Annotated in this window: 49 protein-coding genes (1 of these 49 running past the window's edge); 29 read left to right on the top strand and 20 right to left on the bottom strand. The window is 70.0% G+C overall.

What is annotated here, in order from left to right:
- The 6 genes in view from ACFVXC_RS39505 to ACFVXC_RS39480 are tightly spaced (at most 49 nt apart) and all read left to right on the top strand, a layout consistent with a single transcriptional unit that may run on beyond the window.
- Window positions 1-443, top strand: partial view of an ABC transporter permease gene (locus ACFVXC_RS39505; RefSeq protein ID WP_389916130.1) — the final stretch only. Its footprint begins 595 nt before the window's first position; 443 of the gene's 1038 nt are visible here — the last part of the coding sequence; its start codon lies off the left edge, out of view; the stop codon is at window positions 441-443.
- A 49-nt stretch (window positions 444-492) separates the two neighbouring features.
- Window positions 493-1863 (top strand): L-fuconate dehydratase, encoded by a 1371-nt coding sequence (locus ACFVXC_RS39500; protein WP_389916129.1) that lies wholly within the window; start codon window positions 493-495, stop codon window positions 1861-1863.
- Window positions 1860-2624 carry an SDR family NAD(P)-dependent oxidoreductase gene (locus tag ACFVXC_RS39495; protein WP_389916127.1) on the top strand — a complete coding sequence of 255 codons (765 nt, stop codon included), beginning with the start codon at window positions 1860-1862 and terminating at the stop codon, window positions 2622-2624. Before ACFVXC_RS39500 ends, ACFVXC_RS39495 begins: the two co-directional genes overlap by 4 nt.
- Complete coding sequence (locus ACFVXC_RS39490; protein WP_389916125.1) at window positions 2621-3649, top strand: aldo/keto reductase; 1029 nt, start codon at window positions 2621-2623, stop codon at window positions 3647-3649. Before ACFVXC_RS39495 ends, ACFVXC_RS39490 begins: the two co-directional genes overlap by 4 nt.
- On the top strand, window positions 3646-3960 hold the full coding sequence (locus ACFVXC_RS39485) for an L-rhamnose mutarotase (protein ID WP_389916122.1): 315 nt from the start codon (window positions 3646-3648) through the stop codon (window positions 3958-3960). The genes ACFVXC_RS39490 and ACFVXC_RS39485 overlap by 4 nt, the downstream gene beginning before the upstream one ends.
- Window positions 3945-4820, top strand: a complete 876-nt coding sequence (locus ACFVXC_RS39480) for an amidohydrolase family protein (protein WP_389916119.1) — start codon at window positions 3945-3947, stop codon at window positions 4818-4820. Before ACFVXC_RS39485 ends, ACFVXC_RS39480 begins: the two co-directional genes overlap by 16 nt.
- A gap of 3 nt (window positions 4821-4823) precedes the next feature.
- Here the strand turns inward: ACFVXC_RS39480 and ACFVXC_RS39475 are convergent, their stop codons facing one another.
- Window positions 4824-6245, bottom strand: coding sequence for a lipase maturation factor family protein (locus ACFVXC_RS39475; protein WP_389916116.1), 1422 nt, complete (start codon window positions 6243-6245; stop codon window positions 4824-4826).
- 140 nt (window positions 6246-6385) lie between these two features.
- On the opposite strand from ACFVXC_RS39475, the gene ACFVXC_RS39470 reads away from it, so the two are divergent.
- Both ACFVXC_RS39470 and ACFVXC_RS39465 read left to right on the top strand, forming a co-directional pair.
- A complete protein-coding gene (locus tag ACFVXC_RS39470; RefSeq protein WP_389916113.1) occupies window positions 6386-8515 on the top strand; it encodes a SpoIIE family protein phosphatase in 2130 nt (709 codons plus the stop codon).
- 4 nt (window positions 8516-8519) lie between these two features.
- Window positions 8520-9380 (top strand): Fpg/Nei family DNA glycosylase, encoded by an 861-nt coding sequence (locus ACFVXC_RS39465; RefSeq protein WP_389916110.1) that lies wholly within the window; start codon window positions 8520-8522, stop codon window positions 9378-9380.
- An 18-nt stretch (window positions 9381-9398) separates the two neighbouring features.
- On the opposite strand, the gene ACFVXC_RS39460 is transcribed toward ACFVXC_RS39465, so the two are convergent.
- Entirely contained in the window at window positions 9399-10064 is a 666-nt protein-coding gene (locus tag ACFVXC_RS39460) for a zf-HC2 domain-containing protein (RefSeq protein WP_389916108.1), read from the bottom strand.
- Window positions 10065-10244: 180 nt separating this feature from the next.
- The gene (locus tag ACFVXC_RS39455; RefSeq protein WP_389916105.1) at window positions 10245-10757 is read right to left on the bottom strand and encodes a hypothetical protein; all 513 of its coding nucleotides are present in this window, start codon (window positions 10755-10757) and stop codon (window positions 10245-10247) included.
- A gap of 290 nt (window positions 10758-11047) precedes the next feature.
- Here ACFVXC_RS39455 and ACFVXC_RS39450 point away from each other — a divergent pair, with 290 nt between their 5' ends.
- Window positions 11048-12292: a CapA family protein gene (locus ACFVXC_RS39450; protein ID WP_389916102.1), complete on the top strand. Its 1245-nt coding sequence runs from the start codon at window positions 11048-11050 to the stop codon at window positions 12290-12292.
- A gap of 244 nt (window positions 12293-12536) precedes the next feature.
- Here the strand turns inward: ACFVXC_RS39450 and ACFVXC_RS39445 are convergent, their stop codons facing one another.
- The gene (locus ACFVXC_RS39445) at window positions 12537-15464 is read right to left on the bottom strand and encodes a glycoside hydrolase domain-containing protein (protein ID WP_389916099.1); all 2928 of its coding nucleotides are present in this window, start codon (window positions 15462-15464) and stop codon (window positions 12537-12539) included.
- A gap of 124 nt (window positions 15465-15588) precedes the next feature.
- Between ACFVXC_RS39445 and ACFVXC_RS39440 the strand changes: the two genes are divergently transcribed.
- From ACFVXC_RS39440 to ACFVXC_RS39425, 4 genes are all read left to right on the top strand, one after another.
- Window positions 15589-16785 (top strand): ROK family protein, encoded by a 1197-nt coding sequence (locus ACFVXC_RS39440; protein WP_389916096.1) that lies wholly within the window; start codon window positions 15589-15591, stop codon window positions 16783-16785.
- A 152-nt stretch (window positions 16786-16937) separates the two neighbouring features.
- On the top strand, window positions 16938-17951 hold the full coding sequence (locus ACFVXC_RS39435) for an ABC transporter permease (RefSeq protein ID WP_389916093.1): 1014 nt from the start codon (window positions 16938-16940) through the stop codon (window positions 17949-17951).
- The gene (locus tag ACFVXC_RS39430) at window positions 17948-18871 is read left to right on the top strand and encodes a carbohydrate ABC transporter permease (protein WP_389916091.1); all 924 of its coding nucleotides are present in this window, start codon (window positions 17948-17950) and stop codon (window positions 18869-18871) included. The genes ACFVXC_RS39435 and ACFVXC_RS39430 overlap by 4 nt, the downstream gene beginning before the upstream one ends.
- A 67-nt stretch (window positions 18872-18938) precedes the next feature.
- Entirely contained in the window at window positions 18939-20546 is a 1608-nt protein-coding gene (locus ACFVXC_RS39425; RefSeq protein WP_389916088.1) for a hypothetical protein, read from the top strand.
- Between the two features lie 19 nt (window positions 20547-20565).
- Here ACFVXC_RS39425 and ACFVXC_RS39420 read toward each other — a convergent pair whose 3' ends face one another.
- Complete coding sequence (locus tag ACFVXC_RS39420; protein WP_389916085.1) at window positions 20566-21990, bottom strand: amino acid permease; 1425 nt, start codon at window positions 21988-21990, stop codon at window positions 20566-20568.
- 124 nt (window positions 21991-22114) lie between these two features.
- Window positions 22115-22576, bottom strand: coding sequence for a universal stress protein (locus ACFVXC_RS39415; RefSeq protein ID WP_389916083.1), 462 nt, complete (start codon window positions 22574-22576; stop codon window positions 22115-22117).
- Between the two features lie 112 nt (window positions 22577-22688).
- Between ACFVXC_RS39415 and lysX the strand changes: the two genes are divergently transcribed.
- Window positions 22689-25991, top strand: coding sequence for a bifunctional lysylphosphatidylglycerol synthetase/lysine--tRNA ligase LysX (gene lysX / locus ACFVXC_RS39410; RefSeq protein WP_389916080.1), 3303 nt, complete (start codon window positions 22689-22691; stop codon window positions 25989-25991).
- 111 nt (window positions 25992-26102) lie between these two features.
- Window positions 26103-26978 carry a polysaccharide deacetylase family protein gene (locus ACFVXC_RS39405; RefSeq protein WP_389916077.1) on the top strand — a complete coding sequence of 292 codons (876 nt, stop codon included), beginning with the start codon at window positions 26103-26105 and terminating at the stop codon, window positions 26976-26978.
- A gap of 114 nt (window positions 26979-27092) precedes the next feature.
- On the opposite strand, the gene ACFVXC_RS39400 is transcribed toward ACFVXC_RS39405, so the two are convergent.
- Window positions 27093-27749, bottom strand: coding sequence for a class F sortase (locus tag ACFVXC_RS39400; protein ID WP_389916075.1), 657 nt, complete (start codon window positions 27747-27749; stop codon window positions 27093-27095).
- Between the two features lie 350 nt (window positions 27750-28099).
- On the opposite strand from ACFVXC_RS39400, the gene ACFVXC_RS39395 reads away from it, so the two are divergent.
- A complete protein-coding gene (locus ACFVXC_RS39395; protein ID WP_389916221.1) occupies window positions 28100-28603 on the top strand; it encodes a hypothetical protein in 504 nt (167 codons plus the stop codon).
- Window positions 28604-28731: 128 nt separating this feature from the next.
- Here the strand turns inward: ACFVXC_RS39395 and ACFVXC_RS39390 are convergent, their stop codons facing one another.
- From ACFVXC_RS39390 to ACFVXC_RS39380, 3 genes are all read right to left on the bottom strand, one after another.
- On the bottom strand, window positions 28732-29280 hold the full coding sequence (locus ACFVXC_RS39390; protein ID WP_389916072.1) for a hypothetical protein: 549 nt from the start codon (window positions 29278-29280) through the stop codon (window positions 28732-28734).
- A 335-nt stretch (window positions 29281-29615) separates the two neighbouring features.
- On the bottom strand, window positions 29616-29834 hold the full coding sequence (locus tag ACFVXC_RS39385; protein ID WP_389916070.1) for a hypothetical protein: 219 nt from the start codon (window positions 29832-29834) through the stop codon (window positions 29616-29618).
- A 41-nt stretch (window positions 29835-29875) separates the two neighbouring features.
- Window positions 29876-30025 carry a hypothetical protein gene (locus tag ACFVXC_RS39380; protein WP_389916067.1) on the bottom strand — a complete coding sequence of 50 codons (150 nt, stop codon included), beginning with the start codon at window positions 30023-30025 and terminating at the stop codon, window positions 29876-29878.
- Between the two features lie 675 nt (window positions 30026-30700).
- On the opposite strand from ACFVXC_RS39380, the gene ACFVXC_RS39375 reads away from it, so the two are divergent.
- Window positions 30701-31342 (top strand): HAD family hydrolase, encoded by a 642-nt coding sequence (locus ACFVXC_RS39375; protein ID WP_389916065.1) that lies wholly within the window; start codon window positions 30701-30703, stop codon window positions 31340-31342.
- Window positions 31343-31405: 63 nt separating this feature from the next.
- On the opposite strand, the gene ACFVXC_RS39370 is transcribed toward ACFVXC_RS39375, so the two are convergent.
- Together ACFVXC_RS39370 and ACFVXC_RS39365 are read right to left on the bottom strand one after the other, a co-directional pair.
- A complete protein-coding gene (locus ACFVXC_RS39370; RefSeq protein ID WP_389916062.1) occupies window positions 31406-32170 on the bottom strand; it encodes a hypothetical protein in 765 nt (254 codons plus the stop codon).
- Window positions 32171-32184: 14 nt separating this feature from the next.
- On the bottom strand, window positions 32185-32760 hold the full coding sequence (locus ACFVXC_RS39365; protein WP_389916059.1) for a hypothetical protein: 576 nt from the start codon (window positions 32758-32760) through the stop codon (window positions 32185-32187).
- Window positions 32761-32961: 201 nt separating this feature from the next.
- Between ACFVXC_RS39365 and ACFVXC_RS39360 the strand changes: the two genes are divergently transcribed.
- The 4 genes from ACFVXC_RS39360 (at window position 32962) to ACFVXC_RS39345 (ending at window position 38010) form a co-directional block, all read left to right on the top strand.
- Window positions 32962-33957 carry an SCO0930 family lipoprotein gene (locus ACFVXC_RS39360; RefSeq protein ID WP_389916219.1) on the top strand — a complete coding sequence of 332 codons (996 nt, stop codon included), beginning with the start codon at window positions 32962-32964 and terminating at the stop codon, window positions 33955-33957.
- A 338-nt stretch (window positions 33958-34295) separates the two neighbouring features.
- On the top strand, window positions 34296-35108 hold the full coding sequence (locus tag ACFVXC_RS39355) for an SAM-dependent methyltransferase (RefSeq protein WP_389916056.1): 813 nt from the start codon (window positions 34296-34298) through the stop codon (window positions 35106-35108).
- Entirely contained in the window at window positions 35105-37240 is a 2136-nt protein-coding gene (locus ACFVXC_RS39350; protein WP_389916054.1) for a putative bifunctional diguanylate cyclase/phosphodiesterase, read from the top strand. Before ACFVXC_RS39355 ends, ACFVXC_RS39350 begins: the two co-directional genes overlap by 4 nt.
- 11 nt (window positions 37241-37251) lie before the next feature.
- Window positions 37252-38010, top strand: coding sequence for a VOC family protein (locus ACFVXC_RS39345; protein WP_389916052.1), 759 nt, complete (start codon window positions 37252-37254; stop codon window positions 38008-38010).
- A 169-nt stretch (window positions 38011-38179) separates the two neighbouring features.
- Here the strand turns inward: ACFVXC_RS39345 and ACFVXC_RS39340 are convergent, their stop codons facing one another.
- Window positions 38180-39058, bottom strand: a complete 879-nt coding sequence (locus ACFVXC_RS39340; protein ID WP_389916049.1) for a LysR family transcriptional regulator — start codon at window positions 39056-39058, stop codon at window positions 38180-38182.
- 135 nt (window positions 39059-39193) lie between these two features.
- Here ACFVXC_RS39340 and ACFVXC_RS39335 point away from each other — a divergent pair, with 135 nt between their 5' ends.
- From ACFVXC_RS39335 to ACFVXC_RS39320, 4 genes are all read left to right on the top strand, one after another.
- Entirely contained in the window at window positions 39194-39865 is a 672-nt protein-coding gene (locus ACFVXC_RS39335) for a succinate dehydrogenase (protein WP_389916218.1), read from the top strand.
- A 3-nt stretch (window positions 39866-39868) separates the two neighbouring features.
- Window positions 39869-41872: a fumarate reductase/succinate dehydrogenase flavoprotein subunit gene (locus ACFVXC_RS39330; protein ID WP_389916047.1), complete on the top strand. Its 2004-nt coding sequence runs from the start codon at window positions 39869-39871 to the stop codon at window positions 41870-41872.
- Window positions 41869-42615, top strand: a complete 747-nt coding sequence (locus ACFVXC_RS39325; protein WP_363207235.1) for a succinate dehydrogenase/fumarate reductase iron-sulfur subunit — start codon at window positions 41869-41871, stop codon at window positions 42613-42615. Before ACFVXC_RS39330 ends, ACFVXC_RS39325 begins: the two co-directional genes overlap by 4 nt.
- A 63-nt stretch (window positions 42616-42678) precedes the next feature.
- Window positions 42679-44190: an acyl-CoA synthetase gene (locus ACFVXC_RS39320; protein WP_389916046.1), complete on the top strand. Its 1512-nt coding sequence runs from the start codon at window positions 42679-42681 to the stop codon at window positions 44188-44190.
- Window positions 44191-44199: 9 nt separating this feature from the next.
- Here the strand turns inward: ACFVXC_RS39320 and ACFVXC_RS39315 are convergent, their stop codons facing one another.
- A complete protein-coding gene (locus ACFVXC_RS39315; RefSeq protein ID WP_389916044.1) occupies window positions 44200-45099 on the bottom strand; it encodes a LysR substrate-binding domain-containing protein in 900 nt (299 codons plus the stop codon).
- 142 nt (window positions 45100-45241) lie between these two features.
- Between ACFVXC_RS39315 and ACFVXC_RS39310 the strand changes: the two genes are divergently transcribed.
- From ACFVXC_RS39310 to ACFVXC_RS39295, 4 genes are all read left to right on the top strand, one after another.
- Window positions 45242-46252: an aldo/keto reductase gene (locus ACFVXC_RS39310; protein ID WP_389916041.1), complete on the top strand. Its 1011-nt coding sequence runs from the start codon at window positions 45242-45244 to the stop codon at window positions 46250-46252.
- A gap of 62 nt (window positions 46253-46314) precedes the next feature.
- The gene (locus ACFVXC_RS39305) at window positions 46315-46740 is read left to right on the top strand and encodes an SRPBCC family protein (protein ID WP_389916038.1); all 426 of its coding nucleotides are present in this window, start codon (window positions 46315-46317) and stop codon (window positions 46738-46740) included.
- Between the two features lie 239 nt (window positions 46741-46979).
- A complete protein-coding gene (locus ACFVXC_RS39300; protein ID WP_389916035.1) occupies window positions 46980-47774 on the top strand; it encodes an SDR family NAD(P)-dependent oxidoreductase in 795 nt (264 codons plus the stop codon).
- A 12-nt stretch (window positions 47775-47786) separates the two neighbouring features.
- Window positions 47787-49289 carry an FGGY-family carbohydrate kinase gene (locus tag ACFVXC_RS39295; protein WP_389916032.1) on the top strand — a complete coding sequence of 501 codons (1503 nt, stop codon included), beginning with the start codon at window positions 47787-47789 and terminating at the stop codon, window positions 49287-49289.
- Between the two features lie 10 nt (window positions 49290-49299).
- Here ACFVXC_RS39295 and ACFVXC_RS39290 read toward each other — a convergent pair whose 3' ends face one another.
- The 6 genes from ACFVXC_RS39290 to ACFVXC_RS39265 all read right to left on the bottom strand — a co-directional run.
- A complete protein-coding gene (locus tag ACFVXC_RS39290; protein ID WP_389916029.1) occupies window positions 49300-50175 on the bottom strand; it encodes a family 16 glycosylhydrolase in 876 nt (291 codons plus the stop codon).
- A 226-nt stretch (window positions 50176-50401) separates the two neighbouring features.
- Entirely contained in the window at window positions 50402-52747 is a 2346-nt protein-coding gene (locus ACFVXC_RS39285; RefSeq protein WP_389916026.1) for an ATP-binding cassette domain-containing protein, read from the bottom strand.
- A 39-nt stretch (window positions 52748-52786) separates the two neighbouring features.
- Window positions 52787-53788, bottom strand: coding sequence for an LLM class flavin-dependent oxidoreductase (locus tag ACFVXC_RS39280; RefSeq protein ID WP_389916023.1), 1002 nt, complete (start codon window positions 53786-53788; stop codon window positions 52787-52789).
- A gap of 121 nt (window positions 53789-53909) precedes the next feature.
- Window positions 53910-56129 (bottom strand): 1,4-alpha-glucan branching enzyme, encoded by a 2220-nt coding sequence (gene glgB, locus ACFVXC_RS39275; RefSeq protein WP_389916020.1) that lies wholly within the window; start codon window positions 56127-56129, stop codon window positions 53910-53912.
- Complete coding sequence (locus ACFVXC_RS39270; RefSeq protein ID WP_389916017.1) at window positions 56129-57472, bottom strand: maltokinase; 1344 nt, start codon at window positions 57470-57472, stop codon at window positions 56129-56131. The genes glgB and ACFVXC_RS39270 overlap by 1 nt, the downstream gene beginning before the upstream one ends.
- 13 nt (window positions 57473-57485) lie before the next feature.
- The coding region (locus ACFVXC_RS39265) for an alpha-glucosidase C-terminal domain-containing protein (protein ID WP_389916014.1) at window positions 57486-57671 on the bottom strand (186 nt) is incomplete at its 5' end.

Genomic DNA, 57671 nt, shown 5'->3' with positions numbered 1-57671 from the left:
CGGTCTCCTTCGGCATCGCGGGCTTCGTCCTCAAGTACCACCGGGTGGGGCGCGCCCTGTACGCGATCGGCGGCAACGCGGACGCGGCACGCGCCGCCGGTATCCGCGTCGAGCGCGTGATGCTCGGTGTGTTCGTCGTCGCCGGTGTCCTCGCCGCCGTCGGCGGACTCATGCAGACCGGCTACGTCGGCGCGATCAACGCCAACCAGGGCCAGAACATGATCTTCACCGTGTTCGCGGCCGCGGTCATCGGCGGCATCAGCCTCGACGGCGGCAAGGGCACCATGTTCGGCGCCCTCACCGGCGTCCTGCTGCTCGGCGTCGTACAGAACCTGCTCACTCTCGCCCAGGTGCCGTCCTTCTGGATCCAGGCCATCTACGGCGGAATCATCCTGGTCGCCCTGATGATCGCGCGCGTCACCACCGGTCGCGCACAGGACTGACCCCGCTCTGGGTTCCCCGCCTCCTTGCCCCTTTCCGGAAAGGCCTCCCGTGTCCCCGACTCCAGCCCGCATCACCGCGGTTGACACTTACGACGTACGGTTCCCGACCTCACGGGAGCTGGACGGATCCGACGCGATGAACCCGGACCCCGACTACTCCGCCGCCTATGTGGTCCTTCGCACCGACGCCGACGATGGCCTGGAGGGGCACGGCTTCACGTTCACCATCGGGCGCGGCAACGACGTCCAGGTCGCCGCGATCCGGTCCCTGCGCCACCACGTGCTCGGCCGGTCCGTCGAGGAACTCAGCGCCGATCCGGGGACGTTGAACCGCGACCTGATCGGGGACAGCCAGTTGCGCTGGCTCGGGCCCGAGAAGGGCGTGATGCACATGGCCATCGGGGCCGTCGTCAACGCGCTCTGGGACCTGGTGGCCAAGCGGGCACGAAAGCCGCTGTGGCGGTTCCTGGCCGACGCCGAGCCCCAGTGGCTGGTCTCCCAGATCGACTTCCGCTACATCGCCGACGCCCTCACCCCTCAAGAGGCCCTGGACATGCTCCAGTTGGGGCGCGGAGGAGCCGTAGAACGGGAAGCCCTGCTGCGGGAGCGAGGCTTCCCCGGATACACGACCTCACCCGGCTGGCTCGGCTACTGCGACGAGAAGCTGACCCGCCTCGCCCGCCAGGCCGTGGCCGACGGCTTCACCCAGATCAAGCTGAAGGTGGGGGCGGACCTGGCGGACGACGTACGCCGCTGCCGTACCGCCCGCGAGGCGATCGGGCCCGGCATCCGGATGGCGATCGACGCCAACCAGCGCTGGAACATCGACGAAGCCGTCCAATGGACCCGCGCCCTGGCCGAGTTCGACCCGTACTGGGTCGAGGAGCCCACAAGTCCCGACGACGTCCTGGGCCACGCGGCGATCCGCGAGGCGGTCGCCCCGGTCAAGGTCGCCACCGGCGAGCACGTACAGAACCGCATCGTCTTCAAACAGCTTCTCCAGGCGGGCGCGATCGACGTCCTGCAGATCGACGCGGCCCGCGTCGGCGGAGTGAACGAAAACCTGGCGATCCTGCTGCTCGCGGCCAAGTTCGGCGTCCCGGTCTGCCCGCACGCGGGTGGCGTGGGCCTGTGCGAACTCGTCCAGCATCTGTCGATGTTCGACTACGTGGCGCTCGCCGGAACCACCGAGAATCGCGTCATCGAGTACGTCGATCACCTCCACGACCACTTCATCGACCCGGTCGTGCTGCGCGATGGCCACTACATGGCGCCCACCGCACCGGGCTTCTCGGCCGCCATGCGGGCCGAGTCGCTCGCCGAGTTCACCTATCCGGACGGCGCCTTCTGGGCCGCCGACCTCGCACCCGGCAATCTCGCACCCGGCAACCACGCACACGGCAAAGGAGCAGCCGCATGACGGACGTCCAGGACTTTGAGGGCCTGAAGGCCCTGGTCACGGGTGGAGCCTCCGGCATCGGACGGGCGACGGCCGAACTGCTCGCCGCGCGCGGCGCCCAGGTGGCGGTGCTCGACCTCGACCCGGCCGGCGTGGAGAAGCCGCTCACCGGCTACCGCGCCGACGTCTCGGACGACGCCTCGGTGCGCGAAGCCGTCGCCGCCGCCGCGGCCGGCCTCGGCGGACTCGACGTACTGATCAACAACGCGGGGATCGGCGCTCAGGGCACCGTCGAGGACAATGACGACACCCAGTGGCACAAGGTGCTCGACGTGAACGTCCTCGGCATCGTACGCACCACCCGCGCCGCCCTGCCGCACCTGCGTGTCTCCACCCGCGCTGCGATCGTCAACACCTGCTCGATCGCCGCGACCGCGGGCCTGCCGCAGCGTGCCCTGTACTCGGCGTCGAAGGGCGCGGTGCTCTCCCTCACGCTCGCCATGGCGGCAGATCACGTGCGTGAGGGGGTGCGCGTCAACTGCGTCAACCCCGGCACCGTGGACACCCCGTGGGTCGGCCGCCTCCTGGACGCCGCGCCCGACCCGGCGGCCGAGCGTGCCGCTCTCGCCGCACGCCAGCCGACCGGGCGCCTCGTCCGTGCGGACGAGGTCGCGGGCGCCATCGCCTACTTGGCCAGCCCCCTCTCCGGCGCCACCACCGGCACCGCGCTCGCCGTGGACGGCGGAATGCAGGGCTTGCGGCTGCGGCCGGCGGGCCGGTGAGCGGCATACCCCGGCGCACGCTGGGGCTCGGCGGCGTCGAGGTGACCGAGCTGTCCTTCGGCGCCGCCGGCCTCGGCAACCTCTACACGCCGATCACCGACGAGGAGGCGGTCGCGGCGCTCGACGCGGCTTGGGACGAGGGCATCCGCTACTTCGACACGGCACCGCACTACGGCATCGGCCTCTCCGAGCGCAGGCTGGGCGAGGCGCTGCGGGCGCGCCCCCGGGAGACGTACACGCTCTCGACCAAGGCGGGCCGACTCCTCGAAGAGCGTCTCCCCGAAGCAGTGCCGGGGCCGGTGGCCGACGGCCTCGACCACGGCTTCGCCGTGCCCGCGACGCACCGCCGCGTCTGGGACTTCAGCGCGGACGGCATTCGCCGCTCCCTGGAGGCGAGCCTGACCCGCCTGGGCCTCGACCGCGTCGACATCGTCTACCTCCACGACCCGGACGACCACGCGGAACAGGCCTTCCGGGAGGGCTACCCGGCTCTGGAGCGGCTGCGCTCCGAAGGTGTCATCGGCGCGATCGGCGCGGGCATGAACCAGACGGCGATGCTCACCCGCTTCGTCCGGGACACGGACGTCGACGCCGTGCTGTGCGCGGGCCGCTACACGCTCCTGGACCAGAGCGCCCTGACCGACCTGCTCCCGGCGGCGCAGGAGCGCGGCAGGGCGGTGGTGATCGGCGGTGTCTTCAACTCGGGTCTGCTGGCCGACCCTAGACCCGGTGCGACCTACGACTACACGACCGCGCCCCGCGCCCTCCTGGACCGCGCCCGCCACCTGAAGGCGATGGCGGAGCGGCACGGCACCACGTTGCGTGCGGCGGCCCTGGCCTTCCCCCTGGCCCACCCGGCGGTGGCCACCGTCCTCGTCGGCGCCCGCTCGCCGTACGAGGTCCGTGACGCGGCGGCGCAGTTCTCGGCCGCCGTCCCCGCCGGCTTCTGGCAGGAGGCCCGCGCCGAGGGGCTGCTGCCCGCCCACGTACCCGTACCCGTTCTGCCCGGAGAGGATCCCGAGTGAGAATCGCCCTGCACACCAAGGTCCGAGCCGACCGCCTCGCCGAGTACGACGCCGCGCACCGCGAGGTGCCCGCCGAGCTGGTCGCCGCCATCCGGTCGGCGGGCGCCACATCCTGGACGATCTGGCGCAGCGGCACCGATCTCTTCCACGTCCTGGAGTGCGAGGACTACGCCCGTATGCTCGCCGAGCTGGACAAGTTGCCGGTCAACATCGCCTGGCAGGCGCGCATGGCCGAACTCCTCGACGTCGTGCACGACTACTCGGCCGAGGGCGCGGAGGCAGGACTCCCCGTCGTATGGGAGCTGCCGTGACATCGAATGCCGGGACACCGCACCTCGTCGACTCGCACCACCATGTGTGGGACCTCGCCGTACGCGACCAGGGATGGATCACCGGTGAGGCGCTCGCGCCGATCCGCCGGAACTTCTCGCTCGCCGATCTTCTGCCCCAGGCCCGCGCCGCAGGCGTGGCCGCGACCGTGCTCGTCCAGACGGTCTCCGTCGCCGAGGAGACCCCCGAGTTCCTCGCTCTGGCGGCGGACAGCGACCTCGTGGCGGGTGTCGTCGGGTGGACCGACCTCACCCGCCCCGATGCCACCGATACGCTCGCGGGGCTGCGTCAACTCCCGGGCGGGCAGCACCTCGTAGGAATTCGGCACCAGGTCCAGGGCGAGCCCGACCCGAAGTGGCTGCTGCGGCCCGACGTGCGCCGCGGCCTGGCCGCCGTCGGCGCGGCGGGTCTCGCCTACGACCTCGTCGTCCTGCCCCACCAGCTCCACGCCTGCGTCAAGGCCGCCCAGGAGCACCCCGAACTCACTTTCGTCCTGGACCACCTGGGCAAGCCGCCCATCGCATCCGGCGCCCTCGAACCCTGGGCCACCGCAGTCCGCTCGCTCGCCGCGCTCCCCAACACCGTCTGCAAGCTCTCCGGTCTGGTCACCGAGGCGGACTCCAAGACCTGGACGGTTAACGACCTGCGTCCGTACGCGGACACCGTCCTGGACGCCTTCGGTCCTGACCGGCTCATGTTCGGCTCGGACTGGCCTGTCTGCACCCTGGCCGCCACGTATGCCGAAGTCGTCGACTCCGCACGGCGGTTGACCGAGTCGCTGAGCGGCAGCGAGCGCGCCGCCCTGTTCGCCGGGACCGCCGCTCGCGTCTACCGCCTCTGACTCTCAGCGCGGTGCGTCGACCCGCGTCGGCGGCAGGAACTCCCGCACGTACGTCCGCTCCCAGCACGCGCCCGTCTCGCGCAGCTCACGCCAGGTCGTGTAGCGGTAGCGGTACAGGCGGGCGCGGATGTACGCGGGAGGCGCGTCCGGCGGGAACGGGACGTGGCGAAGCAGCCGCAAGGTGTCCCGGTCACCGTCCAGGAGCCGCTCGATCAGCGGGCCGAACCACGGCCTCGCGTACGCCGGGGAGAGCGCGGCGAACCACATCATCCAGTCGAGCCGCAGGTGGTACGGCGCGAACTGCCGCGGCCAGCGGCGCACATCACCCGGCTTCCCCTTGAACTCGTACTCCCGCCACTCGGAATCCTGGCGGGGTGTCGCATCCGCGGTGCCCTCGATGACCACTTCCTGGCGTACGCGGCTGACGCTGCCGAACGCTCCGTACGCGTTGACGAGATGGAGGGGGTCGAAGGAGTAGTTCATGATCTGCCGCCGCGAGAACAGGTTGCGCGTGGGCCGGTGACTCAGGGCCAGGAGCAGGACGGTCACCGCGATGACCACCACCTCGTACCAGAGCGGCGGGGGAGCGGGGGAGTCCGACGGCGCTCCCGCTGCCCCGAAGTCCAGGACGGACACGGCGAGCACGATCGTCATCCAGTTGAGCCAGGCGAAGTTCCCCGAGAGGACCAGCCACAACTGAGTGGCGATCATGACGCAGGCCGCCGCCGTCGCGATCGGCTGCGGTGTGAAGAGCAGTACAGGGACGACGAGTTGGGTGAAGTGGTTCGACGCGACCTCCACCCGGTGGGCGGGCTTGGGCAGATGGTGGAAGAACCAGCTCAACGGGCCCGGCATCGGCTGTGTCTCGTGGTGGAAGTCCAGGCAGGTGAGCTTCCGCCAGCACGCGTCGCCGCGCATCTTGATCAGTCCGGCCCCGAATTCGACGCGGAACAGCACCCAGCGCAGCAGGAAAAGGACGAGCACCGGCGGTGCCGTCTCGTCGTTGCCGAGGAAGACGGCGAGGAAGCCCACCTCCAGGAGCAGCGACTCCCAGCCGAAGCCGTACCAGCTCTGCCCGACGTTCACGATCGAGAGATACAGGGCCCACGGCACGAGCCAGAGCAGCATGCCGCCCCACAGGGGGAGGCGGCTGTCGGCGCCCGCGAGCAGTGCGAGGGCGCAAGCGCAGCCCGTCCACGCGACGAGGGCGAAGAAGCGGTCCGAGTAGTGGAGCTGGAAGAGGCTCGGTGCTTTACGGAACGGCACGCGCTCGACGTAGCGCGGCACCGGAAGCATGCCGCGTTCCCCGATCAGCGCACGGAACTGCAGCACCGCGCCCAGGAACGCGACGAGGTAGACCGCGGCGAGAGCCCGCTGGAAGACGAGGCGGCCGAGCCAGTACTGATCTGCGGTGAACCACTCCACAGGACCATCTTGGGCCCAACCGGCCCGGCGCCCCAGGGCGCACCCCTCGTCCGTCACCCGTTCGCCACAGTCCCCGCCGGCCGGCGCTCCCTCGCCCGGCGTGCGCGCTCGCGCCCGACGGCGAAGAATCAGGAAGTGTCATGACGCCCACGTCACTGCCGGACGACTGGCCAGCGGATCCACGGTCGATCCTGGCGTCCAACCGCACAGGCTGCTTCGACTGGGACCTCGACAGTCGCCTGCTGCATTTCGACGCCTCGGCACTGGACGTCTTCGACATGCGGGCCGACGAGTTCGACGGCCGCCCGGAGACCCTCGCGATCAGGGTCTCCGCAGCCGAGTCGCACCGCCTCGACGCCCTTGTCTCGCAGGCGCTGAAGGACGGCAGCGAGACCTACGGCGTCTACTTCCGCGTACAGCCGCGCGAGGGCGGCCTGCGCTGGACCCATACCCAGGGGTTCATCCACCGTGACGGGACGGGCCGTCCGTACCGCATCGTGGGCGTCGTCCGCGACGCCACGCAGGAACTGGGCGACAGCACGGCCCGGCACCAGCGCGCCGACGAGGAGGAGGACAGGCGCCGCCGTACGAGCATCGTGCAGGGCACCACGGTGGCCCTCGCGCACGCCCGTACCGTCCGGGACGTCATCGACGTACTCAAGGACACCCACGGCCTGGCGCACCTGGGAGCCTCGAACCTGGTCATGGCACTGGTCGAGGCCGGGCGGATCCGCCTGGTCGCGGAGGGACCCGAGGGCAGCTTCGTGCCGGGCACCAAGTTCACGCGGATCGACGAGCGGTATCCGATGAGCGACGCCGTGCGCACGCTCTCGCCGCGCTTCATCGAGACGGACGCGGAGTTCGCCGCCTCGTACCCGGAGCTCTGGCCGCACATCGACAAGCTGGGCATCAGATCGGCCGCGTACCTGCCGCTGATCGCGCAGGCCAGGCCGATCGGTGTGCTCGGCCTGCTCTACCGGGACAAGACCGGCTTCACCGAGGAGGAGCGCGACGTCCTGGTCGCTTTGAGCAGCGGTATCGCGCAGAGCCTGCAGCGCGCCATGTTCTACGAGCAGGAGAAGGATCTCGCCCAGGGCCTCCAGCAGGCGATGCTGCCGCGCACCATCCCCGGTGTGCCAGGCGCCGACATCGCGGTCCGTTACCGCTCGGCGGCCCTCGGCCGGGACATCGGCGGCGACTGGTACGACGTGATCCCGCTGCCCGGCGGACGTGTAGGGGCGGTCATCGGAGACGTACAGGGCCATGACACGCACGCGGCGGCCGTCATGGGGCAGCTGCGCATCGTGCTGCGCGCCTACGCCGCCGAGGGGCACCCGCCCGCCACCGTGATGGCCCGCGCCTCGGGGTTCCTGCACGAGCTGGACACCGATCGCTTCGCCACCTGCCTCTACGCGGAGGCCGACCTGACGACAGGGGTCGTCCAGCTGGTGCGGGCAGGACACATCGACCCGCTCCTGCGGCATGCCGACGGGAGCTGCCGCAGGGTGCCGGTCGACGGCGGTCTGCCGCTGGGCCTCTCGGCCGAGTTCGGCGGCCTCGACTACCCGGTCACCACCTTCGAGCTCGACGCGGGCCAGACCCTGCTGCTCTTCACCGACGGCCTCATCGAGGAGCCGGGCGTCGATCTGGGCGACGGGATGCGGGCTCTGGGCGAGCTCGCCCGCACGGGCCCTCGCGACCTGGAGCAGCTCGCCGACCGCCTCTGCTCGATCGTCGACGAGCGGGGCGGGGAGGACGACGCGGCGCTGCTGCTCCTGCGCCGCCGCATGATCGACGCGCCCCGGTCCGGCGGCCGCCTCCAGCAGCATGTCGGCCCCGGGGATCCGGAGGCGCTCGCCGAGGCACGGCACATGATCCGCACGGCGGTACGTGCCTGGGGCGCCCGGGAGCGCGCCGACGAGATCGAGCTGGTGGCGGACGAGGTGATCACCAACGCCCTGATGCACACCGATGGCGCGGCGATCGTCACCCTGCGGGGCATCAGTGGCAGCGACCGGCGCCTGCGCGTCGAGGTCGAGGACTCCTCCAGCGCACTGCCGCGGCGCAGGGAGGCGGGGGAGTCGGGGGTGTCGGGGCGGGGGCTCCTTCTGGTGGACATGCTGGCGGACGTGTGGGGTGTCGAGTCGCGAGGCAGCGGCAAGTGCGTGTGGTGCGAGTTCGTCGTGCCCGCGCCGGGAAGCCGGGGGCAGGGGGAAGACAAGCATCAGGGCGCGCGGACGGCGCAGCCGGAACAACAGGGACAGGAGTGAGCGGATGCCGGAACTTCCCGAGGTCGAGGCGCTGCGTGCCTTCCTCACCGACCACATCGTCGGTTACGAGATCGTCCGGGTGCTGCCCGTGGCGATCAGCGTCCTGAAGACGTACGAGCCACCGCTGGCCGCCCTCGAAGGCCGCACCGTCACCGCTGTGGCGCGCCACGGCAAGTTCCTCGACCTCGACGCGGACGGCCTGCATCTGGTGACCCATCTCGCCCGCGCGGGCTGGCTGCACTGGAAGGACCGCCTCCCCGACGGCCCGCCACGCCCCGGTAAGGGCCCCCTCGCGCTGCGTGTCGCCCTGGAGACGGGCGAGGGCTTCGATCTGACGGAGGCGGGCACGCAAAAACGCCTCGCGGTGTACGTGACCGACGCCCCGGCAGAGATCCCGGGCATCGCCCGCCTCGGCCCCGACCCGCTGACGCCGGACTTCGACGAGGACCGCTTCGCCGGGCTCCTGGCGGGCGAACGCCGCCAGATCAAGGGCGCGTTGAGGGACCAGAGCTTCATCGCGGGCGTCGGTAACGCGTACAGCGACGAGGCCCTGCACGCGGCCCGGATGTCCCCGTTCAAGCTCACGTCGAGCCTCACGGAGGAGGACGTCCACGGGCTGTACGTGGCGTTGCGGGCCACCCTGACCGAGGCGGTGGAGCGCTCGCGCGGAGTGGCGGCGGGCCGCCTCAAGGCGGAGAAGAAGAGTGGCCTGCGGGTCCACGGCCGTACCGGTGAAACGTGCTTCGTGTGCGGTGACACCATCCGCGAGGTCTCCTTCAGCGATTCCTCGCTGCAGTACTGCCCCACGTGCCAGACGGGCGGGAAGCCGTTGGCGGACCGGAGGATGTCGCGGTTGCTGAAGTAGGCCTGTGCCGTGCGGAGTTCAGGGGCGGCGCAAGGTCAACAAGTGCTCTCCGTCGGTCGAGCGCACCTCGTAGCGGGCGATGTCCTCGCGGGGCATGGCCGCGCCGCCCCGCGTCGACAGACCCGCGGAGGGCCCGCCCGCGGATGTGGCGGCGGGCGCCTTCCACGTCGTCACCGTCTGCTCGGAGCCGTCGTCGCCCACGGCGACGAGCTGGCAGACACGGGCGCTGTACGGGTCGCGGATACGGAGCCCGATGTCCGTGCCCCAGTCGCGGCCCCGCGCGGTCAGGGTCGCCGAGACGCCGGTGCGGCCGTCCCGGGCGGTGATCTGTTCCGGGCCCGGCCCGTGGGCCCTCAGGACCGCCGTGACAGGGGCCGCGAGGGCGATCACGACGCTTGCCGCGACCGCGCACAGCCACCGTCTGCGACCGGTCCTGCGCAGCCGTCCGGTCTCGGTGAGGAGCCGGTCGGCCAGCCCGGGGCCCGGCACGGCCAGCGGTTCGACGTGGGGTGGCGTGAGGCGGTCGTACGCGGCCAACTGCCGCGCCGCCGGTTTGAGTTCGTCCACCAGGGCCTGACATGCGGGGCAGTCCATGAGGTGATCGTCGAAGCGGAAGGTGTCCGCCGCGTCGAGGACACCGAGCGCGTAGGCGCCGGCGTCGCGATGCCGCTCCAGGGGCCTCATGGTGTTCCTCGCGTGACGAGTTGGGCAGGGGGTGATTCCTGCCCTCCCGTACGCAATGGACCGACGAATCACTCAAGGCGTGGGACGCGAACACTCGTACGTGGCGCCGGAGAGTCGCTGTCGTGGCATCAGAACAGGTGGCCGGAACAGATGGCCGGAACAGGTGGTCGGAACGGGTGGTCAGAACAGATGGATCGCCAGGTGCCCCAGCGGCAGCCCCAGGCGCCACGCCGCGGTCCACACCTTGGGCCCGTCGTCCTCGCTGCCGGGGCCGCCGCCCGGCACCGAGTCCAGATCGGGGGCCAGCAGCTCCGTCTCCTCCAGCCATCGCCACGCCAGGTCGGCCAGTTCGAGGTCGGGCGCCGGTTCGCCCGAGGTGATCGCGTCGGCCCAGAGCACGGCCATCCGCTCACCGACCCAGTCCTGCCACGGCTGGTCGTACGCCGTCAGGGACAGCCAGGTCTCCAGCTGGGAGACCACGCGGATGCCCGACAGCTCGTTTTTCGTGTCGGAGAGGAAAATAGTCAGGGCCAGAGCATCACGCCCTGCGCGGTATTCGAAAGATGCCGGCGGCATCAAATCGCCGGTACGCAGTAATTCGTCCGCGATGTACTCGGCGTACAGCCATGCCATGGGCACGGCCAGTTCGCCGTCGCTTGGGCCTTCTGTGTTTCCCCGGCTTTCGTGCAGCATCCCGTCTCGCCTTCCTCCGATCCGTGCGCGTCGCCGGCCTCTGGCACCCCAATCCGGAACACGGATGAGGACAGCCGATTACCCGAAGGGTGCCCTGAGCAAGGCACTTTGCGAAGGCTTGACTTGGCCCCCGGTTTCGTCGCAGGTGGGGAGCCCTCTGTTCTTCGTGTCACATGGCCCGACGGTTTGACTCTGTTTCAGGGACTATGACGGCATTGCTACTTGACTCGACCTTGTGTCCGAATGTGGATTCATTTAGCCGATTATCCCCCATTCACGGAGACTGGTCGATGACGCAGCGCACATCACAGGGAACAGCTGTTCTGGCGGCGGTAATGATCGGAGCCGCTCTCGCCACGACCGCCGCCTGTACGGCGAATGAAAAGCCCGCGCGGGAGCCGAATCCGAAGAGACAGAGCGAAAAGCCTCCGGGCGGCGCACGAGGGGACGGCCGGGATGCTCCGCCCCCCGCGCCGTCGGCGGCAGGCGGTGGTCAGGACGCCCCCCGCGCCTTCACGCTCGTCGCCTCCGGGGACGTGCTCCCGCACTCCTCGATCATCAGCAGGGCCAACACCGACGCGGGCGGCGACGGCTACGACTTCGTGCCGATGCTCAAGGGGGTCGAACCCGTCGTGTCCAAGGCCGACCTGGCGATCTGTCACATGGAGACGGTCTACGGCGCGAACGGCGACTACACCGGCTACCCCAGCTTCAAGTCCCCGCCCCAGATCGCCCGCGCCCTGAAGGCCACCGGCTACGACGCCTGCTCCACGGCCTCCAACCACACGCTCGACGACGGCGCCGCGGGGGTGCGCCGGACCCTCGGCGCGCTCGACAAGGCAGGCGTCAAACACGCGGGTTCGGGCCGCACGGCCGCCGAGGGCAGATCCCCCGCCTGGCTGCGGGCGGGCGGCGCGAAGGTGGCGCAGCTCGCGTACACGTACGGCACGAACGGATATCCGCTGCCCAAGGGCAAGCCCTGGACGGTCAACCTCATGGAGCGCGACCGGATCATCTCGGACGCGCGCGCCGCCCGGAAGGCGGGCGCGGACGTGGTCGTGGTCTCCGTCCACTGGGGCACGGAGTGGCAGAACACCCCGGACCGCCGTCAGCTGAGCCTCGGCAAACAGCTCACGGCGTCCCGTACGCGGGGCCGAGCCGACATCGACCTGATCCTGGGCACCCACGCGCACGTCCCTCAGGCGTACGAGAAGGTCAACAAGACCTGGGTCATCTACGGCATGGGCGACCAGATCGCGGGCGAGATGATCAATCACGACGGCGAGAACGACCCGCGGGGCAACCAGAGCACCCTCGGCCGCTTCACCTTCGCCCCGCCCGCCGCCCCCGGCGGACGCTGGGAGGTCAAGAAGGCCGAGTTCATCCCCCAGTGGTTCAACACCGGCACGGGGCGCGCGACCAACCTGAACGCGGCACTGGCCCGCGGCGCGGACGTCGCCGACATCCGCGACCGGATCCGCCGCGTCGTCCTGAGCCGGGGGGCCGGGAAGGACGGCCTGGTGATGGGCGAGTAACCGGGGCGCGGCCCGAAGGATCCGCCCTGGGCGCACCTCGACGGCGCGGCGAGCACCGCCTTCCTGTCTGTGAGGCAGAACGGGCGGGGTGTGTCCGACATCGCCGAGACCGGGCTCCGCCGGGAGACCTTCCCGGCGGAGCCCGGTCCCCCGAGACCTTCCTGCCAGCCGTGGTCACCCGGGTCTCGACCGGTCTCGACCGACGTGCTGCCCGATGATGGTCAGTGAGTCCTGCGCCAACCGCTCACCCGACCCGCACCAGCCACCCTCGCCCGGGCTCCACCCGTATCGCCTCGCCCGCGGCGAACCTCCGCTCCGGCTGGAACCCCTCGATCTCGGGAGCGCAGGCGGCGACGGGACCGGAGTCCGTGGCGAGGACGACGTCCACCGCCTCCCGGGCCCAGGAGGCGAGCGCCGTCACGGTTCCTCCGGGACCCTCCCATGTGGTGGCAAGGACATCCTCCCGGCCGGTCCGCACCGGCGATGAGCCGGTGGCCCACCACCCCGTCATCTCCGCCTCCGGGAGCCGCAGTTGGTCGAAGGCCCGCCACAAGGGACGTACGTCCGTCATGGGCGCCCGCGCCGTCATCCCGAAGACGAGGCCGCGCCAGGGGTTTCCGCCGCCCTCCAGCATCTCGCCCATCAGGCCGAAGGGAACGCCCGAGATCTCGACGAGCCAGTACGCGGGATCACCCCCGGAGCCGTCCGCACCGTCAGAACCGTCGTAGTCGAAGAGCTCTCCCAGCCAGAGCCGATCGACGTACGGCAGCAGCTCCGCGTACAGATTGGCGCTGGAGGCGAACCCGTCCGGCTCGCGGAACTGGTTGCACGAGTGCAGATCGACCAGCGGCGGCGCCTCACCGGAAGCGGACAGGACCTTGCGGACCCGCTTCATGGTCGTCCGGTCGTACGCCACGTCGTCGAGATAGAGCCCGTCGATCCCGACGACCCGCCGCAGCCGCTCGATCCCGCTCACATAGGAGTTGTGCCACCGCGAGTCACCGGACGTGACGACCGCGACGTCCCCCACGTCGGGCGCCACCCACCCGGGCACATAGTCCCCGCCCAGATGCTCCCGCAGCCATGCGTGCCCACCCCCGGGCCCCGGCGCGAAGATCTCGTCTCCCAGTGACGCGAGGACGGGCAACTCCGGTGTGTGACGAGTCAGTTCGCGCACCGTGTCGTACACCTTCACCTGGATCCCGAGCCGGTGCGCCTCCTCGGTGTAGGAGTGCAGGGCGTCGGCGCCGAGGAGCGGGTCGTTGATGTACGGATTGGGTGGCGTCGCATGGTGCAGGTTGGCGACGTTCGCGCCGTACTCCGCGATCTCCGCGGGCGACGCGTACGCGTGGAAGTAGCGCTCGGAGAGCTGCCGTCCCGGTTCGAGCGGCTTGAACGGGGTCAGGAGCAGCCGGAACTCGAAGCGCCGGCTCTCGCCGGCGCGCAGCGCGAGCGGCCCGCTGAAGGCGGAGAGGCGGCGCACTCCCTCGCTCGTCCGCAGCCGCACCCCGCCCGCTCCGTCGCCCGCCCAGGACCGCGGTGCACGCAGCGGCTTCTCCCGGTAGTAGTTGGTGTTGAGCGGCCGCGCGTAGTGCTCGTCACGCAGGCTGAGCTGGAGCCCCGCCGCCGGGTCGCCGAACCAGAACGCGTCCTGGTTGCGGGTGGGCGTGTCCCAGCTCCAGTCGTACGTCGCCGGGCACACCCGGCCCGTCAGGCCGAGCCCCATCGCGTACCGCGCGACCTCCTCGTGGACCGGCACGTCCAGCGTCACATCGAGCTCGGTGTCGGCGGTCGCCTCGACCGTGGCGCGCACCACGAGGAAGCCGTCGGCCTCCAACTCGCCCTCGGTACGCAGGAGTACGTCCTGTCCGGCGGCCCGTGCCGACCAGCGCACCCGCGCCGGGCCGAGCCGGTCAAGGCTGATCGGACCCCGCTCGACGGGGCGGCCGAAGTCCAGCGTGACGGGTGCGGCGAGCAGGTCGCGGGGAGGTCCGTCGACGCGTGTGACCGTCGGTGTGAAGGTGGAGACGAGCCGCCGGGGGAGTGCGTCCGGGCCGAGCTCGACCGTGCGCCCGAGCATCGAAAGGCGCAGGCCGTCGCCCTCCTCCGCCGTCTCGACCGGGGTGAAGGGCGCCACCGGCTCGTCGTCCTGCGCGAGCGCCGAGTCGAGCCATCCGAGCCGCGCGAGCCGCCACGGCTCTCCGGTGCCGCTGTCTGCGACGACGTCCTGGCCGACGGTGAGGCGCAGCGGCAGTACGCGCTCCGGGGTGCCGGGAGCGCTGACGGCCATCTCCCCCTCGTACAGGCCGGGTCGAGCGTCCTGGGGAACCTCCACGCCGAACCACAGGGCCCCAGCACACCCGGCGCCGATCGCGACACGCCGCTCGAAGGCCTGGCCGCGTGCGTCGATGCCGCCGGTGCTGAGACACCGTACGGAGAAGGGAAGCCCGCGGGCCTCGGCCCGTACGTCCGTCAGCTCTTGGAGCGCGTACACGCCGACCTGCACCGCGTGGAACTCCCCGCGGTCCGCCATGACGTCGAGCGGTGCGTAAGGGGTGGCCAGCGCCCAGCGCGCGGGCAGCCGTTCGTAGCGGCCGAGGGGGTGGGTGCGGTCCTCGCCGAAGAGGAGGAACCGCTCGTCCGCGTAGGCCCGATGGAGGCTCGTGCGCTCGTTCTCGGTCGCCGCGAAGCCGAGCGGCGCGAAGGAGTCGACCGCGCTCGCCGCCTCGTAGCCGAAGGCCTCGGCGCGCGGCAGCTTCTCCCAGCCTGTGGCGTGGTGCAGGCCGCAGCGGTGCACCCAGCCGGGGTCCGCAGTCCGCGTCGGGGGCCGGTAGGCGGCCTGCGGATAGTAGGGCTTGCCCGTGTGCGCGTACGGGAGGTAATGCACGGCGTAGGTGCCGGGGCCGTCCACCGGCTCGAAGGCGATGCGCCCCGCCTCGGCGGTGACCTCCACGGCCACGGTGTTGCGCACGCGTTCCCCGGAAGGACCGACCACGATCACGTCCACCGCCCCGGGGTCCGGGTCCTGGCGCCGCCACGGCAGTTCGGCCGCGACAGCCGGGGCCGCGGTGTCTCGGATGTCGGCACGTACGAGAAGCCGGTGGTTACCGTAGACGTCGCTGTCCCAGGAGCCGATCCCGCATGCCAGCTCCGGATGACCAGTCTCACCCATCTGTGCTCCCCCAAGGGCGCTATTTATTAGGTAAGTTTCTCAATCGCTCCGGGTCACCCTGGAGATCAACCGATCGCGCTGTCAAGGGGGACGCCTTGAATCGGGGAGACCGGGAGGGGAGTCCATGAAGAAGGAACCCACGAGTCCCAGCAGTTCTACGCCTGTCACGAACGCCGTGACCGCCATGAACGCGATGAGCGGGGACCCGTCGCTGCTGCGCCGCCTCAACACGGCGGCCGCCCTGCGCGTGCTGCGCGAGCGGGACGAGATCACCGTGCCCGAACTCGCCACGCTCATCGGGGTGTCACGCCCCACGGCTCAGGACCTCACAGCCCAGCTGCTGCGCGAGGGCCACCTGGTGGAGCTGACGCCGGGCAGCGGAAGTGTGGGCAGGCCCGCCCGCAGATTTCGGTTCCGGGCCGAGGCCGCGCACGTCCTCGGTGTGGACATCGGCGCGCACAAGATCCTGGTGCACGCCGCCGACCTGCTCGGCCGGACAGTGGCCACCCAGCGCGTCGCCGTCACGCCCGAACTCCCCGCCGAGCAGCGCCTCGACGCCGTCCGTGAGGCGATCGCGGGCTGCCTGGCCCAGCCCGCGGCGGCGGATGTGCGCCCGCTGGCGACCGGCGTCGGCACCAGCGGCATGGTGGACGCGGCGGGCCGGGTGGTGGAGAGCGACTCGCTGCCGCAGTGGACGGGCCTCGACCTCACCAGGGAACTCGCCGATCCGGGTCACGGCCCCGTCGTGGTGGGAAACGACATCCAGCTCGCGACCCTCGCCGAGTGCACCGGGGGAGTGTCGGTGGGCGCGGACGACTGCGTGTACCTGTACGTCGGCAACCGGCTCGGCATCGGCCTCTGGCTCCGGGGTGAACTGCACCGCGGACACCGTGGCGCGGCGGGGGAGATGGTCGCGGGCGACGGCTGGGAGCGGTGCTACCAGCGGCTCCTCGACTGGTTCGCGGGGCACCAGGGCGCGGACAGGCCGACGCGCGAGAACGCCGCCCGCGCGGTGGTGACCGCCGCGGCGGCGGGCGACGGCGGGGCCGAGTACACCCTGCGCGCCTTCGCCGAGGCGCTCGCCGACAGTCTGGCCCGCCACGTCGCCGTACTCGACCCGCAGTCCGTGGTGCTCGGCGGCGGGATCTCGCGTGCGGGCGCCCTGCTCAGCGAGCCTTTCGCGGCACGGCTCGGCGCGCTCTGCCCCTACCGGCCGACGGTCCAAACCTCCGTACTCGGCGAGGAATCAACCGCAATCGGGGCAGCTCGTCTCGCACTGGAGCACATCGGTCACGCCGCGCAGAAAAATCCAACTCTCTAGGACCGGAAGGTGGTTGACGGGCGGGAGTCACGCTTCGATGATGTGGCTCTCTTTAGGCAAGTTGGCTTCTTAATTGGCCGACTCCCGACGGCCGTCCGGGCTGTCGGCTGCCACTTTTCTGTTCCGTCGTGCCGCCAGGCCAGGGAGTACGTGTGACATCCCCAGCAACGCAACGCAGGCCACGCGCCGCGTCGCCGCCACCATCCGGGTCGGATCCGAAGTCGCGTCCGGAGTCCCAGGACCCGCCGCGCCACCGCCGTGTCCCGCTCCGCGTCCGACTGCGGAACAACTGGGTGATGCTCGCCCTCATGGCCCCGGGCCTGCTCTTCTTCCTGTTCTTCTTCTACGTGCCGATGCTCGGCAACGTCATCGCCTTCCAGGACTACCAGCCCTTCATCGGCTTCAAGGACAGCCCTCTGGTGGGCCTCGCCAACTTCCAGGAGCTCTTCGCCGACCCGGCGTTCTGGGAGGCGGTCCGCAACACCCTGGCGTTCGCCGCGCTCCAGCTGATCTTCTTCTTCCCGGCGCCGCTCGCCCTCGCCCTGCTGATCAACAGCCTGGTCAGCCCGCGGATCAAGAAGTTCGTGCAGAGCGTCGTCTATCTGCCCCACTTCATCTCCTGGGTCCTGGTCGTCGCGCTCTTCCAGCAGGTCCTGGGCGGCGCGGGACTCTTCAGCAACTACCTGAGCGACCACGGCATGTCCGCCCTGGACGTGATGACCGACCCCGACACCTTCTCCCTCCTCATCACCGGACAGGTGATCTGGAAGGACATCGGCTGGGGCATGATCATTTACCTGGCCGCTCTCGCGAGCGTCGACCAGAGCCTGTACGAGTCGGCGGCCGTCGACGGCGCCGGACGCTGGCGCCGCATGTGGCACGTCACCCTGCCCGCCGTGCGCGGCGTCACGATCATGCTGCTCGTGCTCCGCCTCGGCGATGTCCTCTCCGTCGGCTTCGAGCAGTTCCTGCTCCAGCGCGACGCGGTCGGGGCCCGCGCGTCGGAAGTCCTCGACACGTACATCTACTACCACGGCGTCGTCTACGGCGACTGGGGCGTCGGCGCCGCCGCGGGCCTGGTCAAGGGTGTCATCGGGGCCTTGATGATCTACGGCGCCAACAAGGTCGCCCACGCCTTCGGAGAGCACGGGGTGTACAGCAAATGAGCAGCTTCGGATTCCCCCTGCGATCGCCGCGGGCCCGCGAGGAGCGGCCCGCCTGGGAAGAGCCGCCCACGAAGATCGGCTCGACCGCCAAGGCCGTCGTCATCACGGTCATCTGCGCCGTGATGATCCTGCCCTTCGTCACGGTGCTCTCCACCAGCCTCGCCTCCCGCAAGGAGATCACCGAGGCGGGCGGCTTCGTCCTCTTCCCCACGGAGCCGACCCTGGAGGCGTACCGCACGATCCTCTCCGGAGGCATCGTCTCCCGTGCCGTCGTCGTCAGCATCCTTGTCACCCTCGTCGGCACGGCACTCTCGCTCCTGACGACGATCGCGCTCGCCTACGGCCTCAGCAAGCGCGGCGTCCCCGGCAGCAAGCCGATCCTCCTGATGGTGCTCTTCACGCTCCTCTTCGTGCCGGGCATGGTGCCGATGTACGTGGTGGTCAAGGAGCTCGGACTCCTCGACTCCTACTGGTCGTTGATCCTGCCCGTCATGATCAACGCCTTCAATCTCGTCGTCCTGCGGGCGTTCTTCATGAATATCCCCGAGGAGCTCTACCAGGCGGCGCGGATCGACGGCGCGGGCGACTGGCGGATCCTGACCCGCATCGTCCTTCCGCTCTCCAAGGGAGTCGTCGCCGTCGTCGGCCTCTTCTACGCGGTGACGTACTGGAACGCGTTCTTCAACGCGATGCTCTACCTGAACGACTCGGGCAAGTGGCCCATCCAGCTTGTCCTGCGCACCTACGTCGTCCAGGGCAAGTCCATCTCGGGCGACCAGCTCGGCGTCAGCCACATGCCGCCCCAGCAGTCGATCTCCATGGCCGTCGTCATGATCGCGCTCATCCCGATCCTGCTGCTCTTCCCGTTCCTGCAGAAGTACTTCACCAAGGGCGTGCTCACCGGCGCCATCAAGGGCTGAATTCCTTTCCCCCACCCCCTTTGCGGAGAATCCCATGACCGGCATGTCCCGACGTACCTTCCTCAGCGTGTCCACAGCAGTCGCCGCGGGCGCGACCATGACCTCTCTGACCGGCTGCGGATCGGCCGCCGACAAGAAGAGCGAGGCGGCCTCGTCGAAGGTGAAGCTGCCCGCACATGTCCCCTTCACCAAGATCGAGCCAGATCTCCCGCCGAATGCGAAGGGTCTCTCGGCAGGCTTCTTGAAGTACCCGGAGAAGCTGATCCGGAGCGTGCCGAAACCGCCCGGTGACGGTTCGAAGGTCTCGATGCTCACCGAGATCTGGGTGCAGCCGCCGCTGCCGAAGGGCCGCAACGACTACTGGCAGAAGCTCAACAAGGAGATCGGCTTCGACCTCTCGGCGATCCTCGGCACGGACCCGGGCTACGAGCAGAAGTTCCCGGCCGTCATCGCCGGCGGCGATCTGCCCGACCTGATGTGGATACCGCCGAACCAGGGGCTCCAGCACATCGCGGAGCTCCTGGAGTCCAAGTGCGCCGACATTACGGAGTACGTCTCCGGGGATGCCGTCAAGGACTATCCGAACCTGGCCGCGATGACACCGGCACATTGGAAGACCGCGGTCGTCAACGGCAAGATCTGGGGCGCCCCCAGTCCCTATCCGGCGTTCGGGCAGGTCTACGGGGGCAACCCGAAGATCTGGGAGAAGGCGGACGGCCTCTCCGCGAGCAGTCCCGAGGAGTTCCTGTCCAAGTGCAAGGAAGTCACCGGGAGCAAGGTGTGGGCACTTGAGCCGATCTATGTGAACGCGGTCAACGTGATGTGCCAGTGTTACGGCGCACCCAACAAGTGGCGTGTCGACAAGGACGGTTCGCTGACGTTCTACCAGGAGACCGAGGAGTACATAGAGGCCCTCAGTTTCGTCCTGAAGTTGAAGAAGGCCGGTGTCTTCTACCCGGGCGACCCGAAGATGGCCGACGCGTACATCAAGATGGCGCAGGGCTCCATCGGCGCCTGTGTCTACTCCAGCCCCTATGACGCCCGGGTGAAGACGCGTGTGAACGACCCCGAGCTGGGCGCCGAGGTCCTCATCCCGTTCGCGGCGGGCGGCCGGCGGCCCAAGCATCATCTCCACCGCGGCACGATCGGATACACGGCCATCAGGAAGGGCGACGAGAAGCGCGTCCGGATGATGCTCGAACTGCTCAACTACCTGGCGGCGCCGTTCGGCACCAAGGAGCGCGAATTCCTGGAATTCGGTACCGAGGGTGAGACGTTCACATACAACGACCAGGGCTTTCCTGAGTACTCGAAGGCGGGCAAGCAGCAGGTCGAGGGCCTCAACAGCGGGCTGCGAACGGCGACCACAGCGCCGTTCGCGCTCCTCGCTTCATCTTTCCCCGGCAAAGAGAGCGTCGACGACGTCCGCACGGTCTACGGCATGGAGAAGAAGCTCGTCGAGACCGGCATCCCGGATCCCACGGTCGGTCACTACTCCGACGCATTCACGCAGCACTACGGGCGGATGTCGACCGAGGCGAATGACCTCGTCAACGACATCGTCAGCGGCCGCAAGAAGCTGAGCGAGTGGAAACCCTTCTGGTCGGAATGGAGGAACAAGGGCCTGGAGCAGATGGCCCGCGAGTTCCAGAAGTCCATCGAGCAGAGCGCCTGACCAGCTCCCCCGCAGGGGACTAAGGGACGCGGTCGGTCTTCGCCAGCTCCGACTTCCGGTACGAGTAGCCGAAGTAGACGACGAGACCGATCGCGAACCACACCGCGAACCGCACCCATGTCTGCCACTGCAGGAACGTGATCAGCCAGATCGAGAAGACGACCCCGATGGCGGGCACCGCAGGCATCCCGGGGCAGCGGAACGTGCGCGGGAGTTCGGGCTGCTTGTAGCGCAGCACGATCACCGCGACACACACCACGATGAACGCCAACAGGATCCCGATGTTGGTCAGTTCGGCCGCCTCGCCGATCGGCAGGAACCCGGCGATGGCGGCCGAGGCGAACCCGACGATCCACGTCACGCGCGTCGGCACGTGCCGGGTCCTGTGCGTCTTGGCGAACCACTTCGGAAGCAGCCCGTCGCGCGACATGCTGAACCACACGCGGGTGACGCCGAGCATGAAGGTGAACATCACGGTGAGGATGCCGATGATCGCGCCGACCGCGATCACATCGGCGAGACCGCCGAGGCCCACCGACTTGAACGCGGTGGAGAAGCCGCTCTCCGGGTCGATGTCCTTGTAGCCCTGCATCCCCGTGAGGACCAAGCAGGCGAGCACGTACAGGACCATCGAGATCGCGAGGGAGTAGAGGATCGCCTTCGGCATGTGGCGCTGAGCGTCCTTGGACTCCTCGGCGGCGGTGCTCATGGCGTCGTACCCGAACACGGCGAAGAAGACCGTCGCCGCGCCGGTGAAGGCGCCGCTGACACCGAAGGGGAAGAACGGCTTGTAGTTCCCGGTGTTGATGTGGAAGAAGCCGACGGCGATCACCACGAGCACGACGATGACCTTCAGCACGACCACGATCATCTCGAAGCGCGCCGCGTTCTTGATGCCGAGGGTCAGGAGGTAGGCGATGAGCAGGCACAGTGCCGCCGCGAACAGGTCGACCCTGTGCCCGTCGCCCGTGCCGGGTGCGCCCAGCATCCAGTGGGGCAGCTGCGCGCCCATGTCGTTCAGGAGGAAGTTGAAGTAGCCGGAGATGCCGATCGCGACCACCGCCACGATCGCCGTGTACTCCAGGAGGAGGTCCCAGCCAATGAACCAGCCCGTGAGCTCGCCGAGCACCACATAGCCGTAGGTGTACGCCGATCCCGCCTTCGGGATGAGGCCCGCGAACTCGGCGTACGAGAAGGCGGCGGCCGCGCTCGCGACACCGGCGATGAGGAAGGAGATGAGGACGGCGGGGCCTGCCGTGCCGTTGGCCACCGTCCCGGCGAGGGTGAAGATGCCGGCGCCGATGATGCCGCCGACGCCGATCGCGGTGAGCTGCCAGAGGCCGAGCGAGCGGGAGAGCCCGCCGCCCTCCGCGCCTTCGGTCTCTTCGATGCTTTCGATGGGCTTGCGGCGCAGAACGCCGTGCCCCATCCGGAGTCCTGCCATGAGCTCCACCTCTTCGCGGACGGCAGTCGGCTGATGGCGGATCATGATGGCCCAGGCGCGCCCCTGACGGAAGACACCACACCACTCAATGCTGTGGGGGGTTCAGCAGTCCGGCCGCTGTGGGTTACGGCACCACGGTGACGGGCCAGCGGCCCGCCTTGACCAGGCGTACCGCGACCGAGCCGACGATACGGTGGCCCGCCTGCTCGGAAGCGCCGACGACCACGGCGTCGGCGGTGAGGTCGTCCGCCGCGGTGACCAGACCGCTGTAGGGGTCGCCGCGGAAGGTGTGGAACTCCCATCGCACGTCGAATATGTCTTTCACCCGCTCGGTCGCGTCTCTGATCTCGGCAATCAGGGACTCGGCGATCTCGTCGGTCGCCTCGGCCACCGGGGCGCCGAGCGCGGCGCCCGCGGCCATCACCGGCTGGATGTAGACGACGGCGAGCAGCGCGTGCTGTCGTCGCGCCAGGCCTCCGGCATATGCCGCGGCCCGGAGCGAGGAATCCGAGCCGTCGACGCCGACGACGATCACCTTCGGGCCGTCCGTACCGCGTTCGAACTGGTGGGAGTGGTGTTCAGTCACAGCCGAGAGGCTATCGGAGCCGTCGTTCCGCCTCCGTCGTGGGCAGCGGTATCCGAGACGCTCGCCGACGCTCCGACGAGCGGGGCGGCGCGGCTCTTCCTAGGGTCGATCCATGAGCACCAGCGTGGAGAGCCCCCGCACCGCCCCGCCGCAGGGCGCGAGAGCCCGCTTCCTCAGACGCGTGCCGGAGGGCTTCGCCACCTTCTTCGGCACCTTGGGGCTCTTCTGCGCGATCCTCGCGATCATCGCCCCGCTGCGCCACCTCCTGCGCCCGGTGGTCCGCGTCCTCGACCTCCTCACGGTCCCGGTGAGCCCCAACCTGGCGTACGCGGTCTTCCTCTTCCTCCTCGCCGCGGCGACGGCTGCGCGCAAGAAGGTCGCGTGGTGGCTGGTCGTCGTCTATCTGGGGCTTCTCCTCGCCTTCGACGTCCTGGGCATCGCCCTCGGCTTCTGGGCGGACTCGATCCCCTCCCTCGTCGTCTGCTCCATCGCCCTCGTCCTGCTCGTCCTGGCCCGCAAGGAGTTCGCCGCGGACTCCCGCCGCGCGGCGGTCCGGCGGGCCGTGCTCGTACTCGTCGCGGGCCTCGCGGTGGCGATCCTGGTCGGCTGGGGGCTCGTCGCGCTCTTTCCGGGGTCGCTGCCGCGCGGCCATGCCTTGCTGTGGGCGGCGGACCGGGTCTGCGGCGGGCTCTTCACCGGCGGCGACTACTTCGACGGCAGACCCCCACGTGCCCTGCACTTCTGGCTCGGCCTCTTCGGCGCCCTCGCCCTCCTGAACGCGGCCGCGACCCTCTTCCGCTCCCAGCGCATGGAAGCCGCCCTGCACGGCGACGAGGAACCCCGCATCCGCGCGCTGCTCGGCGCGTACGGCGCCCAGGACTCGCTCGGCTACTTCGCCACCCGGCGCGACAAGGCCGTCGTCTTCTCACCCAGCGGCAAGGCCGCCGTCACCTACCGCGTCGAGGCGGGCGTCTGCCTGGCCAGCGGCGACCCGGTGGGCGACCGCGAGGCCTGGCCGCACGCGATCGGCGCCTGGCTGGCAGTGGCCCGGCGGTACGCCTGGGCCCCCGCGGTGATGGGTGCCTCCGAGGAGGGCGCCACCGCCTACGCACGCTCCGGGCTCGGCGCGCTCCAGCTCGGCGACGAGGCGATCCTGCACATCGCGGACTTCGACCTGGACGGCCGCGACATGCGCGTCACCCGACAGGCCGTGAACCGCGTCCGCCGCACCGGCGCCACCACCCGCATCCGCCGCCACTCCACCCTCACCGACGAGGAGATGGAGGAGATCGTCGACAAGGCGGACGCCTGGCGGGACACCGAGACCGAGCGCGGCTTCTCGATGGCGCTCGACCGCCTCGGCGACCCCGAGGACGGCGACTGCCTGCTCGTCGAGGCCCTGGACGCCGAGGGACGGCTCATCGCCCTGCTCTCCCTCGTCCCCTGGGGCAAGGACGGCATCTCCCTGGACCTGATGCGCCGCGACCGGGCGTCCGCGCCCAACGGAGTCATGGAGTTCATGGTCGCGGAACTCTGCGCGGGCGCCGGTAAGTTCGGGGTGCGCCGCATCTCCCTGAACTTCGCCGTGTTCCGCTCGGTCTTCGAGGAGGGCGCCCGCATCGGAGCCGGCCCCGTGCTGCGCCTGTGGCGCAAGCTGCTCCTGTTCTTCTCGAAATGGTGGCAGCTCGAAGCGCTCTACCGCTCCAACGCCAAATACCACCCCGAGTGGTATCCCCGCTTCATCTGTTACGGCGACGCCGGAGCCCTCGCCCGGATCAGCCTCGCGTCGGGCATCGCGGAAGGCTTCGTCTCCGTGCCCTCGCTGCGCAAGCTCTGGGGCAAGGGCCGGGGACCCAAGGGTGTCACGAAGCCCGTCGGCACGGAGGGCCTCCCGCCGATCTCCGCCCTCGGTCTCGCGGGCCAGGGGGACGCCGCGGACGCCGACCCCCTGGCCACGCTCCCCGACCAGGTCCGCATCCGCCACCACAAGCTCGACCGGCTGCGCGCCGACGGAGTCGACCCCTACCCCGTGGGCCTCCCGCCGCGCACCCACACTCTCGCCGGGCTGACACCCGCCCTGACGGGGGAGCAGGTCACGGTCGCCGGGCGCGTCATGCTCGTACGCGACTTCGGCGGGGTCGTCTTCGCGGTCCTGCGCGACTGGTCAGGAGACCGTCAACTGGCCCTGACCCGGGACCGGTCGGGCCCGGAGGTCCTGGACGGCTTCACCTCCGGCACGGACATCGGTGACCACATCACGGCCACCGGCACGGTCGGCGCCAGCGACAAGGGCGAGCTCACCGTCTTCGTCACCGGCTGGCAGCTCACCGGCAAGTGCCTTCGCCCGCTGCCCGACAAGCACCGCGGACTCACCGACCCCGAGGCCAAGGTCCGCCGCCGCTACCTCGATCTGGTCGCGAGCCCCGACGCCCGCGATGTCGTCCGGGCCCGGTCCACCGCCGTGCAGGCCCTGCGTCAGGGCCTGTTGGACCGCGGCTACCTCGAGGTCGAGACGCCGATGCTCCAGCAGATCCACGGAGGCGCCAACGCCCGCCCCTTCACCACCCACATCAACGCCTACGACCTCGACCTCTACCTGCGCATCGCGCCGGAGCTCTATCTGAAGCGGCTCTGCGTCGGTGGCATGGAGAAGGTCTTCGAGATGGGCCGCACCTTCCGCAACGAGGGCGTGAGCTACAAGCACAACCCCGAGTTCACGATGCTGGAGGCCTACCAGGCTTTCGCCGACTACGACGTGATGCTCGACCTCACGCGCGAGCTCATCCAGGGCGCCGCCACCGCCGCCTTCGGCGCGCCCGTCGCCCGCAAGGCCGACGCGGACGGGCGGCTCACCGAGCACGACATCTCCGGACCGTGGCCGGTCAAGACGGTCTACGGTGCGATCTCCGAAGCGCTCGGCGACGAGGTCGACGCGGACACCCCGCTGGCGCGGCTGCACCGGCTCTGCGACCGCGCGGACGTCCCGTACCAGCCGGACGACGGCCGCGGTGACGTCGTGCTCGAGATGTACGAGCGCCTCGTCGAGGAGAAGACGAAGCTGCCCACCTTCTACAAGGACTTCCCGACCGACGTCTCCCCGCTGACCCGCCAGCACCGAACGGACCCGCGCCTGGCCGAGCGCTGGGACCTGGTCGCCTTCGGTACCGAACTGGGCACCGCCTACTCGGAGTTGACCGACCCCGTCGAGCAGCGCCGCCGCCTCACCGCGCAGTCGCTGCTCGCCGCCGGGGGAGACCCGGAGGCGATGGAGCTTGACGAGGACTTCCTCGACGCCCTGGAGTACGCGATGCCGCCCACCGGCGGGCTCGGCATCGGCGTCGACCGGCTCGTCATGTTCCTCACCGGCCTGACGATCAGGGAGACGTTGCCCTTCCCGCTCGTACGGCGTCGCTGACCCGGGTTACCGCCCTGCCGCCGGGTTCTCCGCTGGTCCCATCGGGTGCTTTCGCGGTCGGCCGTGGTGTTGATGGCCCGCATCGGGCTTCCGCCATGCGACGGATTAGTCATGAAAAAGGATCAAATGACTCCAGGGCGTCGTGCACTCCTGCGCGGCGCCGCTGTCTTCGGTCTGGCCGCGACCGCCGGCTGCGCGGGAACAGCAGGGTCCGGCGCTGGGGCGCCGGACGTGTCCGGTTCTGGGATCCCCAGTGGTGCGGCTGACGGTGGGGTGGCTGCGGGTGGGGCGCCTGCCGCGCGCCCCCTCAAGGCCTCCGCGTACCGCCTGCAGCCCATGGCGGGCAGCGGCCCTGCCGGGGCCCCGCGCACCCGGCCCCGCGTGCGCAAGGAGCCGATCCTGCGCATGGACGGACAGGGCCGCAGCATGGTGCTGACCTTCGACGACGGACCGGACCCTCGCTACACGCCCGGCATCCTGCGCACCCTGCGCCGCTACGACGTCCGCGCGATGTTCTTCGTCTGCGGCGAGATGGCCGTCGACAACAAGGACCTGCTGCGCGAGATGGCCGACGACGGGCATCTGATCGGCAACCACACCTGGACGCATCCGCTGCTCCCGAAGATGAGCCGCAGCGCGATGCGCGAGGAGATCGAGCGCACCTGCGAGGTCGTCGAGGACGCCGTGGGCGAACCCCCGGCCTGGTTCCGCGCCCCCTACGGGGCCTGGAACCGCAACGCCTTCCAGCTGGGTGCCGACCTGGGCATGGAGCCGCTCGCCTGGACCGTCGACACCCTGGACTGGACCGAGCCGGGCACCCGCACGATCATCCGGCGCGTACGGGCCGGCGCGGGCCCCGGAGTGGTCGTGCTCTCGCACGACGCGGGCGGCGACCGTTCCCAGAGCGTCGAGGCGCTGCGGACGTATCTTCCCGAACTCATCGATTCGGGGTACCGCATCAGCCTGCCGAGCCGCTACGGAATCTAGCCGGACCCCGACCCCGACTCCGATTCCGACCCCGACTCCGACCCCGAGTCGGCCCGAATTCAGGACGGAAATTCGCCCGCCCGGCACTGCCGTGTTCCGCCGACGCGTTCGCCGTCAGCGCACGTCCACCAGGCGGGCGAAAACAACGACATTCCCGTCGTAACCGGCCTGCTTCGAGAATCCGCCGCCGCAGGTGATGACGCGGAGTTCCGGAGTTCCCTTGTCCTTGTAGACGCGGCGCCCCGGGAAATCGTCCTTCTCGAACACTTCGATGCCATAGATCTCGAATACCGCGGTCTTACGGTCCCAGCGCAGGACCTCGACACGGTTTCCCTTCTTCAGCGAGCCCAGGCCGTAGAAGACGGCGGGCCCCTGCTGATTGTCCACATGGCCGACGATCACCGAAGTGCCCTTCTCGCCCGGCGACACGGCTCCGGTGAACCAGCCCGCGAGGTTCGGGTCCTCCGGCGGCGGCGCGTCCACCCAGCCCTCCGAGTCGAGCCCGACCGGCATGACCGGCGCGTCCACCCGGATCCCCTTGATGCCCACCCGCGCGGCGGGAGAGAACGTCATCGGCGTGATGCCCCGGCCCGCCTCGTCGGGTGCCTGGTCCGCGGCGGCGGCCGATGCGGGCTGGGGCGGGCCCACGTCGAATTCCCCTGAGCCATTCCGGATCAGCGCGAGGCCGGTCAGCAGAACAAGCGCCATGACACCCCACGGCGCGCGCTTCCTCTGCTGCTCCTCATCATCGGCCGGCTGGGACGAAGGCATTCTCTGATCCCCTCTCAACGCGGCATTCGAACCGCGTCCGTTGCGCGTACGAGAACGCTAAGCGCGGCGCACGCGGCGGGCGACAGAGCGGGAGCGAACGGGTGGCGCCCATACCGGGCATGCGCCATCCGAGTCGCGGTCCGCAGGAAATTTCTGACGGTCCGTGACCTGCGGCAATATCGGCTTGTACGTTCGCGCTCCGGCGTGTCGCCTCACCAGTACGGCCGATCGTCGAAGTGCGTGCGTGTGCGGGGCATCTGAGGGTCTGTTTGGGAGGCGCTCTCGCCGATCGACCGGGGACGGTTACCCCGGGGCGTCTTCCGCGGAGGATTCACATGCGTACTTCTCGTATGCGCACCACCCGTGCCCTCGCGGTCGCAGTCACCGCGGGTGCCGTCGTCGGCCTCGCCGCCCCGACGGCATCGGCCTGGGCCGATCCGTCCAACATCGTCGCCATGCCGAGCGTGATCCCCAGAGGGGGACAGCTGACAGTGACGGTCGACGGCTCGGCCTGCCAGGCCGTCGGCAGCAAGGTCACGTCCGACGCCTTCCCCGACACGAACCTGAAGACCATGGGTGGCGGCACGGCCAGCGCGAACACCACGATCCACCATCACGCGTCGCCGGGGGCCCACAGCATCACCGTCCACTGCGGCAGCAGCGCGCCCCTCACCAAGCCCAACGCGTTCACCGTCATCCACGGTGGTGTCCGCGGTGGTCTCGGCGGCAGCAGCAGCGCGGGGGCGACCAGTACCGACATGGCGATCGGCGGGGTGCTCGTGGCGGCCGCCGTGGTCGGTGGCGGGGTGTTCTGGATGCGACGCCGCTCGGAGAGCGCGGGGCGCGGCATCTGACCGCACACCCGGTAGCGGTACCGCCACGCCCATGACCCGCACTTCACCCGTCACTCGCACGTCGGGTGCGGACCGTTCCGCCTTGCTGACCGGCGCGTCCCCCTTCCGCGCCGGTCAGGGGCGGTTCGTCAGGAGTTGCCGTCGCCGCTGCGGCGGCGGGTCCGGTAGTACGCGGTGCCGAGCGTGCCCACGATCAGGGCGCCGCCGAGCGCGATCTCGTGCAGGTCGAGCCCGCCGAAGCTGCCGCCGACGCCGGCCTTGACCCCATGGTGGGTGGGTCCTGTCGGATGCGACGTGGGGTGTGAGGTCGGACGGCCCGTGGCGATGGTCAGGTCCGTGGTCCCCGTCTCCTCCCCGCACCTGAAGGTCACCTCGTACATCGCGCCGGGTTTGGCGTCGGGGAAGACCATCGCCGAGACGGACTGCTGCCCTTTGGGGATATGGGCGTCGTCGAAGACGCCGGAGGTCGCTGTGGCGTCGCTTTCGCAGCCGTCCACGCTGAGCGTGACCTGACCGCCGGCGGCGATGGTGGACGGGGTGACGCGGAAGCCGAACGAGGTGATGTTGTGGTCGTTCGAGTCGCCGTCGTCCGCGACGGCCGCGGAAGCGGCGGAGGCGGTGAGGGTCAGGGCGGTGGCGGCGAGCAGAGTGGCCGAGGCGACGCGTATCGCGCGCATGATGATTCCTCCGGGTCTCCGAGGAGCAGCCGCGGATCTTCTTCCGCTTTCACCTGATATGCGCCTCGATGCCGCAAACGCTAAGCAGGGAGCCCGGCGACCGCGATCGCAGTCGCGCGAACGGGGCAACGGTGTGGGCCGGACAGGGGAACGTGGCGGGGTGTCGCGGGGGCGGTGACGGGGAACGGGCGGCGAAGCGTGTAGGGGGAGGGGGAACGCGGACCGGGCGCTGCCGGGCGCCGGGCCGGGGGAGAGGTCGGCACGGTGCGCCTGCCCGCTCGCTGCCCTACTGCCTTACCTGCCTGCCACTCGCTCGGGAGCCACTCGGACGAGACTCAGGAACCCTTCGCCCACACATGCGCCCCGCCGCCGCGCCACTCCACGAGGTGCGGGTCGTCGAGGGCCATGTCGGCGTCCCCGAGTCCCGCGCGGCGCAGGAACTCCACCAGGTCACGGTCATCGCGCGCGACGCCGACGGCCTGTCCGCGCACGGTGACCCGCCGTCCGCCGTCGGAAGCGGGCGGGTGGACGATGATGGGTGTCTGCCAGGTCATGCCACCAGAGTGCGCCGCGCGGGGCCGCCGCGCAGCACGGTTTACGGACCTGTGTGCGAAGTCGATGTCGTGGAGCCGGGATACCCGCTGCGCCGATACCCCTCCCACAGGCGTCCGCCGGACGGCGCGAGCACCTCGTCCACCAGCGCGACAAGGCCCGATGGCCTGCCCGCCGGGGCTTCCCGCACCATGCCGTCGAGCTCCGTGGAAAACCCCGGCCACACGTAGGGCCTCTCGTTTGGATCAGGACGAACTCGCAGGTCCGGCGGGCGATCTCGGTGACGATGAACAGCCGCTCGCGCGCATGTGCGCATCCGGCGAGGTCGTCGAGGAGGTCGGTGAGGCTGTAGCGCCGGTCCTCCAGTTCGTCCGGTGTCGCCTCGGGAGGCCCCGCCGCCGTCAACCTCGGTGCCTCGTCCCGCAGTCGGGCGCCGGTTCCGTCCCGGTCCAGGAGCAGGAATCCCTCGGCCCACATCGAGAGCATCGACGATCGCCGCCACGGCATCTCCTTGCATCCGAACCACCGCCAGCTGGCCTCGGTGTGCACGAACAGCTCCACCGGCCACGCCCCGAACCGGGGGCTCGTCCTGGACGGCTCCCGCTCACCGGCGAGCACCACCACGACATCCAGGTCGGAGCGTGGCGTGCGCCGGACGGTCACCGAGCTCCCGCCGAGCAACGCTGCCAGCGCCTCGGGATGGCATGCCGAGGCCAACTCGCGTGTGACCCGGGCGGGTTCCTCGGCCTCGATCTCCATGGATCCACTCTGCCGCAGCGCGCGGCGCCGGCGGCGGCGTACATGTGAACCCCCTGAGACGCGCGGGTCAGCGGCCTGCGGAGCCCGGTGGCCGCATAGGCTGAGCCCGATGATTGAGACCGTCGTTTTCGACGTGGGGGAGACCCTCACCAAAGATGACCGCTACTGGGCATCCTGGGCCGATTGGCTCGGCGTGCCCCGTCACACCGTCTCCGCGCTCGTGGGCGGTGTCGTCACGCGGGGCCGCGACAATACCGAAGCGCTGCGGCTGCTGAGCCCGGACATAGATGTCGCCGCCGCCTATCAGGCCCGCGAGGTCGCGGGGCGTGGCGAGCACCTGGCCGAGACCGACCTCTACCCCGATGTGCGCCCCGCTCTGGGCGGCCTGCGCAAGCAGGGGGTGCGTGTCGTCGTCGCGGGCAATCAGACGTCTCGCGCGGGCGAGCTGCTGCGTGGCCTCGATCTGCCCGCCGATCTCGTCGCCACCTCGGGCGAGTGGGGAGTGGCGAAACCGGATCCGTCGTTCTTCGCCAGAGTGATCGACGCGGCTCAGGCAGAGCCGGAGCGGACGCTGTACGTCGGAGACCATCCCGCGAACGACATCTTCCCGGCCAAGGCGGCCGGTTTGAGAACGGCGCACATCCGGCGTGGTCCCTGGGGCCACTGGTGGGCCGACGACCCGTCCGTCGTCGAGGCCGCGGACTGGCGGATCGACTCCCTCACCCAGGTCGCGTCGATCATCGCTGAGTGAACGTCGAGCAAGCGGCCGCACCCTGTGTTCGAGGGCGCGGCCGCTCCTGGTTGTGATCCGCTCTCATCCGCCGAGGTGGCCGAAGAGCGCGCGGAACGGTTCCGGGGTGGCCGCGACGCCGCGGCTGTAGGGGGCGTCGAAGTCCCAGATGAGGAAGAGCAGGAAGGCGATCAAGGCCGAGAACAGCCCCGCGAGGATGAGTTCACGTGGGGTGCGGCGGATCTGCAGGGTGAAGATCATGCCGATGGTGACGAGACCACCGGCGATCAGCCCGAACCAGACGACCCCCGGCATGGTGGCCCCGGCGCTTTCGCCACGGGAGTTGCGCGCGTCGGAGGCGGCAGCGACCGCGTCGACGAGCGGCTGGTAGGCCTGGGCCTCGAAATCGGACTTGGGCTGGTAGTCCGTGACGTCGTGGCGTACACGCGCGAGGAGTTGAGAGCCGCGGTCGGTGAGCTCGCCGCGGTCGGCCATGGAGTCCCACTCGGTGGTGACGACATGGCTGACATAAGCATGTACATCCGTGCGAATGCGTTCGCGGACCTCGGTCGGATAGATCCGCGCTCGCTCGGAGACCTCGTGCAACGCCTGGGCCTCGGCGTGCACATGGTCCTCGGCGACGCTGCGGGCCTCCCAGACACCGGCGATGGCCAGGCCGAGGACGATGGCGTACACCACGCCGATCATCATCGTCATGTACTCGATGACGTCCGGGGTCTCCGAAGCGTCGTAGTCCGGGCTCGTCCTGCGGTGCCGCAGGAAGGTGACGATCAGGACGACGCCGCACGCGGCGGCCATCGCGAGGGTGAGAACAAGCCATTCCGACATGGGACCTCCGACGGTCAGCGAGGCCGCAGCGCGGCGACGGCGAGCACCGCGGGTGCGGTGATGAGCAGGGTGAGCGAGACCAGGGACGGGCCCCCGCTGGGCGGCGCATTACGTGAAGCGGCGCGGTACGCGGGGTAACTCACCGGAGTGGGCGCGGGCTTGTGGTGGACGGTGGGGGTCGGCTTCGGCTTCGGTTTCGGACTCGGTGGTGGTGGTGACGGCGGCGGGGGCGGGGGCGGCGCCGGCTCGGCGGGTGTCGGACGCGCGGGCGGTGGTGGTGGCGGGGGAGGAGGGGGCTCAGGTGCCCGCGGCTCCGGGCGGGGCGGCGGAGCCGGAGCGGGCGGTGGCGGAGGGGGCGGCGGCGGAGGCTTGGGGCGGTGTGTGGGACCCGCCCTGCAGACCACTCCGTCGCCCGCGACCGCCACCGCGTCACCGCCGGGAGCGTCGCCGATCGAGGCGTAGGCGCAGTTGTCCGTGGGCGCGGTGACCGACGCCGCGGCAGCCGTCGGCGAGCCGAGCAGCCAGGTCAGCACCAGAAGTGCGGCTAAGCGCGTGACCAGGCCGGATGAGGCCTTCGTGGATCCATGCACGTCAAGGATCATGGGCAGCGTGTCGTGCTGCCACGCCGCTTGAGGCCTCCTATGACCCGAAGGGGGGAGACGCCGGGCGCGTGCTTGACGAACAAAAGAATCTTGAACGCCGGTTGAACGCACCAGCCGTTCCCACCCGTACCTAGGGCCATGCGTGACGCACTCGGCGACGCGATACCCAAGCGACAGCGGGAGTTGGAGATGCAGCATCCATCAGGGGGTTCCCCCCGGGCCTGGCGGACCGCCTCGCTCGTAGCGACAGCTGCGGCCATGCTGGCGCTGACGACGGCATGCGGTCAGGAAAAGGGCGACCAGTCGCCGAACGGACAGAACGTGGGCAACCAGGCCCCGGCCAAGGACGACGGGTACGGAGCGGGGAGCGACGGATACGGGGCCGACACGGGCGCCGCGAAGGAGGGGGCGGGTAAGGCGAAAGCCGCCGGCCAACTCGCCGTCTGGGACAGCAAGAAGCTCGGCAAGGTCGTCACCGACAGCGAGGGCCACACGCTCTACCGCTTCGACAAGGACACCGCCGAGCCCCCCAAGTCGAACTGTGACGGCGCCTGCGCCACGACCTGGCCCGTCGCCTCCTCCGAGGGCGCCGCCGCGGCGCCGGGCGTGGACAAGTCCCTGCTCGGCGAGGTCACCAGGTCCGACGGCAGCAAGCAGTTGACCATCGACGGCTGGCCGATGTACCGGTACGCCAAGGACACCAAGGCCGGTGACGCCAAGGGGCAGGGAGTGGGCGGCACTTGGTACGCGGCGGCTCCCGACGGCAAGAAGGCCGCGCCCGCCGCCGAGGCCGACCCTCCCGCCGAGACGGCTCCCGTCGACCCGGCAGGGCTCTCCACCCGCAAGGACCCCAAGCTCGGGGAGATCGTCGTCGACAAGAACGGCATGACCGTCTACCGCTTCACGAAGGACTCCGCCTGGCCCATCAAGTCCAACTGCGTGGGTGCCTGCGCGCAGAAGTGGCCGGCCGTCGCTCCGGTCGACAAGGGAGACACCCAGGGCATCCAGAAGAAGGGATTCATGACCTACAACAGGCCGGACGGCGGCAAGCAGCAGACCATCGACTGCTGGCCGATGTACACGTTCTCCGGTGACAGGAAGCCCGGAGACACCAATGGCCAGGGTGTAGGCGGCACTTGGTATGCGGCCGGGCCGAACGGAAAGCCCGTCGGCGCGCCGAAGTAGGCGCACGGGAAGGAGGCGCGCGGGAAATAGACGTAGGGGAAATAGGCACACAGAAGGAGCCGGTACGGCTGGTACGGCCAGTACCGAAGGCAAGTGCGGAAGAAGAAGTCCGGCCGGGAAGGGGGGCTTGTCGGAGGCACCTCGCGTACGGTCTACCGGTCCGTTCTCTCCCCTCCCGGGGGAAGGAACGGACCGGTTCTTTGGGTTGATACTCGGCACTTGCCGCAGGCAGTGACCGAGAACGGACGGCCAATTTCCGTTTTGACTCGCTCCCCTGGCGGACGATCAGTAGCCTCACTTCGAACACCGGCTCGCCTCGCCTACGTCTTGGAGTCCTGATGGAGCGTCCCGCCTGGGCCCCGCAGGGCATCGACATCACGATGCCCAGCGTGTCCCGCATCTACGACTACTACCTGGGCGGTTCGTACAACTTCGAGGTAGACCGGGACGCAGCCCGCCGGGCCATGGAGTTCATGCCGGGGCTGCCCAAGATCATGCAGGCGAATCGTGCCTTCATGCGCCGAGCGGTGCGTTTCGCTGTGGACGAGGGCATCACCCAGTTCCTCGACATCGGTTCGGGCATCCCCACTTTCGGCAATGTCCACGAGATCGCGCAGCAGGCGGACCCGGACGCCCGCGTGGCGTACGTCGACCACGACGCGGTGGCCGTCGCGCACGGCCGGGCCGTTCTCGACGGCGACGAGAAGGCGGTGGCCGTCGCCGGGGACCTGCGCAAACCGCAGGACATTCTGGGCAGTTCGGAGGTCAACGGACTCCTCGACCTGGACCGTCCGGTGGCCCTTCTCCTCGTCGCCGTCCTGCATTTCGTCGAGGACGCGTACGATCCCTACACAGCGGTCGCGGAACTGCGGGACGCACTGGCGCCCGGCAGCGTGATCGTGCTCACGCACGCCTCATATGAAGGGATGCCGATCCCCGCCGAGCAGGCCGGTCAGACCGTCGGCGTGTACAAGGACATCCGTAATCCACTGATCATGCGCTCGCGCGAAGAGATCGCGCGGTTCTTCGAGGGATACGACATGGTGGAACCCGGCCTCGTGCCGATGCCGCGCTGGCGGCCCGACACCGCGCCCGAGGAGGAGGATCCGTATACCTTCTCCGGGTTCGCCGGCGTGGGGCGCAGGGCATGAGCGGGGAGCCGGACGGGCCCGACGACAGGGTGCGCAGGTTCGCCACCATCTGGAGCCGCGCCGTCTTCCCGGTGACGGCGACGTCGCTGACCCGTCCCGAGTTCGAGCAGCAACTGGTGCCGCTGGCCCGTAGGTTGCGCGCCGCGCTGCACGAGCGTGTCTTCGACGCGGCCGAGGGCCAGGCGATCGGCGCGGCGCTCGTCGGCACGCACTGCACCGATCCCGAGGCGGTCAGCCGCACACTGGACTGCGTGGACGCCTACCTGGTCCTCTACTGCGGCGACGATGGCCCCCGGGAGGAGTTGCGGGCCCGTTCCGCACGCCTGCAGCACGCCCTGGCCGCGGGCTTCGCCGCCGCCCTGCAGGAGCGCACCCTCGCCGAGCAGGAGGCGATATCCCGGGCCGCCCTGGACGCCCGCAGCGCGGTCGCCGAAGCGCTGCACGCCAGCGAGGCCCGCTTCCGTGCCGTCTTCCACGGCGCGGCGATCGGCATCAGCATCGCCGACCTCACGGGCACGGTCCTGGAGGTGAACGACGCGCTGGTGCGCATGTTCGGCGGCCTGGAGAACCAGGTGCGCGGACACAACGTCGAGGAGTGGACGCACCCCGACGACTCACCGCACGTATGGAAGCTCTACGAGGAGCTGGTGCGCGGGGAGCGCGAGCACTACCGCGTGGAGAAGGCCTTCTACCGGCCCGACGGCACCGTCCTGTGGACCAATCTGACCGTCTCGCTGCTGCGTGACGCGGACGGCGTGCCGCAGTACCAACTGGCGTTGATGGAGGACACCACCGAGCGCCGACTGCTCAACCTGCGCCTTCGCTACGAGGCCACGCACGACGCGCTCACCGGCCTGCCGAACCGGACGCTGTTCTTCGAGCGCCTGGAGAAGGCCCTCGCCGCGGGCGACGGCGCGCGGTTCGGGCTCTGCTATCTCGACCTCGACGGCTTCAAGACCGTCAACGACAGCCTCGGGCACGCGGCGGGCGACCGGCTCCTCGTCGAGGTCGCCGACCGGCTCCAGTCCTGCGCCACGGCGCCGGGCGAGATGGTCGCCAGGCTCGGCGGCGACGAGTTCGTGGCGCTGACCACGGGCAGCGACACCGAGGCCGAGGTGGACGACCTCGCCGGACGCATCATGCACGCGCTCTCCACGCCCATCCGCGTCGAGGGCCGCGAACTGACCGTGCGCGGCAGCATCGGCATAGTCGAGGGCCCGGCGGGGGAGCGCGGCGCGGCGGAGGTCCTGCGCAGCGCCGACATCACGATGTACCGCGCGAAGTCCGCGGGCGGCAACCGCTTCGAGCTCGCCGACCCCGAGGCCGACGCCCGCGCCATCACGCGGCACGGCCTGACCACCGCGCTGCCCGCGGCCCTGGAGCGGGGCGAGTTCTTCATCGAGTACCAGCCCCTCGTGCACCTCGGCGACGGCAGTGTGCGCGGTGCGGAGGCGCTGGTGCGGTGGCTGCATCCGCAGCACGGCGTCATCGGCCCGGACCGGTTCATCCCGCTCGCCGAGCACACCGGCCTGATCGTGCCGCTCGGCCGCTGGGTCCTCGAAGAATCGGTTCGCCAGGCACGTACCTGGAAGGCGCGGCACAAGGGCGCGGGGCCGTTGCGCGTGAACGTGAACCTCTCACCCATGCAGTTGACCCACCCCAACCTGGTGTCGGACACGGTGGAGATCCTGGAGCGCTCCGGACTCGAACCGGGCGCCCTGTGCCTGGAAGTCACCGAGTCCGCGCTGATCGGCGCCGACGACGACCTGCTCAAGCCGCTGCGGCGGCTCTCCGAGATGGGCGTGGACATCGCGCTCGATGACTTCGGCACGGGCTACTCGAACCTCGCCAATCTGCGCCGCCTGCCGGTGAGCGTCCTCAAGCTCGACCGCTCCTTCACGCAGGGCATGCAGCACTTCCCGGCCGACCCCGTCGACCTGAAGATCGTCGAGGGGATCGTCGGGCTCGCCCACAGCCTGGACCTCGCGGTCACGGTCGAGGGCGTCGAGACGGGCGCTCAGGCGGATCAGCTGCGAGAGTTGGGCTGCGACACGGCGCAGGGCTGGTACTACGCACGGCCCGGTCCGCCGGACCAGCTGCACGAGCTGGCGCTCGCGGACGCGACGAGCTGAGGAGTACGAACGTGTCCTCCGGAGAGATCCAGTGGGCGTACGCCTTCGTGGACCGGCCCAAGGGCCGGTCCGGGCGGGCCCATGCCTTCTGGGCGGCGGTCACCGGAACGCGGCTCTCCGCGTTCCGGGGCGAGGACGACCAGTTCGTGACGCTGCTTCCGGACGGCGCCGACGCCATTTTGAAGGCACAGGCGGTCGAAGGGGCCGGCGGCGCGCATCTCGACTTCGCCGTGGACGATGTCGCCGCCAAGGCGAGCGAGGCCCGCGCGCTCGGGGCCACCCCGGTCTTCGCGGAGGAGGGCCTGGAGGTCCTGCGCTCGCCGGGCGGGCAGCTGTTCTGCGTGGTGACGTGGGAGGGCGAGAAGGTCCGTCCCGAGCCGCTCGTCGCGCCGGACGGGACGAAAAGCCGCCTCGACCAGGTGTGTCTCGATGTGCCGCCGGCGCAGTTCGAGGCGGAGAAGGCGTTCTGGCCCGCCTTCACGGGGTGGGCCGCGCGGCCGGGCTCGCGGCCGGAGTTCCACCTCGTCGAGCCGACCCCTCGGCTGCCGATCCGGATCCTGCTGCAGCGCCTCGACGACGACGGGCCCGCCGGGGCGCACCTGGACTTCTCCTGCTCCGACCTCGATGCGGACCGCGTCCGGCACGAGCGGCTCGGCGCCGAGGCGGTGTGGCGGGGGCCGCACTGGATCGTGATGCGGGACCCCGCGGGTGGCACGTACTGCCTGACGATCCGCGATCCCGAGACCGGAAGTCTGCCCTCCGGCCGCTAGCCCGAGACCGGAAGTCTGCCGTCCGCCCGCTAGCCCGAGAGCCCGAGAGCCCGAGACCGGAAGTCTGCTCTCCGTCCGCTAGCCGTCTGCGGGCCCGATGGGGGCTGGTCGCGCCCACGGGGCGGGGCCGTACACGTCTCAGCATCGCGCCCCTACGGGCCGCTGTCAGTCACCGTTCCAAGAGCATTCTCTGCAACTCCCGCGCAGCCCTCGGCGGAGCCACATCGCTGCGGTGCGCGAGGGCGATCGTGCGGTGCAGGGTCGGCCGGGCGAGGGGAGTCATGCGAAGGCCGCGACCGGCGCGTTCCGCCACCATGCGCGGGACGACCGCGACCCCGAGCCCTGCCTGTACGAAACCGAGCACCGCGTCCATCTCGCCGCCCTCGACCGCGAACTCCGGCTCGAACCCCTCGGCCCGGCAGGCGGCGACCGTCAGCTCCCGCAGGTCGTAGCCGTGCCGGAACATCACGAGGCGCTCCCGCTGGAGATCCGCGACGCACACCGACTTGCCGCCGAACTTGGGCGCGTCCGGCGACGACACCACGACCAGGTCCTCGCGGAGCAGCTCCACGGTGGTCAGGGCGGGCGACGGGCTGGGCAGCGGGAGCACGACCACGGCCAGGTCCAGGGCGCCGCGTGCCAGTTCCCGTACGAGATCGTGGGATCCGCCCTCCTCCAGGAGCAGCTGGATGCCGGGATGCCGGTCGTGGAAGGCGCGGAGCACCTCGGGCAGCAGGCCGGTGCAGACGCTGGGCGTCGCCCCCAGGCGGATCCGGCCGCGGCGCAGCTGGGCCAGCTCCTGGACCTCGATGCGGGCCGTGTCGGCGTCGGCGAGGATCCGGCGGGCCAGCGGCAGCAGCGCCTCGCCCGCGTCGGTCAGCGTGATATTGCCCCGGGCCCTGCTGAACAGCTCGGCGCCCAGCTCCTTCTCCAGGGCGCGGACCTGCTGGGAGAGCGAGGGCTGCGATACGTGCACCTGCTCGGCGGCCCGCGTGAAATGCCGGGTCTCGGCCACCGCGACGAAGTAGAGGAGCTGCTGGAACTGCATACACAGCAGGGTACGGCCGATGATAGCCATTCGCTATCGAGATGAGCTGATCCATCTCTTGGACCGATCGGGACCTTCGGCCTTAGCGTCGGTCCCATGGCTCTGGCAACGCGGACGGACCGAAAACGGTCGTCGATGACGCGCACGATCTGGGACTCGTCCGTCGGCAAGAAGACAGTGATGGCAGTGAGCGGCCTGATCATGCTGCTCTATCTGATCGCCCACATGATCGGAAACCTGAAGATCTTCTTCGGGCCCGAGGAGCTGAACCACTACGCCCACTGGCTGCGCACGGTCGGCGAGCCGTTCATGCACTACGAGTGGACGCTCTGGCTGATCCGCGTCGTGCTCGTCGTCGCCGTGGTCGCGCACGCCGTCTCCGCCTACCAGCTGAGCCGCCGCGACATCAAGGCGCGCCCCACCAAGTACGCGAACAAGAAGGCGGGCAAGAGCTTCGCGACGCGCACGATGCGCTGGGGCGGGATCATCCTCGCCCTGTTCATCGTCTGGCACATCCTCGACCTGACGACCGGCACCGTGCACCCGGGCGGCTACGAGCACCTGCACCCGTACCAGAACATCATCGACACGTTCTCCACGTGGTACGGCAACGTCATCTACATCGTCGCCGTCGTCGCCCTCGGCTTCCACGTCCGCCACGGGCTCTGGAGTGCCGCGCACACACTCGGCGCGGGCAGGGCGACCCGTGACCGCGCCCTCAAGATCATCGCCAATGGCCTCGCGCTCGTACTGACGGCGGGCTTCGCCGTCGTACCCGTGGCCGTCATGACCGGAGTGGTGAGCTAGCAGATGAAATCCTCCCCTGAGCACTCATCCCCTGAGCACTCATCCCCTGAGTACTCCTCTCGTGAGTACGCCGAGTACGCGACCGGGGAGCCGGTCGTCGACACCAAGGCCCCCGCGGGTCCTGTCGCCGAACGCTGGGACACCCGCCGCTTCGAGGCCAAGCTGGTCAACCCGGCCAACCGCCGCAAGCACACCGTGATCGTCGTCGGCACCGGCCTCGCGGGCGGCTCCGCGGGCGCCACGCTCGCCGAACAGGGCTACCACGTCGTGCAGTTCTGCTACCAGGACTCACCGCGCCGCGCCCACTCCATCGCGGCGCAGGGCGGCATCAACGCCGCGAAGAACTACCGCAACGACGGCGACTCCGTCCACCGGCTCTTCTACGACACCGTCAAGGGCGGTGACTTCCGGGCCCGCGAGTCCAACGTCCACCGCCTCGCGCAGATCTCCGTGGAGATCATCGACCAGTGCGTCGCGCAGGGCGTGCCGTTCGCGCGCGAGTACGGCGGGCTCCTCGACACCCGCTCCTTCGGCGGCGTACAGGTCTCCCGCACGTTCTACGCGCGCGGCCAGACGGGGCAGCAGCTCCTCCTCGGCGCGTACCAGGCACTCTCGCGGCAGATCGCGGCGGGCAACGTGGAGATGCATCCGCGCACGGAGATGCTGGACGTCGTCGTCGTGGACGGACGTGCCCGCGGCATCGTCGCCCGCGACCTGATCACCGGCAAGATCGAGACGTACTTCGCCGACGCGGTGGTCCTGGCCTCCGGGGGCTACGGCAACGTCTTCTACCTCTCGACGAACGCCATGAACTCCAACGCCACGGCCATCTGGCGGGCCCACCGGCGCGGCGCCTACTTCGCCAACCCCTGCTTCACGCAGATCCACCCGACGTGCATTCCGCGCACCGGCGACCACCAGTCGAAGCTGACGCTGATGAGTGAGTCGCTGCGCAACGACGGCCGGATCTGGGTCCCCAAGGCCCACGGCGACGACCGCCCGGCGAACGAGATCCCCGAGGACGAGCGCGACTACTACCTGGAGCGCATCTACCCCGCCTTCGGCAACCTCGTGCCGCGCGACATCGCCTCGCGCGCGGCCAAGAACGTATGCGACGAGGGCAGAGGAGTGGGCCCCGGCGGCCAGGGCGTCTACCTCGACTTCGCCGACGCCATCGCGCGCATGGGCCGCAAGGCGGTCGAGGCCAAGTACGGCAACCTCTTCGACATGTACGCGCGGATCACCGACGAGGACCCGTACAAGACCCCGATGCGTATCTACCCCGCCGTGCACTACACGATGGGCGGACTCTGGGTCGACTACGACCTGCAGACCACCGTCCCCGGCCTGTTCGCGGTCGGCGAGGCCAACTTCTCCGACCACGGCGCCAACCGGCTCGGCGCGTCCGCCCTGATGCAGGGCCTGGCCGACGGCTACTTCGTGCTGCCGTCCACCATCAACGACTACCTCGCGCGCAATCCGCACCACGACGAGATCTCCGACGACCACCCCGTCGTACGGGACGTGCTCGACGAGACCGCGGACCGCGTCACCCGCCTCCTCGCCGTCGACGGCGACCGCACCCCCGACTCCTTCCACCGCGAACTCGGCGAGCTGATGTGGGAGTTCTGCGGCATGGCCCGTACGGAGACGGGTCTGCGCAAGGCGCTTGAGCGCATCCCGCAGATCCGCGAGGAGTTCTGGCGCCGCCTCAAGGTTCCCGGCAGCGGCGAGGAGTTCAACCAGTCCCTGGAGAAGGCGAACCGCATCGTCGACTATCTGGAGCTGGCCGAGCTGATGTGCCTCGACGCCCTGCACCGCGCCGAGTCCTGCGGCGGCCACTTCCGCGACGAGTCGCAGACGCCGGACGGCGAGGCGGCCCGCCGTGACGAGGAGTTCGGCTACGCCGCCGCCTGGGAGTTCACGGGCACGGGTGAAGCTCCCACCCTTCACAAGGAAGACCTCGTCTTCGAGTACGTCCACCCCACTCAGCGGAGCTACGCATGAAGCTCACCCTGCGCGTCTGGCGCCAGCAGAACGCCGACGCCGACGGCGCCATGTCCACCTACGAAGTGGACGGCATCTCGTCCGACATGTCCTTCCTGGAGATGCTGGACACCCTCAACGAAGAACTCATCGTCAAGGGCGACGACCCCGTCGCCTTCGACCACGACTGCCGCGAGGGCATCTGCGGCGCGTGCTCGCTCGTCATCAACGGCGACGCGCACGGGCCCGAGCGCACCACCACCTGTCAGCTGCACATGCGGTCCTTCAAGGACGGCGACACGATCGACGTCGAGCCGTGGCGCGCCGCCGCCTTCCCGGTCGTCAAGGATCTGGTCGTGGACCGCTCGTCCTTCGACCGGATCATCCAGTCCGGCGGCTACATCAGCGCCCCCACCGGAGCGGCCCCCGAGGCGCACGCGGCGCCCGTGCCGAAGCCGGACGCGGACTTCGCCTTCGAGCACGCTGAGTGCATCGGCTGCGGCGCGTGCGTCGCCGCCTGCCCCAACGGCTCGGCGATGCTGTTCACTTCGGCGAAGGTCAACCACCTGGGTGTCCTGCCGCAGGGCGCTCCCGAGCGCGAGACGCGCGTGCTCGACATGGTGGCGCAGATGGATGAGGAAGGATTCGGCGGCTGCACGCTCACCGGCGAGTGCGCCACCGCTTGCCCGAAGGGCATCCCGTTGCCGTCCATCTCCGCGATGAACAAGGAATGGCTGCGGGCGACCCGGAAGGTCAGTCGCTAGCCGAACCACATGGGCCCGTACGGGGTCTGACGTCCCATCAGGGGGCTGCGGTACCTTCGCCGCATGCACCCGGGAGCGTACGACCCCGCCAGGCCGGCCGTCGTCACCGCCGACGGCATGAGGAATCTCACCTACGGACAACTCGAAGAGCGCTCCCTGCGGCTCGCGGATCATCTGCGGGCCGCGGGCTTGCGTCGGGGCGACCACCTCGCCCTGCTCTGCGACAACGACCCGCGGGCCCTCGAGGTGTACTGGGCCGCGCTGCGCTCGGGCCTCTATCTCACCGCCGTCAACCACCACCTCACGACGGACGAGGCCGCGTACATCGTCCGCGACTGCGGGGCGAAGGTGCTGGTCATCTCCGGTTCGCTCACCGAAATGGGCGCGGCTGTCACGGAGTTGGCCGGTGGTCCGCCGATCCGGCTGGGGCTCGACGACGGATCGTACGAGAAGGCCCTGGAGTCCGCGTCCGCCGAACCGCCCGCCCACCAGCCGCGCGGCACCGACATGCTCTACTCCTCCGGCACCACGGGCCGCCCCAAGGGCATCAAGCCCGCGCTGCCCGAGGGTGACGTGCGCGAGGAGCCAAGCGCCTACGTGCTGATCTTCCAGGCGATGTACGGCTTCGGCGAGGACACCGTCTATCTCTCGCCCGCTCCGATCTACCACGCGGCGCCCCTGCGCTTCTGCGGGGTCGTCACGGCGCTCGGCGGCACCGTCGTCCTCATGGACACCTTCGACGCGGAAGGCGCCCTCGCTGCCGTGGAGCGCCATCAGGTCACGCACAGCCAGTGGGTGCCGACCATGTTCGTACGGATGCTGAAGCTGCCCGCCGAAGTGCGGGAGCACTACGACCTGTCCTCCATGAAGACAGCCATTCATGCCGCCGCGCCCTGCGCCGTCGAGGTCAAGCGGCGGATGCTGGAGTGGTGGGGGCCTGTTCTGTACGAGTACTACTCGTCGACGGAGGGCAACGGCATCACGTTCATCTCGCCGGAGGAATGGCTGCGCAAGCCCGGCTCCGTGGGCAAGGACGGGTTTCTCGGTGTGCTGCGGATCTGCGACGAGGCGAGCGAGCCGCTGCCTAGGGGCGAGACCGGCATCGTCTATTTCGAGCGTGAGGAACTGTCCTTCCGCTACCACAACGACGACATCCGCACCCGCGAGGCCCAGCACCCCGCGCATCCGAACTGGACCACCACGGGCGACATCGGGCACATGGACGAGGACGGCTATCTCTTCCTCACCGACCGCAGGGCATTCATGATCATCTCGGGTGGCGTGAACGTGTACCCGCAGGAGGCCGAGGACTGCCTCGTGCTGCATCCGGCGGTCGCGGACGTCGCCGTGATCGGGGTCCCTGACGCGGAGATGGGGGAGGCGGTCAAGGCGGTGGTGCAGCCGGCCGACGGGGTGTCCGCGGGGCCCGATCTGGAGCGGGAGCTGATCGCCTTCGTGCGGGAGCGCATCGCCCACTACAAGGCGCCGCGCTCCGTGGACTTCGCGGATTCGCTGCCCCGGACGCCCACCGGGAAGCTGGTCAAGTCGTCGCTCCGGAAGGCCTACTGGGACTGAACCGGCGTGTCAGTCGATGGCGCCGCTCGCCAGGACCGTCTCACGGAAGGACGCCACCACCGGCCGCAGATCGATGGCGTGCCAGGCCGCCCACAGATGAACGGACGCCTTGTGCCAGGGGAGTTCGCGTACGGCGACGCCGTCCGTCGTGCCGCGCACCATGCTCTTCTGGATGAGCGCGAGGCCGAGACCGGAGGCCACGAGGCCGAGCGCGGTGAGCGGCTCGGCGGCGTCGAGGCGGATGTCAGGGGTGAAACCGGACGCCACGCACGAGGCGAGGAAGGTGTCGCGCCAGGCGGGATCCTGGGAGTTCTCGACCGCGATCCACGCCTGACCGTCCAGGTCGCCCGGCGCCAACTCCGCCCGGGCGGCCAGCGGATGGGCCGCGGGCAGCGCGAGAAGCAGCGGATCTTCGAGGAGAGCAGCTGCCAGGAGGTCCGGATCGTCCTGCGTCGGCGGCTCCTGGACGAGGGCGATGTCGAGGCTGCGCTGCCGCAGGCCCTCGAACTGCTCCGCCGTGGAGAGGCTGTAGAGGGCGACATGGATGCCGGGGCGCTCCTCCTGCAGGGTGCGCAGCGCGCCGGGCAGGACGCCGGTGTGCATGGCGTCGCCCACGTACCCGATGCACAGACCGCCCTCCTCGCCGCGGCCGAGCCTGCGCCCCAGGTTCTCCAGGCGGTCCGCGTGCCGCAGCAGGGCGCGGGCCTCGCTCAGGAAGACCCGGCCGTCCGACGTGAGGCGGATGCGCTGCTGGCTGCGCTCGAACAGGACGAGACCGAGCTGCTTCTCCAGCTGGGCGATCTGGCGGCTGAGCGGTGACTGGGAGATGTGCAGCGCCTCGGCCGCACGGCCGACGTGTTCCGTCTCGGCGACGGCCACGAAATAGCGGAGTTGTCGCAGGTCAAGCATGTAAGACCTCGGAGGACTCAAGTGTGTCCAAGCGAGTCTTGGACAGTCTCAAGCATCGATCCTAACCTCGAACTCGCAAGGCCGACGGATCACCCGGTCACCCCCGGAACCGCCGGAAATCCACCACCGCGAGGACCTCCCCATGAGCATCAAGTCCCTCCTCCCCGGAGCGCTCGGCTTCGGCACAGCCCCGCTCGGCAACATGTTCCGCGCCATCCCCGACGAGGAGGCCGCGGCAACCGTCGAGGCCGCCTGGGACCAGGGCATCCGCTACTTCGACACGGCCCCCTTCTACGGCGCGGGCCTCTCCGAGATCCGGCTCGGCGACGTCCTCGCGAGACACCCTCGCGACGACTACGTCCTGAGCACCAAGGTCGGCCGCGTCATCCTGGACGAGGTCGAGGACCCGGCCGCCCGTGACCTCGGCGAGAAGGGCGGCCTCTTCGAGCACGGCCGCCCGAACAAGATGGTCAACGACTACACGGCCGACGCCACCCTCCGCTCCATCGAGGACAGCCTGAAGCGGCTGCGGACGGACCGGCTCGACGTCGTGTGGGTGCATGATGTCGCGCAGGACTTCTACGGCGACGAATGGCTGGCCGCCTATGAGACAGCCCGCACGGGCGCTTTCCGCACCCTGGACCGGCTGCGCGACGAAGGCGTCATCAAGGGCTGGGGCCTGGGCGTCAACCGCGTGGAGCCGCTCGAACTCACCCTCGACCTGGACGAGCCGAGGCCCGACGCCTTCCTCCTCGCAGGCCGCTACACCCTCCTCGACCACGACCGCGCCCTCCAGCGCCTGCTGCCGGCCGCCGAGGCCCAGGGCGTGGACATCGTGGTGGGCGGGCCCTACAGCTCCGGCATCCTCGCGGGTGGTCAGCACTTCGAGTACCAGAAGGCGCCCGCGGAGATCATCGCCAAGGTCGAGCGCATCAAGGCGCTCGCCGAGCGGCACGGGGTCGCCATCAAGGCCGCCGCCCTGCAGTTCTCCCTCGCCCATCCGGCGACGGTGGCGGCGATCCCCGGAGCCACCAAGCCCAGCCGCATCGCCGAGGACGTCGCAGCCCTTGGCGAGACGGTCCCGGCCGGGTTCTGGGCGGACCTGCGCGCGGAGCGGCTGATCGCGGCGGACGCGCCGGTGCCCACCGCCTGACCGTCAACTGCCCACCCCCGTAAACCCGTCCTTCCCTCCCGTACGTCCCTCAAGGAGAAACCGTGGCTTCCACCTCCGCGTCCATCGAGATCCCCGTACCGGCCGACCGCGTCTGGCAGCTCATCGGCGGCTTCGACTCGCTGCCCGACTGGCTTCCGTTCATCCCCGCCAGCGAATCCAGCGAGGGCGGCCGCGTGCGCAGCCTGACGAGCGAGGACGGCGGCGTCATCATCGAGCGCCTCCTGACGTTCGACGACAAGGCGCGCACCTACAGCTACTCGATCCTGAAGGCCCCCTTCCCCGCCACCGACTACGTGGCCACCCTCACCGTGCACGAGGTGCCCGGACAGTCCGGACGGGACGCGTCCCGCGTGGAGTGGTCCGGCGTCTTCACGCCGGTGGGTGTCGGCGACGACGAGGTCGTCGCCCTGTTCCACGGCATCTTCAGCGACGGACTCGCCGCCCTGAAGCAGACACTCGCCGCCTGAGGCGTCGAGGCCCCCGCGGCCGTGCCGCCCCGGGGCCCGTGACGACCGCCGTCGGACCCGGGCCGTGAGCTTGACCTCGGCAAGGAGTTCACGTCGTCCAGCGATGCGCCGAGCGGCATGGCCGACCCACGTAAGGCCGCCGAACCCTCCGGAGTGATCTACTGGGATCCGGGGGACAAGGCGGGGCCCGCACAAGCACGCGGCCCATCCAGTCGCACCGACAGCAGGAGGTACGCAGCATGCTCGTCGATCTCTCCGGCAAGACCGCCCTCGTCACCGGATCGACCCAGGGAATCGGGGCGGCCATCGCGGCCGGCCTGGCGAAGGCCGGTGCCCGGGTGGCCGTCAACGGACGGTCCGCGGCCTCCGTCGACAAGGCCGTCGACCGGCTGAAGGGGGAGCACGGCGCCGCCGAGTTCTTCCCGGCCCCCGGTGACATCTCCACCGACGAAGGGGCGGCTCAGGTCTTCTCGGCCGTCCCCCGCACGGACATCCTCATCAACAACCTCGGCATCTTCGGCGCGGAGCCGGCCCTCGACATCAGCGACGACGAATGGCGCCGCTACTTCGAGGTCAACGTACTGACCGCCGTCCGCATGATCCGGCACTACCTGCCGGGGATGAAGGACCGCTCCTGGGGACGGATCCAGAACATCGCCAGCGACTCGGCGTTCGCCGTTCCCGCCGAGATGATCCATTACGGCATGTCGAAGACCGCACTCCTCGCGGTCTCCCGGGGCTTCGCGAAGGAGGCCGCGGGATCGGGCGTGACCGTCAACTCCGTTGTAGCGGGCCCCACTCACACCGGCGGCGTGGAGGACTTCGTGTACGAGCTCGTCGACTCCGCGCTGCCCTGGGACGAGGCGCAGCGGGAGTTCATGGTCAAGCACCGCCCGCAGTCCCTGATCCAGCGGCTCATCGAGCCCGAGGAGATCGCGCACATGGTCGTCTACCTCAGCTCCCCGCTGGCCTCCGCCACGACCGGCGGCGCGATTCGGGTCGACGGCGGCTACGTGGACTCGATCGCCCCGTAGCATCACGTGGCCATGACCTCCGCCACCGCGCACCGCACCGGTCTCCTGCTCGGCGTCGACATCGGGACGTCCTCCTCCAAAGGCGTCCTCGTCCGCCCCGACGGCACGCTCGTCGCCCAGGCGCAGCGCGAACACACCACGTCCACGCCGCACCCCGGCTGGTTCGAACACGACGCGGACGACGTGTGGTGGGCCGACTTCCGTTCCCTGGCGCGGGAGTTGCTGGCCGTGCTGCCCGCGGGCGAGTCGCTCGCCGCGGTCGGCGTCAGCGGTATCGGCCCCTGCCTGCTCCCCGTCGACGAGAAGGGCACGCCGGTCCGCCCGGCCATCCTGTACGGCGTCGACACCCGGGCGGGGGCCGAGATCGCCGAGCAGGACGAGCGCTACGGCCCCGATGACATCATCCGCCGCTGCGGCTCACCCCTGACCAGCCAGGCGATCGGCCCGAAACTGGCATGGCTGCGCCGCCACGAGCCGACGGTCTACGAGGCCACCCACCGCTGGTGCATGGCGAGTTCGTACCTCGTGCACCGCCTCACCGGTCGGTACGTCCTCGACCACCACTCGGCGAGTCAGTGCACTCCGCTGTACGACCTGGCCGCCCGGGCCTGGATCGATGACCGCTGTGAGGAGATCGCGCCCGGCCTTCAGTGGCCGGAGCTGGTCTGGCCCTCCGACGTCGTCGGCGCCGTGACACCCGAGGCCGAGGCCCTCACCGGCCTTCCCGCGGGCACCCCCGTGGTCGCGGGCACGGTCGACGCCTGGGCGGAGGCGGCCGGTGTCGGCGTCGCCGCTCCCGGCGACCTCATGCTCATGTACGGCACGACGATGTTCCTGGTCGGCATTGAGCCGCGACCGCTGACCAGCCCGCACCTGTGGGGCACGGCGGGCGCGTTCCCCGACACGTACTGCCTGGCGGCCGGGATGGCGACGTCGGGCGCGGTCACCGGCTGGCTGCGCGACCTCACCGGTAGCTCGTACGAGCAACTGACCGCGGAGGCCGCCGCGTTGCCGCCCGGCGCCGAGGGCCTGCTGATGCTGCCGTACTTCGCGGGGGAGCGCACTCCGCTCTTCGACCCCGACGCGCGGGGACTCGTGCACGGCCTGACGTTGCGGCACGGCCGGGGCCATCTCTACCGGGCCGCCCTGGAGGCCACCGCCTACGGCGTCCGGCACAATCTCGCCGCCATGGCGGAGGCGGGCGCCACCGCCGAACGCCTTGTCGCGGTCGGCGGTGGCGCCCGTGCGCTGTGGACCCGGATCGTCTCCGACGTGACCGGGCGCGAGCAGCACCTGCCGCGCCACACCATCGGCGCCGCGTACGGCGACGCGTTCCTCGCGGCGGTCGGCGCCGGGCTCGCCGGGCCTGGCGACATCGCGCACTGGAACCCGACCGTCGAGGTGGTCGTCCCGGAGGCGACCGCCTCGACCGTCTACGACCAGCTCTACGGGCTCTACCTGGACCTGTATCCGGCGACCCGCGAGGCCGCGCACCTTCTGGCCCGGCTCAACTAGCGTGGTCCACCTAGTCGTTGGTGTTCACGTGGACGTAGTCGACGACGAGCTGCTGCGGGAAGCTCGTGTTGCCGTCCGGGTCGCCGGGCCAGTAGCCGCCGACCGCGAGGTTGAGGATAAGGAAGAACGGCTTGTCGAAGACCCACTTGTTGCCGCCCAGGTCGGCCGGGGTGCGGGTCTGGTAGACGTTGCCGTCCACGGACCAGGTGACCTTGTTCGGTGACCAGTCCACCGCGAAGGTGTGGAACTTGTCCGAGAACGCCTCGCCACCGGGCAGGGTATAGCCCGCGCCGATGCCGCCCGAGCCCGAGTAGCCGGGACCGTGCAGCGTGCCGTGGACGGTGCCCGGTTCGAAGCCGACGTTCTCCATCACGTCGAGCTCACCGCTGTTGGGCCACCCGACACTGCCGATGTCGGCGCCGAGCATCCAGAACGCGGGCCACATGCCCTGCCCCTTCGGCACCTTCATCCGGGCCTCGACATGGCCGTACGTCTGCGTGAACTTGCCCGAGGTGTTGAGCCGGGAAGAGGTGTACTCGCACTTGCCGTACCAGCACTGGTAGTTGCCGGGGTTCTCCTTGCGAGCGGTGATGACCAGGTTGCCCTGGCCGTCGAGGGCGGCGTTCTTGTTGCCCGAGGTGTAGTACTGCCGCTCGTGGTTGTTGACGTTGTCGCCGGTCTCCGTCTGCCACTTGCTGCCGTCGACCGCGGACCCGGCGGGGCCGTTGAAGTCGTCGGTGAAGGTGGCGGCCGCGGCTGAACCGGCCGGAGAGGTGGAGGGGGCCGCCGACGCTCCGGCGGGGAGTCCGGCCAGGGCCGAGGCACAGCAGGCCAGGGCGACCGTGGAGAGCGTCGCACGGCGGCGCCAAGAGGTGTGCACTGTCATCACATCGCTTCACGTGGGGGTGGCGAGAGAGTGGGGGGTGCGGGATTGGTGGGGGTTGTGAGGTGTACGCATACCGAGGCAAGGCAAGGCAAGGCAAGGCAAGGCATGCGCATGACAACACGACATCGAGAACTGAACGCGTCGGGCGATCAACCCCGAGGCTTTGTTCAGTACTTGATTTAAGGCAGCCTCCGGTGCGCCGTCAAGGAGTTGGTGCGGACCAATCTCAGTGACCCTTGGCCGTCGCCCGCGCCAGATAGGGCGCCGTCCGGCTCCCCTCGGCCCCCGCCACCGCGTCGGGCGGCCCCGCGGCGACCACACGACCGCCCTCGTCGCCGCCGCCGGGGCCCAGGTCGATCACCCAGTCCGCGCCCGCCACCACCGCCATGTCGTGCTCGACGACCACCACCGAATGGCCCGCGTCGACCAGGCCGTGCAGCTGACGCATCAGGACCTCGACGTCGGCCGGGTGGAGTCCGGTCGTCGGCTCGTCCAGGAGGTAGAGCGTGTGACCGCGCCGCACACGCTGCAACTCGCTCGCCAGCTTGATGCGCTGGGCCTCGCCGCCCGAGAGTTCCGTCGCCGGCTGCCCCAGACGCAGATAGCCGAGACCCACGTCCAGGAGGGTCCGCAGGCTGCGTGCGACGGCCGGGGTGTCGGCGAAGAACTCCGCGGCCGACTCCACCGTCAGATCGAGCACCTCCGCGATGTTCCGCCCCTGGTAGGTCACTTCGAGCGTCTCGGGGTTGTAGCGCGCACCCCCGCAGTCGGGGCACGGCGCGTACGTACTGGGCAGGAAAAGCAGTTCCACGCTCACGAACCCCTCGCCCTGACAGGTCTCGCACCGCCCGCCCGCGACGTTGAACGAGAAGCGCCCGACGCCGTAACCCCGTGTCCGTGCCGCCTCCGTGGCCGCGAAGACCTTGCGGACGACATCGAAGAGGCCCGTGTAGGTGGCCAGGTTGGAGCGGGGCGTGCGGCCGATCGGCTTCTGGTCGACGCACACCAGACGCCCCACGCCGTCAAGGTCCTCGGTGACCTCGCCGATGAGCGTGGACTTGCCCGAACCGGAGACGCCGGTGACGGCGGTGAAGGCGCCGAGCGGGAACTCTGCCGTCACGTCACGCAGATTGTGGCGGCTCACGGGGCCGACCTTCAGCCAGCCGCGCGGGGTACGCGCCTGGCGTACCGGAGCGGGCTCGCGAGCGAAGAGGAAACGGGCCGTCGCGGACTCCGTGACCCTCTCCAGATCCGCCACCGGGCCACTGTGCAGAACCTGGCCGCCGTGCTCACCCGCGTCCGGGCCCACGTCGACGAGCCAGTCCGCGTGGCGCATGACATCGAGATGGTGCTCCACGACGAAGACCGAGTTGCCCGCGGCCTTGAGTCGGTCCAGGACGGTGAGCAGGGACTCCGTGTCCGCCGGGTGCAGACCGGCCGACGGCTCGTCGAGGACGTACACGACTCCGAAGAGTCCCGAGCGCAACTGGGTCGCCAGGCGCAGCCGTTGGAGCTCGCCCGTGGAGAGGCTGGGTGTGGCGCGGTCAGGGCTCAGATAGCCGAGGCCCAGCTCGGTGATCGTGGCGATGCGGGCAAGGAGATCGTCGGTCAGGACACGCGCCGCCTCGGAACCCGTGCTGCTCTTGAGGGACTTGGCCAGCTCCGACAGGGGCAGCGCGGCCAGGTCGGCGATCGTGCGGTCCGCGAACGTGACCGCCATCGCCTCCGGGCGGAGCCTGCTCCCGCCGCACGCCGGACAGTCGGCGCTCGCCAGGAACCGCTCGGCCTTGGCGCGCAGTGTCTGGCTCTTGGAGTCGGAGAACGTCTTCATCACATAGCGCCGGGCGCTCATGTACGTGCCCTGGTAGGGGCGTTGGATGCGGCCCGCGTCCCGCACCGGGTGCACCGTCACCACCGGCTGCTCGTCCGTGAACAGGATCCAGCTCCGGTCCGCCTGGGGCAGTTCGTGCCAGGGAAGGCCGACGTCGTGCCCCAGCGCTTCGAGGACGTCACGCAGGTTCTTGCCCTGCCAGGCTCCAGGCCAGGCCGCGATCGCGCCCTCCCGGATGGAGAGAGCCGGATCGGGGACCAGGAGCTCCTCGCTCGTGCGGTGCACGCGGCCGAGCCCGTGGCACTGCGGACAGGCCCCGGCCGCCGTGTTCGGCGAGAAGGCGTCGGAGTCGAGCCGCTCGGCGCCGTCCGGGTAGGTGCCGGCGCGGGAGAACAGCATGCGCAGCGAGTTCGAGAGGCTGGTGACCGTGCCCACCGATGAGCGGGACGTCGGCGCCGAGCGGCGCTGCTGGAGCGAGACCGCGGGAGGCAGGCCGGTGATCTCACCGACCTTCGGCGCGCCCACCTGGTGGATGAGCCGCCTGGCGTACGGGGCGACGGACTCGAAGTAGCGCCGCTGGGCCTCAGCGTAGATCGTCCCGAAGGCGAGCGACGACTTCCCCGAACCGGAGACACCGGTGAAGACCGCGAGGACGTCGCGCGGGACGTCCACGTCGACGTTCCGCAGATTGTGCTCGCGGGCACCCCGGACACGGACGAACGGATCGTGGGGGCTGTGCATGGGATCTCCGTACGGGGCTCGGGGGCAAACCCCACGATTCTAGGTCGCGGCCAGACCCGCGACCCGGGAGAGGCGCCGGAAGGAGTCCAGAAGCCCCGCGCGATCGTACGTACTGGTCGTGACCAGGACTTCTTGCGCCCCGCTCTCCTTGATCAGCGCATCGAGCTCGTCGGCAACCTGCTCCTCCGTGCCGTGGATGTGGCCGAGGAGCCCGGACTCGTAGAAGCCGCGCTCCTTCTCGGTCATCGTCGTCTGCGAAGACTCGACGCGCTCGGCCGGGGGCAGCGGCGGGAACGTGCCGTGGGTGCGCGAGTACGCCATCGACCAGGCCTCCGGTATCAGCAGGCGGCGGGCCTCCTCGGGCGTCCCGGCGACGGCGATGGTGCCCGAGACGACGACGTAGGGCTCGCTGGACCACTGCGAAGGCCGGAACGACGAGTGGTACTGCTCGATGCCGCGGAGCATCTTCTCGCGGCTCCTGATGTCGCCGATGACCATGGGGAGCCCGGCCTGTGCCGCGATCGTGGCGCCCTCGCCCATGGCCAGGACGAACGGCGGGACCGTCAGGCCCTCGGCGGGGCGGGCGTGCGCGCCGGTGTCCGATGTGCCGCGGAACCAGCCCAGGAGCTCGGTGAGCTGCGCCGCGAAATCCTCCGCGTCGTGCTTGTCCCGGCCGAGCGCCTTGCGCACCCCGTCGGTGAAGCCCACCGAGCGGCCGAGCCCCATGTCGATACGTCCTGGGTAGAGCGCTTCGAGAACACCGAACTGCTCAGCCACGATGAGGGGTTGGTGGTTCGGCAGCATCACGCCGCCCGTGCCGACCCGGATGGTGCGCGTCGCGGCGGCGACGGCCGCGGCCAGGACGGTCGGCGCGGAGCCCGCGACGCCCGGCACCGCGTGGTGCTCCGACACCCAGAAGCGGTGATAGCCGAGCTCTTCGAGCTCCTGGGCGAGGCGCACGGTGTCGCGCAGGGCCTCGGGACCGTCGTGCCCCTCGCGGGTGCGGGAACGGTCCAGTACGGAGAAACGGGTTGCTTCCACGCGACACCTCTTCTCCGGCTGATCTCCTCCGCGATTCCGCGGTACTGCGGCCTCAATTTTCCGTCAGGTCCGCGGGGCGGGCAAAGTGATTTTGATCTCCGCGATCTTGATCAAGCGAGGTTCACGCCGGACGCAGCCACAGCGTGGCCAGTGGGGGGAGAGTCACGTGCAGGCGGGCCGGAAAGGCTCCGGTGGCGTCGGGGGCCGGTCGCAGCGGGTCGGGGTTGCGCACGTCGCCGCCGCCGTAGTGGGCCGCGTCGGTGTTGAGCGTCTCCCTCCAGGCGCCGACTGTCCCGGGCACCCCCAGTGGATAGTCGCGGCGTACCACCGGGGAGAAGTTGCTCACTGCCAGGAGCGGCGTCCCGTCGGCCGCGTAGCGCAGGAACGCCACCACATTGTCCTGCGCCGCGTCCGCCTCGACCCAGGCGAATCCGGCCGGGACCGTGTCCTGTTCCCACAGTGCGGGGGCGGCCCGGTACTGGTGGTTGAGGTCGCACACCAGTCGCCGCACGCCGATGTGGTCGGAGCGCGCGGGACAGGACGCCTCCAGAAGCCCCCAGTCCAAGCCGTGTTCCTGCGACCACTCGGCGCCCTGGGCGAACTCCTGGCCCATGAAGAGGAGTTGTTTGCCGGGGTGGGCCCACATGTAGGCCAGGTAGGCGCGGTGGTTGGCGCGCTGCTGCCACCAGTCACCCGGCATCTTGGACACCAGCGCACCTTTGCCGTGCACGACTTCGTCGTGTGAGATCGGCAGGAGGTAGTTCTCGCTGTAGGCGTAGACCATCGCGAAGGTCAACTCATTGTGGTGGTACTGCCGGTGAACCGGCTCGTGCTGGATGTACTCCAGGGAGTCGTGCATCCAGCCCATGTTCCATTTCAGGCCGAAGCCCAGGCCGCCGAAGCCACCGGGTCCCGCGTGGTGAGTGGCTCGTGTGACGCCGTCCCATGCCGTCGACTCCTCGGCGATGGTGATCACCCCGGGGCAGCGGCGGTAGACCGTCGCGTTCATCTCCTGCAGGAACGACACGGCGTCCAGGTTCTCCCGGCCGCCGTGTTCGTTGGGCGTCCACTGCCCCTCCTCGCGTGAGTAGTCGAGGTAGAGCATCGAGGCCACCGCGTCCACCCGCAGCCCGTCGACATGGAACTCCTCGCACCAGTAACTCGCGTTGGCCACCAGGAAGTTGCGTACCTCCCGGCGCCCGAAGTCGAAGGTGAGAGTGCCCCAGTCGGGGTGCTCGGCACGCCGGGGGTCCCGCGGCTCGTACAGCGGCTCCCCGTCGAATGCCGCGAGTGCCCAGTCGTCCTTGGGGAAGTGCGCCGCGACCCAGTCCACGATCACGCCGATGCCCGCCTGGTGCAGCGCGTCGACGAGGAACTTGAAGTCGTCGGGCGTGCCCATGCGGGCAGTCGGCGCGTAGAACCCGGTGGCCTGATAGCCCCACGATCCGCCGAAGGGATGCTCGGCCACCGGCAGGAACTCCACGTGCGTGAACCCGGCATCGGCCACGTAGTCCGTGAGCTGTTCGGCCAGCTGCCGGTAGGAGAGTCCGATCCGCCAGGACGGCAGATGGACCTCGTACACCGAGAAGGGGGCCTGGCACACGGGGCGATCCGCCCGGCGTGCCATCCATGCCGCGTCCGCCCACACGTGGGCCGACCGCGTGACCACCGATGCGGTCGCGGGCGGTACCTCCGTGCGGCGGGCCATCGGATCCGCGCGCACGGTGTGGGTGCCGTCGGGGCGAGCGATGTCGAACTTGTAGAGGTCCCCCTCGTCGACGCCGGGGACGAACAGCTCCCATACGCCGGTCGAACCGAGAGAGCGCATGGGATAGGCGGATCCGTCCCAACCGCAGAATTCCCCGCACACCCGCACCCCTCTGGCGTTGGGCGCCCACACGGTGAATCGGGTACCCGCGACACCCTGGTGGGTCATCGGGTGTGCGCCGAGCGCCTTCCACAGCTCCTCGTGCCGGCCCTCACCGATCAGGTGCAGATCGAGTTCGCCGAGCGCGGGCGTGAAGCGATAGGGGTCCTGGAGGTCGATGTCCCGGCCGTCGTACGTCACCCGCAGCGCGTACTCGGGGATCGACGCGATCGGCAGAACACCCGAGAAGAAGCCGTCTCCCTCGTCGTGCAGGTTCGTGACCCGCTCACCGACGACGAGCTTCGCGGCCTGGGCGTACGGGCGCAGGACCGTGAAGGCCACGCCACCGGGCACTGGATGGGCGCCGAGCACCGCGTGCGGGTCGTGGTGCGTGCCCGAAAGGAGGCGCCCGCGGCTCTCCGCGTCGAGTCGCGGCGCGGGAGGGCGTGATCGGGTGACGGCCGCCGTGGACATCAGTGGCCCTTCGCGAGGCGGGCGATCGCCGCCATGGGCACGGGCAGCCAGTCAGGACGGTGCCTGGCCTCGTACAACGCTTCGTACACCGCCCGGTCCGTCTCGTAGGCACGCAGGAGCGCGTCCTGCTGCCGCGGGTCCCACGCCGACTCGGCGGCGTAGCCCGCGCAGTAGGCATCCCGGCAACGCTGCGCCCACTCGGGCCGCCAAGGGCGCCTGGCATGGGCCGCGTAGTCGAAGGAGCGGAGCATGCCCGCGATGTCGCGTACGGGGGCCTGGGCGCGTCTGCGTTCAGCGATCGGGCGGGCCGGTTCGCCCTCGAAGTCGATGACGAACCACCGCTGCCCGGCCCGCAGCACCTGGCCCAGGTGCAGGTCCCCATGGATCCGCTGGTCCGGCCTGCCCAGGACACGAGCTCCGACGACGTCGTACGCGGCCTTCAGCCGGGCCGCGTACGGGACGAGCCCCGGAACCTGACGGGCGGTGGTGTCAAGGCGCGCGATCATCGCCGCGGCGAGCCGACCACCCGCGTGCCGGTCAGGGAGGCCGGGCGCCAAGGCGTGGGCAAGGGCCAGATGCACTTCTGCGGTCGCGCGCCCCAGCTCATAGGACTCATCGGTGAAGTCCGCGCCCGATGCGATGGCTTGGAGTGCGAGAGTCCAGCCGTCGGTCGCCTCGCGCAGGAAGGGCTGGAGTACCCCGAGTGTCGTCCTGCGGGGCTCGGCGGTCCAGAACCAGGCCACGGGAGCGGGTACGCGGGAGCAGCCCTCGCGGGCAAGGGCCCAGGGAACCTCGAGGTCGGGGTTGATGCCGTACTGGATGCGGCGGAAGATCTTCAGGATGAGGGAATCGCCGTACACCAGTGAGGTGTTGGACTGCTCTCCGTCCAGAACGCGGGGCGTGAGCCCGGAGGGTATCGCGCTCTGCGTCTCGCGTTCGAAGCGCAACGGGCCCGCCGCGCCCGGGGTGCGGAGGCGTTCGAGGAGCAGCATGGCCGACCGGGGGTCGTGGAGGGCGTCGTACACGGTGAGTCCCTCGAAGGGGCCCGCTCCGGCTCGGCCGATGGCGGCGTGGTGGAGGTGCGGCGGCAGGTCCTCGCTCACCCCCAGGAGCAGTTGGTAGCAGCCGTCGCTCGATCCGGCGTGCCGGGAACGGATCAGCAGGTGCAGGCAGCCCGGGTGCAACTCGGTCATCGACACCACGCTCAGTTCCGTGATGGGAAGGCCTTTGCCCGCGAACCACCGCTGCTTGGGCAGCCACTCCTCGAGCATCCCGGCCAGCGATGTGAGCAGCAGCGGAGGACTGAGGGGGGTGCCGCGCGACGGTGTGGCGGTCTTCAACATGCGACACGTCCCTTCACAGGTACACGGCGGGGTCCGCCGGGCGACGCGGGGCCAGGTCCTTGTGCAGCCGGAACCAGTAGAAGCCATGTCCGGCCAGGGTCAGGAGGTAGGGCAGTTCGCCGATGGCCGGGAACCGTACTCCGCCGATCAGTTCGACCGGGTGGCGGCCGTTGAAGGTCTGGAGGTCGAGTTCGGTGGG

The organism is Streptomyces sp. NPDC058257, assembly GCF_042881845.1.
Classification (GTDB): Bacteria; Actinomycetota; Actinomycetes; order Streptomycetales; family Streptomycetaceae; genus Streptomyces.
This window is presented reverse-complemented; position numbering and strand designations above follow the sequence as displayed.

Bases quoted from the DNA above. Each gene is read 5' to 3' on its own strand.
- ACFVXC_RS39495 (WP_389916127.1), top strand. From the start codon at position 1,860: ATGACGGACGTCCAGGACTTTGAGGGCCTGAAGGCCCTGGTCACGGGT.
- ACFVXC_RS39480 (WP_389916119.1), top strand. From the start codon at position 3,945: ATGGGAGCTGCCGTGACATCGAATGCCGGGACACCGCACCTCGTCGAC.
- ACFVXC_RS39470 (WP_389916113.1), top strand. From the start codon at position 6,386: ATGACGCCCACGTCACTGCCGGACGACTGGCCAGCGGATCCACGGTCG.
- ACFVXC_RS39465 (WP_389916110.1), top strand. From the start codon at position 8,520: ATGCCGGAACTTCCCGAGGTCGAGGCGCTGCGTGCCTTCCTCACCGAC.
- ACFVXC_RS39460 (WP_389916108.1), bottom strand. From the start codon at position 10,064: ATGAGGCCCCTGGAGCGGCATCGCGACGCCGGCGCCTACGCGCTCGGT.
- ACFVXC_RS39455 (WP_389916105.1), bottom strand. From the start codon at position 10,757: ATGCTGCACGAAAGCCGGGGAAACACAGAAGGCCCAAGCGACGGCGAA.
- ACFVXC_RS39450 (WP_389916102.1), top strand. From the start codon at position 11,048: ATGACGCAGCGCACATCACAGGGAACAGCTGTTCTGGCGGCGGTAATG.
- ACFVXC_RS39445 (WP_389916099.1), bottom strand. From the start codon at position 15,464: ATGGGTGAGACTGGTCATCCGGAGCTGGCATGCGGGATCGGCTCCTGG.
- ACFVXC_RS39440 (WP_389916096.1), top strand. From the start codon at position 15,589: ATGAAGAAGGAACCCACGAGTCCCAGCAGTTCTACGCCTGTCACGAAC.
- ACFVXC_RS39430 (WP_389916091.1), top strand. From the start codon at position 17,948: ATGAGCAGCTTCGGATTCCCCCTGCGATCGCCGCGGGCCCGCGAGGAG.
- ACFVXC_RS39420 (WP_389916085.1), bottom strand. From the start codon at position 21,990: ATGGCAGGACTCCGGATGGGGCACGGCGTTCTGCGCCGCAAGCCCATC.
- lysX (WP_389916080.1), top strand. From the start codon at position 22,689: ATGAGCACCAGCGTGGAGAGCCCCCGCACCGCCCCGCCGCAGGGCGCG.
- ACFVXC_RS39405 (WP_389916077.1), top strand. From the start codon at position 26,103: ATGAAAAAGGATCAAATGACTCCAGGGCGTCGTGCACTCCTGCGCGGC.
- ACFVXC_RS39400 (WP_389916075.1), bottom strand. From the start codon at position 27,749: ATGCCTTCGTCCCAGCCGGCCGATGATGAGGAGCAGCAGAGGAAGCGC.
- ACFVXC_RS39395 (WP_389916221.1), top strand. From the start codon at position 28,100: ATGCGCACCACCCGTGCCCTCGCGGTCGCAGTCACCGCGGGTGCCGTC.
- ACFVXC_RS39390 (WP_389916072.1), bottom strand. From the start codon at position 29,280: ATGCGCGCGATACGCGTCGCCTCGGCCACTCTGCTCGCCGCCACCGCC.
- ACFVXC_RS39385 (WP_389916070.1), bottom strand. From the start codon at position 29,834: ATGACCTGGCAGACACCCATCATCGTCCACCCGCCCGCTTCCGACGGC.
- ACFVXC_RS39380 (WP_389916067.1), bottom strand. From the start codon at position 30,025: ATGGTGCGGGAAGCCCCGGCGGGCAGGCCATCGGGCCTTGTCGCGCTG.
- ACFVXC_RS39375 (WP_389916065.1), top strand. From the start codon at position 30,701: ATGATTGAGACCGTCGTTTTCGACGTGGGGGAGACCCTCACCAAAGAT.
- ACFVXC_RS39370 (WP_389916062.1), bottom strand. From the start codon at position 32,170: ATGTCGGAATGGCTTGTTCTCACCCTCGCGATGGCCGCCGCGTGCGGC.
- ACFVXC_RS39360 (WP_389916219.1), top strand. From the start codon at position 32,962: ATGCAGCATCCATCAGGGGGTTCCCCCCGGGCCTGGCGGACCGCCTCG.
- ACFVXC_RS39355 (WP_389916056.1), top strand. From the start codon at position 34,296: ATGGAGCGTCCCGCCTGGGCCCCGCAGGGCATCGACATCACGATGCCC.
- ACFVXC_RS39350 (WP_389916054.1), top strand. From the start codon at position 35,105: ATGAGCGGGGAGCCGGACGGGCCCGACGACAGGGTGCGCAGGTTCGCC.
- ACFVXC_RS39340 (WP_389916049.1), bottom strand. From the start codon at position 39,058: ATGCAGTTCCAGCAGCTCCTCTACTTCGTCGCGGTGGCCGAGACCCGG.
- ACFVXC_RS39335 (WP_389916218.1), top strand. From the start codon at position 39,194: ATGACGCGCACGATCTGGGACTCGTCCGTCGGCAAGAAGACAGTGATG.
- ACFVXC_RS39330 (WP_389916047.1), top strand. From the start codon at position 39,869: ATGAAATCCTCCCCTGAGCACTCATCCCCTGAGCACTCATCCCCTGAG.
- ACFVXC_RS39325 (WP_363207235.1), top strand. From the start codon at position 41,869: ATGAAGCTCACCCTGCGCGTCTGGCGCCAGCAGAACGCCGACGCCGAC.
- ACFVXC_RS39320 (WP_389916046.1), top strand. From the start codon at position 42,679: ATGCACCCGGGAGCGTACGACCCCGCCAGGCCGGCCGTCGTCACCGCC.
- ACFVXC_RS39315 (WP_389916044.1), bottom strand. From the start codon at position 45,099: ATGCTTGACCTGCGACAACTCCGCTATTTCGTGGCCGTCGCCGAGACG.
- ACFVXC_RS39310 (WP_389916041.1), top strand. From the start codon at position 45,242: ATGAGCATCAAGTCCCTCCTCCCCGGAGCGCTCGGCTTCGGCACAGCC.
- ACFVXC_RS39300 (WP_389916035.1), top strand. From the start codon at position 46,980: ATGCTCGTCGATCTCTCCGGCAAGACCGCCCTCGTCACCGGATCGACC.
- ACFVXC_RS39295 (WP_389916032.1), top strand. From the start codon at position 47,787: ATGACCTCCGCCACCGCGCACCGCACCGGTCTCCTGCTCGGCGTCGAC.
- ACFVXC_RS39290 (WP_389916029.1), bottom strand. From the start codon at position 50,175: ATGACAGTGCACACCTCTTGGCGCCGCCGTGCGACGCTCTCCACGGTC.
- ACFVXC_RS39285 (WP_389916026.1), bottom strand. From the start codon at position 52,747: ATGCACAGCCCCCACGATCCGTTCGTCCGTGTCCGGGGTGCCCGCGAG.
- glgB (WP_389916020.1), bottom strand. From the start codon at position 56,129: ATGTCCACGGCGGCCGTCACCCGATCACGCCCTCCCGCGCCGCGACTC.
- ACFVXC_RS39270 (WP_389916017.1), bottom strand. From the start codon at position 57,472: ATGTTGAAGACCGCCACACCGTCGCGCGGCACCCCCCTCAGTCCTCCG.